Genomic DNA, 57,671 nt, shown 5'->3' on the forward strand with positions numbered 1-57,671 from the left:
GTAACTCCTCCTATATATAGTAACAAAAAAGCTACGGACCACTCGTCCATAGCTTCAAATTATAAATGTCAAAGATAAAAATCAGCTCATAAAGTCCATCAGGGATGGCTGCATGATTTTAGCTGATGATTTCAGGGCGGCTTCATAAATGGTTTGGGCAGATGTAGCTTGAATCATCAGACTAGCAACATCCGCATCTTCCGTTTTAGCTTGAAGTGTCGTCAAATTCAAATTTCGCTCTTCCAAACGGGATTGTATCAGTTCAACCCGATTCGTACGTGCGCCCACTTCAGACAAACTGGTCTGCATTTTAGTAAAGCGGGATTCAATACTTGAAAGTTGACTCGATATTGCTGTACTATTTCCACTACTTAGTGCAGAAGATATAGCATCCATGACTTTAAAAACATTATCTGCATCTGTCGATTTCCCAAAAAAATCGCTACCAGACGTGTTTACCCGAAATGCATCTTGGTCTCCAACTGCATAGCTGACCGCGGCTTGATCCGGATTAATCTGATCATAACTTGTTACCGTAGCAGATAGCTGATACGGCATCTGATCATAATTTTGTCCATTAAAAACATACTTCCCACGAAGCTGGCTGTTACCAATATTCATCATTTGTTCTTTTAACTGATCAACTTCCAGTTTAATTGAATCCAAGCCGGATTGAGGAAGGGTTTCACTTGAAGCTTGAACTGTCAGCTCTTTAAGACGCTTCATTACATCACTGGCTTGTTGCATGGTTGTATCAGTGAAATCTAACCAGCTAACAGCTGCATCTGAGTTTGTCTTATATTGTTCATTAGAAGCCAACTCGGCTCTGTACCGTAGCGCATAAGTTACCCCTACTGGATCATCTGAAGGCTTATTCAACTTACGACCAGTCGAAATCTGATTCTCCATTTTACCCATATTATTATTGTTTCGATTCAGGTTACTGAGCAGTTGCATATTAGTCATCCCTGAAGTCACTCGAATTGGCATGGCTTACTCCACCTTCTCATTATACTAGAGACCTACGCGGCCTGTACCATTAATCAGCTTTTCCAGCAGTTGATCAAAAGTTGTCATGAACCGGGAAGCTGCACTGTAAGCATGTTGGAACTTGATCATGTTTGACATTTCTTCATCAAGTGACACCCCGCTGACGGATTGGCGGTTCAAGTCCACTTGCTCAGTCAACAGCTGCGCATTCTGCGATTGTCGCTCTGCTTCCTGAGTTTGGACACCTAATTGCCCAACAATTGCACTGAAGAAATCATCTACAGTGGTAGTTTGCGCTTGAGTTGTATTAAAACCAAATTTTACATTTTTCAGGCTCGCCATAGACAATGCCAAAGCATTGTTACCTACAGTTACCTTTTCATTAGCTGTTCCCGTTCCATCTACACGCAAAGAACTGGCAATTTTATTGGGATCATCTTGAATATCTTTATTCAGCGTAATGTTACCCGCTGTTATAGCAGCTCCATCTTTGGAAGTAAAGAATGCCCCACCTTTTTGTGGTGTCGTACCACTGAGTGTGTATCCCAATTGATGAAGTCCATTAATTCCTTGTACAGTTACTTTCAAATCCGTGGTCAAGGTTCTGTTGTTATTCGCATTTGAGTAAGTCACTGCTGCGTTGTTGACACCTGAATTCAGTACCGTTCCCTCAGGCAGAACTGTACCTGCGGGTAAAGTAATTTCAATGTTACCATTCGCCAATGTATTAGCTAACTGGTCCATCTGGGTTTTGTAATCTGCTACATATTTATCTCTGGATAAAATCATACCATACACTTCACCACCAGTTAACGCTCCACCTTGATATGCAGCCTCAAGACCAGCCGCCGTAATAGCAGTTACCTCTGTGCCCGCTACAGCTATCTGTCCTGCCACGGTTACTTGATAACCGTTATCCAGCTGAGTTACCTGCACGTTCGCAAGCTTGGACAACTTATCAACTGCATAATCCCGCTGATCACGCAAGTCATTTGGATTATCCCCAAGCTGTTCTAACTTGTAGATGTTACCATTCAGGTCCGCTATAGACTGCAATAACGAATTCATCTCAGATGTTTTTAATGTAACGTTAGTAGTCAAATCAGAACTGAGTGCATCCAGTTGCTTGCTAGCCTGGTTCATTGCATCTGTCAGAGCAAGTGTAGTCTCTTTTACAATTTTGCGATTCGTGACATCCTGAGGGTCTTGGCTCAGATCGGACCATGCATCCCAAAAATTATCCATGACCTTACGGATACCTGTATCAGAAGGCTCATTCATAATGGTCTCGAGCTTGTTCAGTGTGTCATAACGGATGTCCCATCCACCTTGAGAAGAACTTTCATTACGATACTGATCGTCCAGAAACGTCTGACGAACACGCTCAATAGCAGTGAATTCAACCCCTGTACCCATTTGACCTCGTACAACGGAACGGTTCAAACCATAGGCTTCCATAGATTCCGAGGCCTTCATACTAACCACTTGTCTGGAGTAACCAGCTGTATTGGCATTTGAGATATTGTGTCCGGTTGTATTAAGTGCTGCCGTTTGTGTGTTTAAGCTTCTTTTCGCTGTTTCTATACTATGAAATGTTGAGACCATGTTTTCCTCCTTCAATTAGGCGCGTGTATCAAATAGTCCCGCTCGTACAGTAGAGGTGCTTTTGTCAGCTGGACGCTGATAAACCGCTTCAGATTCCGCATAATATGACATACTCTCAATAGAAAAATCAATATAGGAAAGCGCCTGTTGTATAAGCTGTTGATTCAACTCATTTAATTTTTTCAATTCTACAAGTGTATCCGCTAGATTTTTTTGAATTTGCAGGAGGCGCTGCTTATCTTCTACATCAAACACAAGACGAGACAACTCCGTAATATTGAGATTCAACTTAGACTTAATACCACGTTCCTGCAAAAATTCATATGCTGCCTGCAGGCGTCGCTCATCCAGCTGTTCAATGTGTCTGGACATCTTCGATTCCTGGTTCATGACTAGAATGAGCTGATCTACCTTATTTGATATCAGTGCTTCTTTTTTTTGATTTCCTAATGCAATCAACTGCTCGTGAGCCTCTCTAAGCTGCTCTAGCACATCAATCAATCGCTCTAAAGGCATATTCCTTCACCTAGCTTTCAGAAGACTGCTTGAAGTAAGGTAACAGCTTCTCTGCAATTTTATCGGCATCCACACGATAGGTACCAGAAGCTACTTGCTGCTTAAGCTCCTGAATTTTCTTAACACGATCTGCATCACTGCTGCGGTTCAGCATTTCCATCGCTTCCGGAGAAATGGAAACCTCGTCCTTGCGGCGGGATTTCTTTTGCTCCTCTTGACGTCCTGTTTCAATATTTCGTTGGTATGGATTAATAGCTCCGATGCGGTTGGTCTCGTTAATTTTCATAACTTCCACCTTCCTTAGTTATTTGATATGGTCAGAATGTATCAGACGACATAGCGTCGAACATGGTTCGTATTATGCCTCACTTCTTTATTTTGTGCATGGTTGCTAAAAATAAAAAAACCGATAAGCTCTATAAAGATTATCGGCGGTATTTGAAACTTTTTGAATAGCTGAATGCGTTTTTAATTCCCCTGTACTACTTTCCACGAAGTTTATCAATCGCGCTGTAGGTACCTGAGCCCATATTATTACTTTGATCCTGATTACTACTTTCGCGTACAGCCTGATGCAGGTCTTTAGTCAGACGTGTTCGACAAGAATCGCACATATGCCCTTCACGAATCGGTATCCCGCATACCTCGCAAGGATACGTCATATTGGGCGCATTAGCAATGGAAATACGTCCCTCACGTATAAATGTCGTGATTTGCTTTACAGATACCTCAGTAGCCTCTGAAAGCTCATGCATATGAATGCCCTTATTTTCACGTATATGTTTGACACAGCGTTCGTATTCAATTTCAATTTCTTTAATACAGTTCTGACAGATTCCCCTGACGTTCTTAATAAACAGCTTTCCACAGCGAGGACAGTTATCCAAATTCATCCTCTGTAGCGCCCCTTTCCAATTTCCGATCTTTAATTACTTTTATCCTTACATTAACTTATAATGAAGAGCCTCGTCTAGCAAATATTTCAAAAAAAGATTTTCAGATTTTACACAATTGCACATTTTATAAGTTATCATATTTAAAAGTATAAGAGAGAATGATCCATCAGCAAAAGTTTCTCTATATTTATATGCATCAATATGCAATGACATAAAAATAAAGAAAGCCCATGAAAGCTAATAGCTCAGCCTAGTGCATGTATCTATTTATCGTCAAACATTACACCGTACTTTAGATAGAAAATAAAATAAGCGCCATTCCAGTTATTATCGGGAATAGCGCTTCATTATAAAATTAAAATAGCTATATGAATATGAGTAAATGCAGAAATTAATTATCAAGATGAGGGAAAAACCGGGCGAAACAATCCTCAGAAGAATTCATGTTCACCTGTGCCCCGAATGATATCAAGATAGCCCTGTAAATCCGGGGGAACGGCGCCCATACGAATGCTCCGCACATGGAGTGTGGGTATTCATAAATCTCATGGACCTAACATCATCTCAACTTATAACCTATCTGAAATCAAGCTAGATACATCAGTGGAAATTTGCAGCCCAAAAAAACAAGCTATTTCACAAATAATTATTCAAAAAAGCATTGTTTTAATAGAGGCCTTCCCGTATACTATAGTCAAACGCTTGGTTTAAAAAACACATGTCGTTATACATTTATAATGATAATTATTTATTTGAGTTTGTTTGCGGTACTTGCAGTTCTTGGCCTGCTTTAATCAGGTTGTTGATTTTAACCAGTTCTTCAACAGTTACACCGTATTTTTCAGCAATAGAAGCCAGTGTGTCGCCATCTTGAACATTTACAGTAATTGTATTTACAGTTGTTGCAGGTGTTGTGGTTGTAGTCGTTGCTGGTTTTGTGGTTGTTGCTTGATTATTGTTCTCAGTGGCTGGTTGAGCTGGTGTTGTAGTTACTGCTTTTTCAGTAGTTTCAGTCCCAAAAACTTTTGCTTCAAATGCTTTTTGTGCTGCTTCTTGTTGTTCTCTCATGATTTGGTCTTCCAATTGTTGCTTTTCGTCATCGGAGTGGGATTTCGCCATTACTTGACCTGTTGCAAGTGGACTCAACAAAGATACTGCACCCAAACTAATTGCCAACATGCTAGATACCGCTACTTTTTTCATTACGTTTTTCATGTTTTTTTCTCTCCTCTTTTTAGCTTTAAATTTTAATTAACTGCTTTACTACTGAGCGAGACACTCCCAATGTCCGCTCTTTAGTCATTAGCTAATCACTTATTACCAATCATGTTAGCTATCAACAGATAGAAATTGTACTCCTCTTTTCCAAAAAAATCAACCTCTAAATTGAAATATTCTGTTTTCATCCCTCACTTCCTTACTTTTTGTTTGTCTCTATATTTTTATTATATACCTCTCTCTAGCTCGTTGTCAAATCCTGCTGATTGTACGGCTTAAAAGACTTTTGCTCTATCATTTAATCCTTTTTTCTAGAGAGTTATAACCTCTTTTTCATAGTTTCAAGCAAAATTTCATGGAAAATACTAGATATTTAGACTTATGATCTTGCTAAGGTCAGGCAAAAAATAGTCAAATGCATTCCTTGCTCTAATGCCTTTTCTCTCAAAGCACGTGCACACGCCTGCAATGTGCTCCCCGTTGTATAAATATCATCTACAAGCAAAACGGTAACGGAAAGCTTATTCTCCGTAACACATTGAGATTCAGCTTTTAAAATAAAAGACTTCAGCAAATTTGTCATATTGGGATGGACAGAAAACGCATTATTCATGGTGTTCATGCGTTCCTTTTTGGATTTAAAGCTTTGTTTGCCTGTATCTTGTGGACGAGCAAGTAAAGATAGGAAGGGGAGCTTATTCCGCCTAGCAATCTCTTCTGCCAAGATCTGAGCCTGATTGAAGCCTCGCTCTGTCAGCCTCTTCTCACTTACCGGGACACAGGTCACTACATCCACACTCCACAAAGATCGCTTGAAACGAGAATGTTTAAGACTTGCAAACTCATACCTCATCGCCTGATAGGCTCGATTCATGATCTCACCCAGCAGGGAACCATACTTTTCATTTCCACGATATTTGAACTGTCCAATCCATTCTCTCATCATCGGTGTATAGCTGGTTGCACTTCGATTGCACACATAGTAACGTACTAATCGGTCAAGCCTTACGCAATCCGGGCAAGACGTCGGACGTCCACAATAAACACAACGAATATTGTAAACCCAAGGAATTTGAAGCGAACAAGAAGTACAAATTCCGGGGAATTCAGAAAAACGCCCTGTGAGAGTGCCGCAAGCGATACATGTTTGGGACTGACGTTGGAATAGCCAATTCAAAAATAGACGGGTTGTTGGAATCATCCTCATACCAGAATGCACCTTTCTTGGTAGTTTACGTACTGACATTGTTTCAGGTTTCACATTTCCAAAAAAACTTTTTTTTATTTAATGCATTTAGTGCTTCGCCTCCTTCAGGTATCCTCTTTTCCGAGCCAGTGCATTCATACGTTTAATCTGTCTAATTGCTCTCTTTTGACCTCGAGTCCATTGGGGGGATGTAAAAATAACACCTCCACATGGGTCATCCTTGGACCTTCCTGCACGACCCGCCATTTGGACAAGAGAGGCTTCATCAAAAAGACTGCTGTCCGCGTCTAATATGTACACATCACTCCGTGGAACAGTTACCCCTCGCTCCAAAATAGTCGTTGTAACCAGAACACGTATTTCAGTAGCTCGAAATAAGCGCACTTTAGCGGTTCTTTCTTCATCCTGTGAGGAGGTGCCTGCAATAGGTACATCAGGTAATTGTTTAATCAGCAGCTTCACAAGTCCCTGAATATGTGAGATTCGTGTCACAAATAGGAAAACCTGTGCCCCACGTTGTATAGATACGCGTAGGCGTTGAATAAAGGATAGGGGAAGCCGACCTTTTTGCAGCCAATGTTGCACTGAAGCAGCCCCCAGGCGAAATGGGACAGGTAAGGGATGACGATGAAAACGAACGGGAACCTTGGCGTGTGGCAGTAGACCGCGTGCAGCCTCTTTCTGCAAGGATTGCGGTGGTGTAGCAGACAAATAGATAAACTTTCCCTTCGGCTTACATACTGCTCGTGCAGCAAAGGCAAGCATAGGATCATTGTGATAAGGGAACGCGTCTATCTCATCAATCACAACCAAATCAAAGGCTTGACGATAACGCAATAGCTGATGTGTCGTAGCCAGGGTCAACTGTCCCCTTTGCCACCGTTCTGCGCTTCCCCCGTAGAGCGTCACCATGCTCACATCGGGAAAAGCAATGGCCAAACGAGGCGCTAACTCCAGTACCACATCACGGCGTGGTGTTGCCACAAGTGCCGTTCCTCCGTGGTCCAACACATATTGCAATAGCGGAAACATCATTTCCGTCTTGCCTGCGCCTGTTACAGCCCAGAGCAGAAAACGTTCTACCGTGGTATCAGGTACCTGCCGATCAGCGTTATGCCTCGCACCTTCTCCAGGTTTCGGCGAAGGTTGCCTGCTGCGGGCAAGGTTGCTGCCATGCGAAGCGGCAGCATCTGATCCCCGGCGCGCAACCCTATCGTGCCGGAACAACGCCCGGAGCCCACGGCCTTCCGGGCGAAAACGTCCCCGCACTTCGCCGTGCGGTGCGGCCAAAAAGCGCAGCGCCGCTTCCGCGGCGGCACGCTGTGCAGGGCTCAGCCCCCAGCGGTCGAGTTCCGTCGCCGGGGCTGTGCCTTCTGTGTGTGGCAGGGCGGGTTTCGCTGCACCGCGCAGCAGCAGCGAGCACTCACGGCTGCGCCCCAGCGCGAAACATGTCTCGCAGTAAGCGCACGCCTTACGTCCGCACGATGCGCAGCTCGTGCGGTGCACTACCCCGCTGCCACAACGATTGCAGCGAAGTTCATGCGTACGTGCGGCAGACCAGCGCGTACGTGGTGCTGGAGCGAGGCCAGCAGCTAAGCTGAGTCGGCCTTGCAGATATGCAAGTTGTGCAGCGGATCGCCAAGTATGCTCCAAACCTGGCGCTGCCTCTGCCAGTAACGCTTCGACTTCCGGAACGAGTAACTGGCGTCCTGACAACAAATTAGCCAGCTCATTCGCTTGTCGTGTTAAACACTCCCTATCCAATCCATCAATTCCCGTGATTAGACTCTTTTTTTGAATAGAACGTAAAACTCCGTCTGTTTCCCGTCCCTCATCCCCACCTTTTGTGCAGGAAGTCCACCCTTGTACATGATCCCAAATGCATATATTTTCTACTCCTCCAGATAAAATTCGTTCTCTATCAAAAGGCTCAAGAGCCAGTTCACTTTTTAGCTGTGCGAGAATATAAGCCCACCACTGCCCTTTTCCCCATCGCTCCATATCTTCCAATTCCTTAAATGTTTCGCACAACTTTGTCCCCCATGACAAGGGAAGTTCATCTCCTAATACCACCCATCTTTCGACAACATTCTCCTGCCCCTCATCTTGATTCATCCACCATGTCATATCTACTCGAATATCCACAGATAATCGGAGAGTCCAATTCCCTTTATACCTCACTGCATATACTGCAATTTTCACCTTCCCCTTCTCCTCCCATTCATGATTTTTGTGGTTCTTGTCACCCCAGAGAACAGCAAAAAAGCACACTCCTATGGCTAATAGCCTGAAGTGTGCTTCACATCAAGTAGATCTCAACGAAATCCCTGTCGTCTTGCCTATGCAACTGTTTATAAACATTTATATCCGATTTTGACCACGATGTCCACAATCCCCTGTCGCTAAGGTACAAATGGGGCGTCCGCCAACGAATTGACCGTTCTAAGATCAATAACAACCTGCTTTTCACCGCCTGACTTCGGTAAGACCGGGTTCCCCGGTGAAAAACGACTTGAAATGACTGAAACATCCATATGACTATAGCGTACTAGACGTGTCAGAATCGGTAGCGTATCGTCCATAGATTCATCATCCAGTACCGTCACATGTAGCGGCCTCCGGTGTAGCCAGGCAAGTATGTTCAGCGAACGCATCACCCATTCCACACGATCTCCGTCATTGGACGTAATCACAATATAGCGAGTCGCGCGATGACCCGGAGATATTGCACGTGAATCTTCACCATTGTGATAAGCCTGAACCGCCTGTCGTATATACATAAGATGAACGACTGCGGCTCCCACACCGTATATAAGCAATATCCAAACCAAGTGAGCCGTCACGAGGGTTCCACCTCCTCCTATAGCGACAATATATGCCGTATAACAGGAAGAGGTGTCACGGTTATGTACTGGGTTTCCGTATGAGCGGACATATCGCTCCCAAAGAAAGGCGGTACAGCATTCATATCTATTAGCAGCTGCATCGTCTAATCATGGAAAAAAACACTTTACAGCGTAACCCATCCATATTTAATTGAGTTAATAACTGCTTGTGTACGGTCATCAACCTCCATTTTTTGCAGAATGCTGCTGACATGGTTTTTGACCGTTTTCTCACTAATGAATAAATATTCACCGATCATCTTGTTGCTCTTACCTTCAGCCATTAGACGCAGCACTTCAGCTTCACGACGGGTCAATGGATTATTTTCACCTGCGACAAACTTCACGCCGGCTTCCTTCGTATGACCTTCAGCCATAGCCCCTGTTTCATTCAGGTAGGTCATCCGGCGAAGCTGCTGAATGAGCTTACCCGTTACCTTCGGATGGATAAACGCATATCCTTCATGAACCGAACGAATTGCATTAATGAGGGACTCGGCCTCCATATCTTTTAACAGATAACCATTGGCTCCCTTGCGCAACGTCTCGAATACATAGCTTTCATCATCATGAATGGATAAAATGATAACTTTGACATCCGGGAACATCTCACGCAGTTTTTCGGTTGCCTCTACACCGTTTTCAATTGGCATATTAATGTCCATCAGAACAATATCCGGTTTCTCTACGTTACAGAATTCCAACACTTGAATACCGTCGCCACATTCTCCGATGACCTCAATGTCGTCCTCCATATTCAAAATACGTTTAAGTCCTTCACGGAACAACTGATGATCGTCCGCTAAGAGAACTTTAATGGGTGCATTACTAATTTCCTGATTTTCCATGTTGTTACTCCTTTCCCTTTTCCACGTTGGTTGGGATATGAATCACTATCTTGGTGCCTTGATTCTCAGCTGATTCGATCTCCATTCTCCCCTCGAGCAGTTCAACCCTTTCCCGCATACCAATCAGACCAAAATGCCCATGATCTTTGCTTTTTTGCTGAAAAAGCTCTGGCTTGAAGCCCAAACCATTATCCTGCACCACGATTTTTACAAGCTGCGCCTGATAGGTAATCTCAACAAGCACATAGGTAGGATAAGCATGCTTGGCAGCGTTGGTCAAAGCTTCCTGGATCAGACGGTAAATGGCTGCTTCCATCGCGGAAGAGAGACGGTGTTCCTTGCCCCTTGTTTCAAAAAGCGATCTAATCTTCGTTTTTTCTTCAAAATCCTGCACATATTTCCGGAGCGTCGGAATAAGTCCCAGGTCATCCAGGGCCATAGGACGCAAATTGAAAATGACCTTTCGCATTTCCTCAAGACTGGAGCGAACCTGTTTCTTCAAGTCTACTATTTCGTCCTGAACCATCTTGAATTCCTGCTTGGCGATCATTCTTTCCACAATTTCCGTCCTAAGCACTAGATGCGCAAGGAGTTGCGCAGGTCCATCGTGAATTTCACGAGATATACGTTTGCGCTCCTCTTCCTGAGCCAAAATAATTTTCAGACCAATAAACTGCCGATTTTTGGCCGATTCGATGATCCGCGTCACTTGTCCCAATTCGCCCGACAAATATTCCAGCACGACCCCCATCTGCGAACCGATGGTTTCGGCGCGCTCGACAGAAGCCTCGACACTTTTGGCCCGCTTTTGAAGATCATCTCTTCTGGCTTTGAGATACATTTCCTTCTCGCGGAAAATCATCACATCGAGCTGAAGCTGTGTTGCCTTCTCATAAGCCTGCTTGATATCCTCTTCCGAATAGCGAACGAAGTCACGGCTGACCTCAGTCAACCGAATGCGGGACCGCCGATAGTTCATTTCCAGCTGGTCCACCTTTTCGATCGTTTCTGCTGTTTCCTTCAAGACGCTCTGGAGCTCCTGATTTAACGTGACCAGCTCGGTCCGGGCCGTGTCCAATATTTCGAACATCTGATATTTGCTGTTCTCCATCACCTGGATGGCATTTTTAATGACTCGGTCTATGATATCGGCTTGAAAGTCCACAAATGTTCTACTCCAATCCTAGCATTTCAAGTATATATCATACCATATCATGACTGGAGGGTGATGGTCTTCGTTTCTTGTTCCCATTTTACAGTCATTCCTAACTGCTCAGACACGAGTCTTAATGGGACTAAAGTCCTGCCTCCTAGCACAATGGGTGCAACATCAGTGCTTTGACGTTTCCCGTTCAGAACAACTTCTTTTTTCCCTACGATCAAATCCATCAGCACACCGCCGCGCATAATGGTGATCCGCTGATCGCCCGCATTCCATTTGGCTTGTCCGCCAAATGCGTCCAGCACATACTTGATCGGAACATACGTTGAACCATCGCGAGTCATCGGAGCGGCATCAATCGTGGTCGGCGTTCCGTTCACCGTCATTGATCTTTGTCCAATCGTCATTTGAGCTGTTCCTTTTTTAAGTCCTTCTGTACCGACCGTTCCCGGTGTATTAAAAGAAATATTATCAAAAGCAACATTGCCTGTTTTAGCACGCTCGTCCTGACCCTCTGCCACATTGACCACATAAAGACGCTTCAGCTTCGCCGGATACGAAATATTCAAACCGCTCATATCTGCGTTAATGGTTTTCCAGCCGTTCCAGTCGATCACTTTAGCAAGATCAATATATGCTGTTTTGCCTTGAGCATCCTCTAACTCCGCACGCAACCAGTTCAGACTCTTATCCCCTCTGACATCAATCGAGACAGAAGTAGCCGCCTGTTCAAGCGTTTTCCCGGATGTGCCGTTCAATTGAGCGTAAGCATACATTTTACCACTGCCGTTCGTCATATCGTAGTTCAGCTCCAGCACTTTGGAATTGGCATGGTCGCCATCTCCTTGTACAACAGCCGCTGTGCCGGTAACACCTTCCACATTCGAAGTAAAATCAACCGGATACGAAACATTTTCGAAGTTCTCCCAGTTGTTTGTACTTGCTCCGCCAGCAGACAAGAAGACGACAGCGCTGAAACCATCATAGCGACCGATGGCATAGCCCGTTTTCACGCCTGCATCCACTGTATTTACTGTAAGCTGATTGTCCTTGACACTTCCCTTAAAGCCGATGAACTCCCATTTGAGCGCATCTGAGGTAATGCTGACACTCTGTCCATCTTTTGTCTTTGCCGTTACCGGTACAGCGATTTTAGCTCCAGCGGTAAGCGAGCCAGTTCCAGTGCCTGCGGTAAGTGATGAAATTTCATCTGCTCCAAGCACCGTGACCTTGGTTGTAGCGCTGGCTGAGCCACTAGATGCCGTTAAAGTAGCAGTTCCCGGTTTGGCTCCCTTTACAACGCCGCCGCTCACTGACACAACAGCCGGATTGCTGGATTTCCACGTCACTTGTACTTTCGAGGTATCGAATGGATTGTAGTAGTTGTCATAACCTTTGAAGGAATAGCTTCCGGTCTGACCAATCAGCAACGTTTTATTGCCCTTGATGGTGAAGCCTTTGAGCGTTCCTTTAGGAGCATTGGTATATACCCCCACTCCATTTACAATACTACGTTGCTCTGTGCCATATTCTGTATTGAACGTAAGCCCCGCTGTCGTATCTCCCAAATCACGAGTCACCATGGTGGTAGAGCCGCCCCCGTCAAGGTTCATACCCTTCCAGACGCCAATATCTTTCATCAGCGTTTGCAGCTCGCTCAGGGATACACCAACGCTGTTCCCATTCTTCTCAACAGCAATGACATAAGCGTAACGCTTGTCACGAGAATATCCCAGAGCTGTACGCGCACGCGTCCCGCCTATGCTTGTTGTGCTTCGAGAAAAAGAGGTTTTCTGACCGTCATTTACTAATATGGTATGTCCACCAATCATCATTTGAAGGTTAGAAGGATCTACTTCACTCCCTGTCGATTTAACCCGAAGGTGATAGCTTGTTTCTACCGTCTGTCCCACGGTCAGATGCGCTTTGGCATATTCAGCAGCTTTACCATGAGTACGTAAAATATAGCCATCCTGCGGAACAGTCATATTCAACGTAGCATTGTCAGAGACTTGTGTAACCACACCATTTTGTACCAATATCTCGGTAGGCGTTGTCGAGCTGTTTTTGGGCCGCTCAATTGCTTTCCAAGCAGATGTATAAATATACATAGCATTAGAGTGGCTATAGCCGCCCCCACTCGTCTCAGGCGAATACGAAGCCTTGTTCATCCCAGCCAAAGAGAAGGACGACCCATCTCCAGCTTTTACTGTACCTTCAAATGTAAACTGCTCCACCATCGGAGAACCATCTTTGGTTACAGCAAAGGCATACATACCCGTTAAATCAGACGGAGTAGACATCAACACACCCTTGGATACTTGTCCACCGATCGGCGCTCCCTCGCTGGAGGTATTAAAATAATCCCCGTTTACACCAGCAACTGCCCCGGTCTCTTTTGCCATGCCACCTGTACTCTGACGGGTCGTAAACTGTCCATTCTTCCCCGTCATGACATCCAGCTTAACGTACGGATTTTGCAAGTCCACTCGAATGATATCAGCCAGCGCTGTTCCTTTGGAACCTTTAAAACGATATTTCAATAATGTTGCACCCGAAGTAATGATCTCTTCGCCCAATTTTACAGTTGAACCAGAGGCTGCACTTGCGATTGGAGCAGACATCCAACCATTCAAGGGGATTAGAGCCCCAGTTCCAGCAACCGGACCGACCCATAATACCCCTGCCAGTGTTAACACGGCCCATCTTTTAGCGATTCCTCTGCCATTAACTTTCACTTCACTCTGTTTCTTATTACTTAAAAACATTTGGATAATAGCTCCCATCTTCAATGTATTCAAACGGTTTTGTTCCGCGCGTGTACTCTATCAATAAACAAAAAAATCCTCTTATGTTAATAGACTTATTATATAGGCAAAAGTTACGAAAATCCCGTCAACTAATTCATAAAATCTAAAACGATGAATTGACGAATGCAATATTGGCGCACTATAATACATTTGAACTTATTGGTTCAAATAATACTGATTAGTTCACAACTCCAATTATGACCCTATCGGAAGGATTGATAATCATGAATAAACAACGGGCCATCATCATATTCACTTTATCCCTGAGCATCGCAATGACCGGATGTTCTACAGAAAAAAAAGATGCCGCTCTAGGTTCATCTGCACAACCAACCGTTGTGCGCACTGCAATCGTCAAGTCCACGCCACTTCATACTGCCTATAACTTGTCAGGCACTCTTCAGGCTTATGAGGAGAACACACTGGCTTTCCAAAATGGAGGCACTGTAGCCAGTGCATATCTCACTGTCGGTACTGCTGTACAGAAGGGCGCCGTTATTGCTAGTCTGGATGACGCTGACTACAAGCTTCAGGTGGCACAGGCGACAGCCTCCATCTTGGAGGCACAGGCTGGTATTGATAACGCACAGGCTAATTTACAGGCTGCTACCTCCGCGATTCAATCCGCCGATGCCGGCATTACAGGAGCTCGCGCGAATGTTAACAAGGTCAATAAAGGCGCACGCGCTCAGGAAAAACAGCAAGCGCAAGCTACTGTAGATAAGGCACAAAGCGCTTATAACAAGGCCAAGACGGATAGCGAGCGTACACAGAAGCTGTTTGAGACAGGCGCTGCTACCGCATCAGATAATGAAAATGCTCGCCTGAATGCTACCGCAGCCCTGAAAGACCTGGAACAAGCCAAGGAATCCCTGTCCCTTTTGCTGGAAGGAGCCACAGCCGAAGATCATCAATCCGCCCAAGCTTCCTTTCAAGATGCGCTTGCAGGTAAAAGCAAAGCCCTTGCGGCCAGTGAACAGGCTGCAGCTTCCCAAAAACAAGCCCATGCCAACTACGAAAAAGCCCTTGTTGCCAAGGGGCAGGCAGAACTTGCACTTTTACGCACACGTCTAATCTCTCCTGTGAACGGTGTAATCTTAGACAAAATCGTGAATACAGGTGATTTGGTCGCGTCAGGGCAAGCCGTCTATCGCATAGGCTCCATCGACCGTCTCAAAGTACTGCTTCCTGTACCAGACAGTGAAATTAAGGATTGGAAAAAGGGTCAACAAGTAGAAGTGGCGCTCTATGAAGAGACTCGTCAAGGTACGGTGTCTAACGTCTATCCTTCAACCAGCACCGACACGGGAAGGGTTAACGTAGAGATTGTTATAAATAATCCACAGCGAGACTGGTTACCCGGTCAGGTCATTAAAGCTGCTCAACAGGTGACCGACAAGAATGGGATTCTCGTTCCTGCCGAAGCGGTCATTAACACGGGAAGCAAGCCTTTTATTTTCAAAGACATTCAAGGAAGAGCTGTTAAAACCCCTGTGGAGCTTGGTAATCAGGTTGTAGATAATCAGTTGCAAATCGTATCGGGACTTCGTGAAGGTGAACGTATTGTCATTAAAGGGGCAGAAACCCTGTTTGATGGAAATGCGATTCAGTCGGAGGAAGGCGGACGCCCATGATTGAGTACATCGTAAAAAAACGAAAAATTACATTGCTGTTTTTTGTCATGCTGATTATGGTCGGAATCTTCGGCTTTTTCCAGTTACCACAGCAGGAAATGCCGGATGTCACCATACAGAATGCTATGGTAACAACAGTCTACCCTGGTGCTTCACCACAAAAAGTAGAACAAACCGTAACTAAAGAGCTGGAAAAACGCATTAAGGAAGTTGAAGGTGTTAAAACGATTAGTTCGACTTCTGGTAACGGATTCTCTTCTATTTTAATCGAATCCAAAAACGGAGTTGATCCTCAAGCGGTTTGGGATGATATGCGTAAAAAAGTGCAGGATGCACAAGCTGATCTTCCTCAAGGCGCTGAAGTGCCTGTTGTAAATGACAAGCTAACCAGCTCTTTTATTGGCTCCTATGCCCTAACAGCTGACTCTTCCGCACCACTGTATAAACTAAATGATTTAACGACAACTTGGAAAGATCAGCTCAACACCATTTCTGGCGTATCTAGCGTCAAATTCAATGGTCTTCCCGATCAAGAAGTACGTGTCCATATTGACAACCAGAAGCTTCAGCAATACCAGCTGTCATGGGGACAAGTAGCTCAAGCGATCCAGTCTCAAATTGATCGGGTTCCTACCGGTAATATTGAATACAACGGACGTACCTATCAACTTATTGTTCGCGAGACCGAAAAAGCTGATGAATTGAATCAGGTCCTTCTGACACGCACCAAAGAAGGTAATCCTGTATATATGAGAGATGTCGGCACAACGGAGCTGGCACATCCTAATACAGAATACTTTGCCTATGTAGAGGGTAAACCGGCCATTACGCTAAGTATTGGAGCAGAAACAGGCACAGACATCCCTTCTATGAGTGAAAAGGTCAATACCAAGCTCAAAGAGCTGGAGAAAACACTCCCCGAAGGTGTCCACTTTCAAACTCTTTTTGCACAAAAGGATCAGGTAACCCATATCTTTGACGACTTAAAGCGTGAAACGATTCTTGCGATTGCGGCCGTTATTCTCGTTTGTATGTTGGGGCTGAATTTGCTCACCTCTGCATTTGTTGCACTGGCCATTCCTATTTCGGTTTCGATTGCCATTATCTTTTTGCCTATGTTCGGCATCACTCTAAATCAGATTTCCGTTGTCGGTCTGATCATCGTACTCGGCATACTCGTGGATGATGCCGTAGTTGTAAATGATAATATTGAGCGTAGACTTACGGAATTAGGAGAATCACCCTCAGTCGCAGCTGTAAAAGGTACCAAAGAGGTCATGCTTTCTATTTTGGTTGCAACTCTGGCCACCATCTCAGCTTTCGCGCCATTGCTGTTTCTGCCGGGAAATGTAGGGGCCTTTATTAGACCCATTCCCGCTATTGTCTCCCTGACCATGCTTGCCTCTATGATCATGTCGCTCACCATCATCCCTATTTTTCGAGAATGGTATGAGAAGCGCAGACAGGCTCGTCACCCTCAGGGTAAGTCTAAACCAGCAGGCCTGCTCGGCCAGCAGATTCATTCTTTAAACAAGCTCTATTCACAAAAACTGATGCCTAAGGTCATTCAGCGTCCCTTGCTGACAGCCATGGTCGGACTCATGCTTGGAACAGCCGCCTATGGATTAGTTCCCTTTACCTCAGTTGAACTTTTTCCTGAGTCGGAAGATCCTCATGTTGCACTAAATGTAAAAATGCCTGTAGGCACTTCAATTGCGGAAACCGACCAGGTCGTTAGAGACCTTGCAGGCTGGGTGAAAAAGCAACCTGAAACTTCCAAGGTCGTCTACAGCGCTGGAGGAACGGCTCCACAACTGTTTAGTGACATTAATAGTATGGGTGGAGATATTAGTTATAACGAAACGGTGGGGCAGATTGCTGTCGTCGGCAAAGAAAACGTATTCGATCTCAATACGACAGTGGATGCTTGGGAACAACATGTTAAAAAATCCTACCCTGGAGTTACAGTTACGATGTATGTTCCTCGTCTCGGGATTCCAGTGGGTAAGCCCGTTTCTATTCGTATCTCAGGTCAGGATCTGAATGAGCTACAAACCCTTGCCCAAAAAGCAAAGGAGCAGATCGCCACAGTAGAGGGGACAACAGGCATCGTGGATGATATAGGAATTGAACGATATGCATTGGAGCTTGAGGTCAACAAACAAGCGATGGATCAGTACCTGGTAAGCTACACAGATTTGACTCGCACCCTGCTTCTATTAAAAGAAGGAGCACAAGTCAGCCAATTTGATACTGGAAACAGTCTGGTAGATATTAAAATGTATTTGAATCACAGTGACGAGGAGCCAAGTAAGCTTTTCCAACAATTAAGTGTAGTAAATGCAGCTGGTAAGCAAATACCATTAAACCAGCTCGTCCAGATTAAGCCGTCATTTGCTATTCAGCAAATCAAGCATTACAATATGGAGCGGACGATTACGGTGGAAGCCGACTTGAACGGACGAACTGCAAGCGAAGCGATGGTTGATGTTGAAAGTAAGCTGGCGCAAATGAAGTTCCCAGAAGGCTACAAATGGGAGGTTGGTGGGGAAACCTCTGACCAATCGACCATATTCAAGGACTTAGGACAGCTGGCGATCGTTGTAGTCTTGCTCATTTTACTCTTGATTACTATGCAATTTTATTCTCTCTCCATTCCTATTATTATTATGACGACCGTGTACCTGGCAGCAGCCGGCGGGATTATTGGTATTTTCTTGACCGGTATGCCTATCGGTTTTATGAGCATCATGGGAATTATTGCACTCGCGGGCATTGTTGTGCGGAATGGGATTGTGTTAATTGAATTTATCGAGGATGCACGACATGAAGGGATGGAATTAAAGGAAGCCGTAATACAGGCGGCCGCTGCTCGCTTCAGACCGATTTTATTGACATCTTTGGCAGCTATTGTAGGTATGATTCCATTAGCACTATTGGGAAGCCTGCTCTTTAAGCCACTGGCGTTTACCGTCATTTTCGGTTTGTTATTCTCGACCTTGTTAACCTTGTTTGTCGTGCCGTCCTTGTATATGATCATGGCCAAGTACAAGATGCGCCGTCAACTCAAGAAACAGCAGCACACAGTTATCACACGTGACCAACCTTTGTGATGTATGAAGTGAATTCGCATGCTGTCGAGTTGGTCGGTCCCTAGGGGGAAGTATGTATGGAAAGTAAAAAAAATGATATTTTACAGGCGGCCATTCGGCTGTTCTCCAGAAAAGGCTATTATTCAACATCTGTTGAAGAAATCGCCAAAGAAAGTGGGATGGCGAAGGCATCCTTCTATAAATATTTTCAAGGAAAAGAAGAACTCCCTCTAGAAATGTGTATCATTCTGGAAAATAACATTGAACAAGACATCCGGGCTCTCTACAGCAAACCTAATCTTTCTAAGCACGATAAACTACATGGTTTTATTGTACTTTACTTGAAAAATCTCGTTGAAAACAAAGTGTATCTCATGATGGATCTTCCTGAGCCTTCCATGCTTATTTTCCAGAATGAACAACTCAATTACGCATTCGAGAATCATGAATATAAATTGTACAAATGGGTTCGCGACTGCCTGATTGATATTTTTGGACCGAGCATTGAAGATCATGCATGGGATATGACCTTTGTACTTAAAAGCATTGTGTTTGAATATATCCGCTTCTTTGCCGATCGGATGAATGATGAAACGATCGAACATCTAACACAGTTTATCATCTTCTTATCCAGTTCCTTGGCAACCAGCCTGAACAATGCTGATTCAGCTCCACATTTGTTCTGGAGCAAGCAAGGCTGGTTACCTGAAAGTGCTCTAAGTAATCCCTTTGACCAAGGCCGTCAAATTAACAGCCTTCTCCACTCCCTGGAAGACAGTATACTGCTCTCTTCGTGGAGTTCAGAGGAGAAACAGGAGTGTCAGCAAATCTACGCTCATTTAAAGAAAGAGGCTCTGAAATCGAACCCTCAAAAAGGCCTCCTGAAAGCCCTTTTTGCGTATTTGGAGCAGTACAAGGAACTGCAAAAGGTTTGTCGTTTACTTAAAAATTTATTGGACCATGCACCGATATCCGAGTAGTCACTCAGTATTCGGTACTTCGGTGCAAATTCATACTTAACAGCGAAACACATCAAAAAAAGACTGTTCATGCAAAGCATGAAACAGTCTTTTTGGGTTATTGCTTTTATTTTGATAATATACGAGGAATTACAACCCCGCTTGTTCTTTTAGAATTTCAGCTTTATCTACGCTTTCCCATGGTACATCCAAATCTGTACGGCCAAAGTGACCGTAGGCAGCAGTTTGCTTATAAATTGGACGACGCAGATCCAACATGCGAATGATGCCTGTTGGGCGCAGATCAAAGTTATTACGGATCAATTCAACTAGCTTCTCATCGCTTACTTTACCCGTACCGTATGTATCGACGTTAATCGAGACAGGCGTAGCTACACCAATGGCATAAGCAAGCTGAATTTCCACTTTGTCTGCCAATCCAGCTGCTACGAGGTTTTTCGCTACATAACGAGCAGCGTAAGCAGCGGAACGGTCCACTTTGGTCGGATCTTTACCGGAGAATGCTCCCCCGCCGTGACGCGCATAACCACCATACGTATCCACAATAATTTTACGGCCTGTCAGACCTGCATCTCCTTGAGGGCCACCGATAACAAAGCGTCCTGTTGGATTAATGTAATACTTGGTTTGCTCATCTAGTAATTCGGCAGGAACAACTGGCAAAATAACCTTTTCTTTGATATCTGCTTGAATTTGCTCCAAAGTAGTATCTTCCGCATGCTGCGTAGAAACCACAATAGCATCAATACGAACAGGTTTACCATTTTCATACTCTACCGTTACTTGAGTTTTACCGTCTGGACGAAGATAATTCAGTGTTCCATCCTTACGTACTTCAGACAAACGTCGTGCAATACGGTGAGACATAGCGATAGGCAAAGGCATCAACTCAGGTGTCTCGTTCGTAGCAAAACCAAACATCAATCCTTGATCCCCAGCCCCAATGTTTTCCGTTTCTTTATCTACTTCAGCAGGATCACGGCTTTCCAAGGCAGCATTAACCCCTTGAGCAATGTCCGGCGACTGTTCATTCAAAGAAGTCAATACAGCGCAAGTATTATAGTCGAAACCGTATTTCGCACGTGTATAGCCAATTTCCTTAATCGTATTACGTACAATGGATGGAATATCCACGTATTCCGATTTAGAGCTGATTTCACCAATGACGAGAACGAGACCAGTAGCTACCGATACTTCACATGCTACCCGTGCATTAGGGTCATTAGCCAGAAAGGCGTCCAATACAGCATCGGATATCTGATCACAGATTTTATCCGGATGGCCTTCTGTTACAGACTCGGACGTGAACAAATGGCGGCCTTTTACAGACATGAATTTCAACCTCCCACAATTAAAATACATGAGGATTTATTAAAAAATCCTGACATGGCAATGGCATTATTCAGATACCTTCAAGCCAACAAATGGCGGGAGATATCTTGTTACCTTATTAATAAAAAATGAACCTTTTCCGGTAGGAAAAGGTTGCGTACAAGCCTCAAATGCCATGATATCCTATTTAAAACAAGGTGTCAATTCATGCAGCCCAATTACAACATTCGAAATTGAGGTAAGTTTACATGCAAATCATTTTCGATTCACATGTAAATAACCCTAGTTTATACACTACTATATAATCAAAAACTTAGAAAATTATTGCTATTTACAATGTACCAAATTCAGATAAGCTACGTTCAGCAGATTGTATCAGTCGCTTAGTAATTTCACCACCAACTGAACCGTTCTGTCTTGAAGTCAAATCACGCCATGCTACATTTTGGCCCCCCGCAAACTCCCCCAATTCTGCAGCAAATTCACTGTCAGCATTGGGATGTATATGAGTATATTGAGGATTATAAACTGGTAGCCCAAACTCGGCAGCGATCTCATACTTCAAATCATCTAACCTGGCACGGCTTTCGGGAATTAATCGTCTTTGACCTCTTGACGCCATCGTATACACCCTCCACTAAACATATTGTCTTTCATGGGGTTAGTGTGCAGCGATTAGGTTCAATTTAGCCAAGAACAATTTGCTATCCCAAGCAGTATTTAAGAAAAAGAGCCACCGAAAGCAGCTTATATACAAAAACAGTTTACTGAACAGTATAACCGCCTCGTACCATAACGACCAGACCAAACTTCTGACCTTCTTTTACTTGAATACCTCTTCCTTCTCTAGGAAAGGATAATAAATGATTTTTTTCGACAGCCTGATTATGGACAATTTCCGTTCCAGAAGTAATATCAATAGCACCACTGGCATCCATACTATACACAACAGCATAACCATTACGTAAAATAAACTCTGACCCTGCTTTGGCAATCAGTTTTTGACCAGGCTTTACATCAACTACCTTTAAAACCTCTGTCTGCTCTGGTGTGGAATTTTTTCCTGCACCAGAAGCTCCTGACGATGTTGTGGTAGAAGTAGCGTTTGTTGTTGGAGTAGTCGAACTAGTCGTTTTACTACTCGTATTACTTGCTGGTGCTCCACCTTTAATTGCCTGAGCAATTTTTTGGTCAACATAGCTTTTGGTTACGACTGGATCATCAGCTGTACCAGGTTGTCCAGAACTGGAGGCACCATTAACTGAATTGTTCATTAAGGAACCAGCAACAATTCCTCCTCCAAGTAAAACAGCAGCCAACGATACTTTATAGCGTGATTTCATGAAGTCCTCCTACAGCAGGTTATAGCAAGTATAGTTAAGTTTTAATTATTGTGCGCTAGCTCCAGAAGAACCCTGCATAGCCCAAGGCTTATCAAAAGCCAACTTCAAAGTATCAATACTTGAAACTATATCTTCCGCTTGTTGTTCAGCGGTAGTCACTTTCAAATTAGCTTCGTAAACCTGTAGCTCTGTAGCCAATCCAACATCAAATTGCTTTTTAGCCATATCGGCCGCACTTCTTGCACTCACCAAACCAGCTTGGATCTGTGAGTATTGGCTTTCCAATGCTTTGATGTTGTTATAGATTGTTCTTACTGCTTCTTCGAGTTGTCTCTTTGTGCCTTCTGTAGCATACTGAGCTTTTTCGACATTAAGTTGTTCAGCTTCGTAAGGGGTATTTCCTGGAGTACTAAAGTTGTAAAGTTTCAAACTCAATTCAGCTAAATCCACTTTTTGCTCACTCAACCAAATGGCAGTGCTGCTAGTAAGTACTTGGCTTACTTTAGTTTCCACATTTTCTTTAAACTCAGAATAGACAGGCTTATCCTTGAGTTCGTAACGTTGTTCTGGCTTGTAGCCAATCACTTGGTTCAACGACACATAAGCACTATCCAGATCTTTTTTTGCCTTTTCCAAAGCAGCTTGATTTTGAGTCACCTGATTAGTCGCTTGGGTAACCTCATAATCACTCGACATTTGATTATCTCTTTTAATTTGTGCAACTTTAAGCTTGCGCTCAGCATCTTCAATATTCAATGCTGCGAGCTTAACGGCATTTTGCTTTTGAAGAAGCTTATTATAGAGATCCTTCACATTATATTCAATACCTTCTTTGGTCATATCCAAGTTCTTTTTTGCAGCCTCATAATTAAGGTTCGTTTGGGCATAACCTTTAAAAGCTTTGTCTTGTGCTTCATCACCTGCTTCTGCTGGAACAAAGTCAATATTCTTACCTGCTTCTTTCATGATTTTTCCAGCCTGATCGATATTCGTTGCTGCTGTTTTTACTGAAGTACTATCAGCTACAGCCAGTTTAACTGCATCATCATAGGTCAAAGAATCATTATAATAGGTATCATAAGTAACTTGGGTCACAGGAGTTGCGAGAGGTTTACTGGACAAACTAATGGTTTGGTCGTCCGTAGTACTGCCATTAGCTTGATTGGAAATGGTCACTGTTCGTGTAGTCTGATCCCAATTTACTTTGGCGCCTAATGATTGGCTCACAAAACGTAAAGGAACGAGTACTTGACCCTTTTGAATTTGAGTTGCTGCATCGAGTTGTACAGGATTACTATTTTTATAAGCAAGCTTAGAACCAACATTTAAAGTTAACGTATCGTCATTTTTAGATGCTGTCACTTTTTTAGCTTTGCTGTTCCAATCGACTTTCGCACCCAAGCTTTCGAAGACTCCACGCAGAGGCACCAAGGTTGTATTTTGGCTAACAACCGGGGACTGGGTATATTGCTGAGTTACACCGTTAATAATAACCTTTATATCACCTGGTTGAGCTCCTGCAAGACTGGCGAACGCAGAAGAAAGAACCAATGTGGACAGTACTGCCACTCCAAAACGTTTCATAATTTCTCTCCTTTGTCAATAAGACTAATAAAAGAAAAGGGCTCCAAAAGGAACCCTCTTCTCATCTAATTCAGTTAACTCAAAAGAGTTGCTCTTAAATTAGTTGTTGTTTTCAACAGTTACTGTTTTAGCAGTTGCATCGTAGTTGATGGATGCATCCAGCGCTCTGCTCACCCAGAAGATAGGCAGTACAGTACGGTTTTTGTTAGTTACAGCTTTAACGTCCATACGAACCACAGAACCGTTAATAGTCAACAGGTTTGTGTTCAGTTTGATTTGAGCAACACGGTCACCTTTAATCAGGGTAACTGTGGAAGTTGCTTTGTCAAACAGGATGTTTTGTGGGGATACACCCAAAGCTTCAGCTGCATAACGTACTGGCAAGTAAGTGCGTCCGTTTTCAGCATAAGCAGCTACATCAGAAGTTTTACTTTCGCCGTTCACAGTGTAGGAAGTGCTTCCCAGTGTGAAGACAGCTTTAGTTTTAGTAGCACCTGGAGCTGGAGTTCCAACAGTAGCGATTGCTACTTCAGCAGCTGCAGTGTTGTTGTCTTTCCAGTTTTGAGTGTTGTCAGTTGCGCCTTTGTATGCAGTGTAAGAAACTGCGCTACCTTTCAGCTTAGCAACGATGTCGCCTTGAGCTACAGTACGGTCAACAGTCAGCTTAGGAGCCGAGATTGTGATTGTACTTGGAGTAGCAGATTCGCTGTCGATGTAGAAGCTCAGACGGCCTTTGTTGCTTTCGCCGTAAGTATCAGTAGATACGCTCTTCACTTTAACGTCACCAGCTGTAACTTTTACTTCTGGAGTAGAAGCAAAACGTACGCCTGTTGGCAATTCCAAGATTACTTCACGGCTACCGTCTTTCTTAACGAAAGCTTCTTTAGCAGCTTCAGTAATTGTGATATCACCAACTTGTTGGTCGCCCAGACCGATTGTCAGGGTTGGTTTGGATGCAGCAGCCAAAGTAACAGCTTGCTTCACAGTTGCAACCTTAACAGTACCGCTCAGGCCTTGGCTACCAGCAACATCAACGTTCAGGTCGCCGGAGAAACCTGGTTGTGTGGCAACTTCAACATTTTTCAGTTTCAAAGTACCTGGATCTTTAGAGCTATTAACGTTCTTGAAAGTCAATCTCAAAGTACGTTTGTCGGAATCTGTGTAAGATACCTCTGCTCCACCCAAACCGTTAGTGTTTTCGAAAGATCCGGAAAAGTTGCTACCTGGAGAGTTACTTTCGAAAGTAGACTGCCAACGAGCACCTTCAGGCAAACGCAATGTTACAGTGCGGTTGTTAACAAAAGAACCAGCAACTTTTTCTTTAATTACGATATCACCAATTTTTTGCTCGTCATGACCAGCAAGAATTGTTGTTGGAGAAGCTACGGAAACACCGCCACCGATTTGACCATAGTTACCAACTACAAGGGAGCTAACGTCAGTAGTTGTGTTACCGGAGATACTAACAGTAACATCACCTTCTTTAGCGTTAGTTTCATCGTCAACGTAGAAGCTCAAAGGCAGGTTAAATGTTGTTTCTTTACTACTTTCTTTTTTCAAAGACACAGTCAGAGTGTCACCATCGACATTAGAAACTACATCACCAGATGCGATATCACCAAAGAGAATGCTAGCATCTTTTGGAGCGTTCCATTTAAAACCGCTAGGCAATTTCAGTTTGATGTTATTATTGTTAGCCAAAGCACCAGCTGTTTGTTCTTTCACTTTCAACGTTGCAGTGAAATTGTCTGTGTTAGAAACGGTATCCAAAGCAGACAAAGATACTTGACCGGAAGATACTACGTTTGCAATTGTAACTTCACCGCTAGTAATACCACTCAGGGAAGAAGCATCAATTGTAGCTTTTACAGGTCCATTGCTAGGTCCACTTACATTGATGTTAGCAAAGTTCAGATATACATCAGCGCTATCTTTGGAGTTATCAAAGCCCAGTGTTACTTTTGCAGAGTTGTTAGTCAATTTTTCAACTTTCAGTGCAGTAGCTTCATTATAGCCAGTAGCTGCGACATTCTTATCGAGTGAGTTATCTTGTGGATCAAGATATATACCCAAACCATAAGTAGCGTCAGTAGCGGAAGTAGCACGGCCAACCTGAAGATCTCCAGATTTACCAAATTCAAAGCCTTTAGGCAAAGTAATAGTGAAAGAAGCACCGTCAGCAATAGAAGCTTGGCTAATACTTATTTTCGATCTACCCAAAACAGCATTATCTTGTTGGTTTGAGTTGATACTAGGAGTACTAATTACATTAAAGCTAGAAGCCGCATGGATTGCAGTTGGTGCAGTCAATGCTGCGATTGGAGCTGCAACACCAGCAACCAATGTTGCTGTTGCCAGCACGTTGATCATTTTTTTGTTAAACTTTGTCATAACCTTTTTTTCTCCTCCTTGAATATAACCAGAAATATTATTTTTGTCTTTTTGTCGGATCTTGTCACTCATCAGTCGTTACACCTCCTTTCCGAGCTTTATGAGAACCCTTATAAAATGATATCTGTGACAATATCACAGAAGCTTGGAATCTAGTTGAAAGAAAGCGTCCATTTATGACGTACTCCAGTATTATACAATGTGATAACAATGCAGTAAAGATTTTTTTTAGCGAATTTTGTCTTTACGCTTTTGTACCCCTTTGTTTCATACTCACCCAATTAGACGTAGCATGGGTTCAAAAAGTTGCGTCTATTTCAAAAAAATTTTTTTTATTTTTTTGATTATGTATTCCGCTTTCCATAGTCATAATTATACTATTAAACCTGTTCCTCCGTCATCCTACAACTTTTACCTTATCAACCTTAAATGTACAAGGGTTATTTTCGTACATCTAAGTCGGTCTTTAATGGAGTATATTCGTTAAGAATTATCCATAGAATATATAAAGTACATAAAGTCTATAGATTCCCTTGAAATCTAATACTCTTTAAGTAGTAGGAATGACGGAGTAACAGTGATTTACGGTATATATAACCGAGACAAATTACTTCACTACATTAATCTTCGCGCCATCCGTAAGCAGACTAACGCCCTTAACGACAACATTTTGTCCTTCAGCAAGCCCCTTGGTTACCTCAACCTGTTTGGCGCTTTCCTGACCTGTCTGCACTTCCACCCGCTTAGCAACAGTTCCTTCCACTACATAAGCATACTTCTTCCCTGCCTGCTCGGTAATGGCATCCTGCGATACCAAAATGTTTTTAGGAGCTTCTGACTTCATATATACAGTCACAACCATCCCTGATTTTAATTCACCTGAACCATTAGGAACCGAAATCTCGACAGGATATGCCTTGAGATCATTATCCATTACCGGATTGACAGCTGATACTCTGGCCTCAATTCGCTTATCTAAGGAGTCCACACCTACAGTCACAGATGAACCCACCTGCAACTTAAGAAGCTCAGATTCAGAAACGTTGACTTTAGCAATAATAGGATTGGTATTCGCTATTGTAGCAACCGCAGATTGTGCACTAACCATTTGCCCCTGGGTTCCTGTTACTACCGATATCGTGCCAGAAATCGGAGCTTTGACTACAGAATCCACCAATTGGCTACGTGCTGTGTCTAAACTGGACTTAGCTTGATTAACAGAAGCTCGGGCTACATCAATACCCGTTTTCTGTTGTGCAAGACGTAATGATTTTTGAGCATTATTATATGTTGTTTGCGCACTTTCCTTGGACGTTTGCGCATTATGAAGTGTGATCTGTGCATTCTCCACCGCAGTTAAGGCCCTTCTATGCGCTATTTGAGACTGCTCTAACTCGGATTGAGAAAGAGCACCCGCACTAAACAGCTGTTGGTTGCGATTAAGCGTATTTTGAGCATCACGCACGGAACTCTGAGCATCTACCAAACTGGTCTGAGCTTGGGTGATGGTGTTGTCTTGCTGGACAAGCGCACTTTTGGCTTGATCCACGCTGGATTCTGCCTGCTGCACCGATTGCGCTGCACCTGACTCTGCCTGCTTTAAATTGGCCAGGGCAACCTGGTACGACTCCTGGGATTGCTTAATCGAGTCCCGCAGGTCCTTTTGGTCTATAGTAAACAATGTGTCGCCCTTATTTACTTTTTGCCCCACTGTTAGATTAATACTTTGAATCTTACCACTAATTTTCGGAGACACCTGAGCCGTCTCTTTGGGAGCAAAGCTTCCAATAATACCTGTTGAATCGCTAATACTACCTTTGGTCACTTTGGCCACTTGGACCGGAATGGCTTGCTGCGCCGCAGTTGGAGCGGCAGGGGCCTCCCCCCCACCGCAACCCGCTAATGCAACTGATAAAAGCAAAGTTGTAGCAATCAGAGCACTTTTTTTATTCATTATGTTTCTCCACCTCACCTTATATATGAACACTTTTTTGTAGTTTCGCTTCTTTTTTTAATTCTCTCTTCGCTTGTCTTTTTAATTTCCGATTCTTACGTTTTTGTATCATATTATCCATGATGACGTAGACTACCGGAATAAGAATCAATGTAATAACAGCTGCGAAGGATAACCCGAATACAACAACAACTGCCATCGGTGCTTGTGTTTCGTTACCCTCTCCTGTAGCGAATGCCATTGGGAGCAAAGCTAGTACAGTAGCCAGCGTGGTCATCAAAATCGGACGCAACCGCTCAGACGCTCCATGAATAATAGCTTCATCCCGATCTTGGCCGTCTTTTCGGAGCTGAATTATAAAGTCAATCATAACAATGGCATTGTTGACGACCAAACCGACGAGCATGATGTAACCCGTCAAAGCTGAAACGCTGAGACTCGCCCCGGTTACAGCTAAACCGATAAGCACACCAATTACCGTAGGTGGAACGGAAAACATAATAACAAACGGTGTGAGCAACGATTCGAACTGTCCTGCCATAACCATATAAATGAGCACGACAGATAGCAAAATAGCTATCGCTAAGTTCATGAAAGACTCCATCATTTGTTCATTTTGGCCGCCACCCGTATCTGCACTGTAGCCCTCTGGGAAGTGAGTAGTCTTCAAAAGAGCATCTATTTTTTGATTAATAGTAAGAATATCCCCTGTTCCGTCAATATCAGCTGTAATCTGCACTTGACGCGTTTGGTCTTCACGAGTAACAGTATCGGGTACAGTCCGTTTATCAATACTTACTACGGAAGACAAAGGTACATCAATACCTTGTGGAGTGGTAATCCGTAAGGCTTTTAGATTTGACAAATCATGGCGGTTTTGCTCTGGTAACGATATCTTCACATCAATCTGATCTTCACCTGTACGATAGCTTGTGGCGACTGACCCATTAAAAGAAGTATTCACTGCAGATAAGATTTGAGTTGCTGATAAGCCATATCGACTCGCAAGCTCCCGATTAACGGTAATCTCATATTCTTCGCGAACCGCACTCAAGCTACTTTTCACATTGACCGTACCCGGTATTTTTTTCACGTCCGCAACGAGATTGTCCGAGAGTTCTCTCAGGACGTCAATATCGTCACCTTTTAGATTAATGTTAACAGCCGCTCCGCTTGAAAGGCCTGTTGTAGACGCCATTGTAATCTCTGCATCCGGAATGCTATCAAATTTCTTACGAAGGCCCTCAACTACACCATCTGTTGGCTGATGTCCATCCTTCAGTGTTACACTTAGATCTGCTGAGTTGGTTGGAGCTGCCCCTGAATAACCAGAATTGCCACCAGAACCAACAGTCACTGTCATTTTATCTAGATCCGGAACTTTCAAAATTTCTTTTTCTATATCTTGAACAACCTTTTCCGTTTCTTCCAAGACCGTTCCATTAGGAAGTTTCACGTTAATTGTGAATTCCCCAGTATCGGATGCTGGGATAAATTCAGCCTTAACGAAAGGAACTAGAGCCCCAGCTGCCACAAACATTAATAAAGTAATAATTAACACAGATTTTCTATGGTTAATACCCCACTTCAGTATACGGCGATACCCACTCTTAAATTTCTCGAAGCCAATATTAAACCACACAATAGGGTTAACACCCTTATAAGTACCTGAAGAATAAATGGATTCATCTGGCACGGTAGGTAGCCAACGTGATCCCAGCATCGGCACAATCATAAGGGATACAAGCAAGGCTGCAATGTGAGAGAAAATAACTGTTAACGCCAACGGTTTAAATAGAACTCCCGCAATTCCGTCAACAAAAACAACTGGTAAAAATACTACGATCTGCGCAAGTGCAGATGCCATAACGGCATTACCCACCTGCTTGGAGCCATCAATAGCCCCTTGTAGCATGCTTTTACCTTCATGTCGCTGTCTAAAAATATTCTCAATAATAACAACCGCAAAATCGACAAAGGATCCTAACCCCAGAAGCAAACCGCTCAGTGAAATAATATTAATGGTTTGTCCGGTGAAATACATCATCATAAACGTAGCTACGAAGGAAATTGGAATAACGATAGTAGCAATAATGGTAGAACGTATACTATTCAAAAATAACAGCAACACAATAGCTGCGATAATAAGTCCCAATATAGCATGCTCTACTAATGAGTGCACGGAGTCGCTAATGGGTTTGGATGCATCTGTTACCATCTCCAATTGAGTTCCCGGAGGCAATTCCTTCCGTATCGAATCTAAACTATCCTTTACAGAATCGGCGATTGAAAGGGTATTCCCCCCTGTGGCTTTAGTAACAGAAATATTGATACTTGGCTTTCCGTTATAGGTAGAAATGGTTGTAACATCATCCAAGGAATCTTCAACTGTCGCGATGTCCTTTAGCTTAATGCTTCCCTTCCCTACTGGAATTGGCGTTTCACCCATTTCTGAAACAGCTTTGTATTCACCTTGAACCCGAAGTTGGATTTCTGTATTGCCTCGGTACACCGAACCAGCAGAACCCGCTACGTTATTAGACGATAGCGCTTGGCTGATTTGATCTAGCGTAATGCCATAGCTTTGAAGTTTGGCTTGGTCTACAGTAATCTTCACAAGCCGAGCTTGCCCACCTGACATGTTGGCTGCAGCTACTCCCGCAATTCTTTCAAGCCGCGGCTCAATAATATCTTCAGCAATAGGCTTCAACTTGTTAATATCCTGGTCTCCTGTAAGAGAGAGCGTAATAACCGGCGTTGCGTTGAGATCCACCTTAAGGACACGCGGCGAATTAGCCGCCTTGGGAAGAGACCCTTTAACCCCATCAACTTTATCTCGCATGTCGAGGGTTGCTTGATTGATATCTACTCCCCAGTTAAATTGAATCATGACCATAGATGTTCCTTCTGAAGACTCGGACATGATTGTGTCCACGTTCTCAATAGAAGCCAGACTTTTCTCAATAGGTTTAGTAACCAATTCCTCAACTTCTGTAGGCGTTGCATTTGGAATACTAGTCACCACTGCAGCGAATGGCAGCTTCATATCCGGCATTTGCTCTACAGGAAGTCTTAACGCAAAAATACCGCCCCCGATTAACAAAGCAATAATTAACATAAATACTGTTACAGGACGGCGTATTGAAAACTGAGACATCTCATCACTCCCCACTCACTTCTCTATGTAATATTTAAGCACACACATCCACTACTACGATGAAATAGGCGTAAAGTTTCAGATAAATGTGCAAAAAAAACATATAAAAAAATAATAAACACATTTTGAGATAAACGTTTAAAAAAAAACAGTTAATTACAAACGTTTAATGTGAATCGAAAATAAAAAACGTTGTAATGCTTAGCCAAAGTTTTCATCTCATTGATATTATGGCATAGGCCCTTAATCCCAGTCAAATAGCTGATTTATAAAAAACATCCCTCTCATGTATATGAAAGGGAATTACCATTTCGCATGGAGGGATGTTTAATAAATTCAGGTGTTTTGTTGATTAGATTTTAGGAAGCAGTTTTTTATCAGCCATAACTTTAGCTACAATAATCGCTGCATCTCCGCGCAAGGTCAAGGAAGTAGGATTAAACATATATCCTTTTTTCAGATCACTTGCATCCACAGGCGACCCTGTGATAAAGCCTTTCTTGGCGATAGCCAATATAGATGCTTGCGCATAGTAATCAATCTTGTCCGCATCTTTAAAGGTCTTAGACAGGTTCTTCATGATCTTGTCATGGTCTGTTTCCAGCTTCAAATTCAATGCCTTGGCAATAATGACTGCTGCATCTTGACGTGTGATTACATCTTCCGGCATAAAGATTCTTGGTTGTGAACCTTTGACAATACCGGCACGCGCAGCTGTTTCAATATAACGATAATCGTATAGGGCATCTGCTGATATCGTATTTGGAATAGACACGTCGTCGAAATGCTTCGCTCCACTGAAATTAAGCGGAATTTGCAGACCTTTGACAATCATAGACGTGAATTCGCCTCTTTTAATGTAGCTGTCAGGTCCAAAGCTATTAATTGGATCCATTGGGTTCATGACACCTTTGGCCAAGATAGCCTCAATGTAATCTCTAGCGTATTTGTGCTTAATGACATCACTATACGTTTCTCCAACCTTAGCAACTACATAGTAGCCAAAACGATCAAACGGTACCTTAATGGTATGTTTTTTCGGATCCACCACACCACCAATGTTCTGCCAATCTTTAAGATCAGAATCAAAATAGAACACTGTCATTTGTTTCCCTGCATCCTGAGCAATACTGCTATCATACGTCAGCGTCAATGTAGCACGCTTGGATGGTACTAACTCGTTAGATGGGTCGCGCCAGTAGAAGTTTTTGATCTTGCTACTGTCATTTTGCGACTTGTTAGCCAATTGATAAGGATCAGCACCATAAGTTACCGGATCGTAATCATCCGTTTTAATGTCATCTGCTGTACCTGGATCAATCCAGAATACCGGACTCGACATATTAAAGCGGGCCGGAAAATCTCTGTTGAAGTATCTACTTCCATCTGCAATCAAGCTCTGCATATCGGACAATGCTTTTTCAGTTTCAAATTCATGACGGTCAACCACACCATCTTCGCTATTTGCTATTGCAAAGTACAAATTGTGACCAGAGAAAACCTGGTTTTTGAACTGTTGCGGTTGATCGTAGTCCCGACGAATCAGACTCGTTCCCTTTGCAAAAGCAAGTGTAAGATTACCATCGAACACTTTGTGCGATGTTTTCATCGCTTCCATGTACTGCTCGCCAGGGATATTAGTAGGCACATATTTAACAGTAATGGTCTGTTTCAGTTTTTCTTTGCCTACAGTAACCACTACGTCAATTTTATTATCTTTGTTGGCTTTTAGACCTGTAACGATGGCTTTGTAAGTTGATGGATAATCAATGGTGCCATCATAATCAGAGTCGAAACCCTCTTGAACTGCTGTTTCTTTACCTACCGTAACACTATCTGCATTACCTGCATTTACAACAACTTGCACAAAGTTTTGATTCACGATTCTCTTTTCAGGGAGCGGACGCAAAATATCAAAAGATGTGGATTGACCGGATACTTGCAGTCGGAAAGTAGCAAATGGTCCGCTCTTACCGCTATTGTACAAGGTAATATTATAAGCTACTGGTGTTCCATCTTGCGAAATAGTTTGGTTTTTCAACACAAAGCTGAAATACTTTTTGTCTGGATGGTAGTACACAAGCAGGTCTTTTAAATCTTTATTTGTAAATTTATCTGTAGTAGAACCGGAATTGTATGTTGTCTTAGCATCTTCTGCTGAGAAAAACTCGTTACTCAGTGTCCAGTTGACTTCACTGTCATCCGATCCCTTAATCTCCAAAATATATTGATCTTTATTAGCAATATCACTTAACGAACCATTTACCTGATCTGCTTTACCCAAATCAGCAATACTGAAAGTACCAAATACATTGATATTTTTCAGAGATGTATTGTAGTTAGTATCATCCACTTTGGTGAAATTAGCATCTTTTGATTTCGGAGCAATTTCGCTATATTTCGGCGTATTGCTCAAGCCGCTAACTGGTGTAAAAGGGATGATTCCTTGTGTGTTGGGAACAGGAATTACTGGAATATTCGTCTGTGTAAAGTTTACTTTTACCGTATTGCTATACTCAATACCTGGCTTGTATACAAACTTGATTTCATTATTCCCGTTCGCCAAGGCATTGGCTGCGGCTGTCTCCGAGGAACCAGCAAGCTTGAAGTCCGCTCCTGAACCATCCAAATCAACCAATACATTATTAATATACAGGAATACATTTCGGTTACTTCCAGTGTAATGAATATCTGCTGCGTTGCTCACATCAAGCAATTTACCTTTAAAGTTGCCCAGCTGAGTCAATTTATAGGTATTCAAGTTTGAGCTGGATGTATTCAACGGAATTTGTTGCCCATCATAAATCGTGTCGTATTTCATAAACGGACCCTGCAACAGATTCACCGTTGCTTTAATTAACTTGGTCGAGTCACCATTCAGATAAAAATTCAGTACATTTTGTCCTTCTTTAGGCAAAGTGTCCACATAAGCAACAATTTTCTTCACTTGCGTTGACTTACCATTGATTGTACGAATTACATCTTGCGACCCTACAGTATGAACTGTTACTCCGGAAAGCTCACTAATCGAAGTAGGTGCACCATTAACAACGATAAACTCCATACCTACAGGTACAGATGCAGCATCTGTAGTCTTGTTCTTCATAGAGCTACCTGTTAATTTCATAGCTTCATCTATGGCAGCTGCCTGATCAGACCCGCTTCCTTTAGTTCTGTTCAACAATTGAGTATTAAAATCAGGAAGATAGTTAATATCATCAATATACGGCTGAGTACTGCTGCGCAATGTAAATTGGACAGCCGATGGAGCCGGTGGTGTACTGCTATCCGTATAAGTTATGCCCAGGGATGCTCTGGTCAAATGATCAAGTACAGCTTCCGAAGGTACAGTCACCTGAAATGGATATACTTTATAACCATTTGATGTAACTACATTTGCAGTATCAATTGTGGCATCAACCCCAGTCGCACTACCCACAGCACTACCATTGTTACTCACATCGGTAAAACGTGCATTGATTGTGGCCACTCCTGGATCAGTTGCACCGCCTGGCACCAAAACATTACCTTTTAAAACCACACCACTTGTAGACGATACGGTAAAGTCAGGCGAAGTGGCCAAATCAGCAGAAACATTCCCATCCTTATTCAGGGTCAAATCAGAAAATTCCGGTTTACCCGTATAAATCGTAATTTCACGTGTAACTGTAAGAGCCTGAGTTCCGTTATTCACTTTAATGGTCACTATATTTTTACCCGGACTCAGTACAACACTACCCGTTAGTTTATAGCCAGTGTAAGAGTTAACTGTATACGTATTACTGCTTTTTGCAGACGTGAGCGTTACACTGTCAGCATTAGGAGCCGTACCTTGAATGACTACTTTCACATCATCCGTACCGCTATTGCGTGCGTCTGTCAGCACCGCTGTCTGATTCTCAAGCAACTGCTCGGTTTCACCATTCAACGTAGCAGATAGATCATAAAGCTTAGGCCCATCCTGATACTCAATGTAAATGGAGTCCTTCATATCAGCCGAATTTTGGCTACTTTGAAATGTAATCCGGTTCAAACCAGGAAACAGTTTAATGTCTGTAACTTTAAGCGTAGAGCCACTGACTGTAATTCCGCCTTTTTGACTCTCGTTCTTATTAACCACGTTAAGGTTTGTTCCATTTTTAGAGAGTTGGAATACACTATAAGATATAGTACTTCCGTTCACTCCGTTAATCGTACCGTTAACTGTAACTCGGTCAGTGTTTACCATTCTAGCCGAATCCACATCATATTTTTCACTTGGAAAAATAAAATAAGTTCCCGTCGCAGCATGAGCCGTACCTACCAGGGCCGCCGGCACCAAGCCAATGATGAGACCAACCGTCAGCAACATGGATAGCAATCGTTTCAAATCATTGTCCTCCTTTGATTCTGTCGCACCTTGGGGTACGTAATCATTCAATACTTTTTTTATCGGTAGTAAACATACAAAAAATTAGTAAATTCTCAAAAAAGGAGGGAGTTTTTTTACAGCAAACATCAAAAAAGCCTTCAAACCCGCGGTATACCGCCAAGCTTGAAGGCTTACTTTTAAATTAAAATTATAATTTCGAACGCGTTTGGGAATCTGGCTTAGCCAGCAACCGAATCAGTGTGTTTATAACTGGGCGTTTGGTTTTGCCAACAAGACCAATAACCTCTGCACCAATCTGTAGGAAGAACATCATAATACAAATCACGACAAAGGTGACCCAGTTCGCTTCATTAAGCGCAGCAGACGATTGAATCACGGCCAATACACCGAAAAATGCAGCAATACCATAGATAATCAACACCGTCTGTCTGTGACTGAAACCTAGTTCGCGTAAGCAGTGATGCAAATGACCTTTATCCGGAGAGAAAATCGGTTTTTTCTGCAACTTGCGACGAATGATAGCAAAGAATGTATCTGACAAAGGTACACCGATAATAATCAATGGCGTAATAAAAGATACGATAGCAATTTGCTTGAAACCAAGCATGGATAGCATGGCCAGACAGAAACCTAAAAATAATGACCCTGTATCACCCATGAATATTTTCGCAGGATGAAAGTTAAAAAATAAGAATCCGATAATACTGCCCAGCAGCACAAGACAAAGCATAGCTACCATGTAATTGCCCATCAGTACCGACATCACAAAGATAGTTCCAATCGCAATTCCTGAGACACCTGCAGCCAGTCCATCCAGACCGTCAATCAAATTAATGGCATTCGTCACACCTACGATCCAGAAAATCGTAAGCGGAATGGAAATCCAGCTTTCCAAAGATGAGTATGCATCCTGAAAAGGTACATTTACAAAATCTACACGAATATCAAAAGCAAACACGACCATACACGCAACGGCAATTTGAGCCAAAAATTTCAATTTTGCATTGAGATCAAAACGATCATCGAGAGCACCAATCAGTGTAATCAGCGTACCGCCAATCAGAAAGGCTGCGATAAAGTTAATATCCCGAGAGGACAGCATTCCGTCAGGCACAAAAGGTAACACCGCCAATAAGGACAACAGAAATGCCAAGAAAATCCCCAGTCCGCCAAGACGCGGCATAATTCGGGTATGTACTTTTCGGGCATTCGGTACATCGACGGCTCCAACCTTCACAGCGAATTTCTTGACGAGCGGTGTCAGTAACAGCGCAAGTCCCAGTGCCATGATGAACCCAATAATATAGATCAATAACATTTGATCATTCGACCCCCAATTTTAAAGCAATCCCTTTTCAGATGTAACCGCATTGAATTATACTCTGATCAAAAATAAATACCAAGCCTCATATTCTGGCAAATTAGCGGGTTTTGAAGGCAGATTCAAGCTATTTATCACACTTTTGTGACGTTTTCTTTTTCACGCATCACTTTCGCGGCGAATTTCGGCAGCGCAAGCATTCTTTTGGACCGGCTTGGCTCTTTGAGGAGTCTATATAACCATTCAGCCCGTAGCTTTTGAAACAATTTAGGTGCGCGTTTGGTTCTGCCTGATATAACATCGAAGCTACCGCCAACCCCCATCATCACCGGTACACCCAGCTGTTTCTTATATTTACCAATCCAGGGCTCCTGTGTGTCCGCTCCACGTGCTACAAACAACAAATCAGGATTTGCTTCACGAATGGCTGCAATTACCGCTTCATCCTCTTTAGGTCCAAAAAAACCATCACGCTTGCCACAAACCGTAATTCCGGGATAAAGCTCATGTACCCGCTGTGCGGTCGCTTGAATCACCTCAGATGTTGATCCCAGTAAATAAACCTTCCAATGATAGTTTTCTCCAGCTGCAAGTAATTCATGTAACAAGTCAAAACCCGCTACCCGCTCAGGTACAGGATGTCCTACATAGTTTGCAGCCCAGACCACGCCAGTCCCATCTGGAACAATCAACTCTGCCTGTTTCATCACGTTCATGTACACTGGATCTTCCAATGCAGCCATTACCATAATCGGATTGGCAGTGATCACTTGATGGGGCCGGCGAGACTCCACTGCTTGAATTAATACCTTTAATGTATCTTTCATATTAAGCCTTGATACCGGAACACCGAAAATCGGGACGGTAGGCACATTCGTAACCTTATCAACTGTCACTGTATCCATCATCCTTTGCGACACAAGTAATTAACGATATGCTGTGCCGGTAAGCGAGCCTCGCTTTTTAACAAAGCAATGGCCGCTCCCTGGCTCTCGATCCATTGACTTCGCTGATCCAGCAACCGCATAGACTCATTAGCCAGTTTTTGTCCATCCAGTGCCTCTGTAGTGCCTACAGGCTGGCTACCGACACGGCTGAGGAAATGATCAATTTTGGGATCGTAAGATATCCCCAACGGAGGCACCTGGTGGGATGCTGCATAGATCAAGCTGTGTAGTCGCATCCCGATCATCAAACTGCAACGGCTGACTTCCAACAGCATCTGTTGAGGATCGGTGACTTGATCGCACATGCTGACAAGGCTTCCCGTCCCCCTAATATCCCCCAACAATTCCATTATCATCCTTGAAGCCTGCTCATCATCAGGTAGATGGAAAGGTAAAAACCGTAAGTGTACACGGCGCTCAGCAGCTAATTTTTTCAAGCCGTCCGCAATAGCCGTTAAATCGCGACGTTCCTTATCCCAGTAACGTACAGATACACCAATGATCGGAAGTTTATCTTTATCCGACTCAGTTGCTGCTTTATGCAGCTCGGAACCCGAGGGCAATGGAAGCCCCATTACCGGATCAGGGACAACTTCGACAACTGGGTTCTTTAGTTTCATAGTACCCAGTAGTGCGGCAGACTGCTCATCTCTTACAGAAACATATTCACAGCGCTGAAACACAGAACGGATCATAGGATAAAATATCTTCCGTTGTACCGGCCCAATGCCCTGAGCATATACAAACGTCGGCTTTCCAGCCCATTGGGCCAGTTTCAGAATCGCCAGATAATACGGAATACTTTTAGGGCTTGTTGCATCCTGGAGCAAACTCCCGCCGCCACTTATTAGCCCATCGCAGTTTTTAATCGCTCTACGAACTTCCCCCAGACTCATCCGCGGTACAGCTTCTACTCCGTACATTTTCTGTGTCCAAGCGGGGTCAGAAGACAGAACAACAGGCTTGATTGTAACCCCCGCCTGACGACTCTCCTCCTCTAAAGCCGTCAAAATCGACTTGAGCACCGCCTCATCTCCACTATTGTGAAAGCCGTAATAACCCGAGATGATTATCGTTTGAGCTGTGGTGACCATTTCTTCCAACACCCTTCCAGCACTTGCCACACGACAATTGCGATGATTCCCAGCACCAGACCGAAGCCCAATCCTAACAGCCCGCGACTAAGCGACAGTGCCGCTGGAGAGTGAATGTGAGCAAAGGTATCCACCATAGAGGCTTGGCCAATAGCAGCTATAATCAGCAAATAGATTGCTTTGCGATATTTCAAAGCCAGGAATGCCCCTGCAATAAACAGTGGGTGAGCCATCAAAAATTCCTTATTGCGCGGACGTACGCCAAATGCATTTTCAAGGAAGTTCCGGAAAACCAGCTCCGTGTTCGACACCGTACCCGCGTTTCCAGTACGAGTCAAATAGTAATAACCTGCGGCTGCGATAACAGCCAGTGCGATCACCCACAATACAGTAATCGGTGTACGTAGCAGCTTGGAAATTTCCTCTCGTATAGAAACGCCACGATAAAAGAAAATATATATCGCTGCCAAGAAGATCGGCAGAATGTGGAGCAAGCTTACACCTCTAAATTGGTTCAGCACAAGGCTGTAAGCAATACTGTTCAACAGGGCAATAACAAAAGGCACCGCAGCCAGCGACAAAATCGCTGTCTGTACGTACAGTATAAACGTTTGAATCAAACGCTGACCTACAGAAAGTTCAGACCCCTGTTCACGTTTAATTCTAATCGTACGCACGGCGATGATCATTGCAACCGTAGGTCCGCTAATCGCTGCGAGTAGGGCCAGGCCTTGCTCCATCAAGCTGGAGTTCAAAACGTAAAGTCCTGCTGAACCTACCAAGCCAAGTGCAAATGCCAGCAAAGTCAATGCCGGGACGAAATAGGACACCATAATGGAGAAGAATGCCAGTGCACCTAGTACGACAATCATTTTCAGATAGCGCTGAATGGACGAATCGACGACTTGGAACGGTTCAGCCTGTCCGAGTTCAAACCCCTTTTTCTCCATCCGTTGTACAGCGTTACCCGGCTTGTCCAAGCTGTGGATTAGGTTATCTACTGAATCCTTCACCTTGGCTTCAGCAATACTACGGCTAGGCGCGGTATTCAGATACAACATGCGAATATTACGGTCCTTGGTGGCCAGCGCAAAACGATCAGCTAACGTTTCCACATCGAGCGTTGAATCTTTATCACTCAATGAGTATAAACGCACAACGTTATAGTGGATATCGTAAGCGAGCTTATTGAAGCCTGCTTGCGGTTTTTTTAAGTTTTCGATAGCAGCTAGGCCAATATCGTATTTGTTCAGCAATTTAGCAAATGCCGCTAAGCTATGCTCTTTCTCGTTATCGGTGAAGCCTTTGACTGAATCACCTTCAAACAAAATGCGTTTTACACCATTTTGCTGAAAGGAAGCAAGCATCTCTTCCGTCAACTCCTGGTTGTAAGGAAGACTGTCGCTCATCCGTGGAACAATAAAAAATCCTTTGCTCCGAAGCTGCTTCATCGCAATCGGGTCAGGCTGCATGGGCTTGAGATACGCATCCTCTGGAGATGTTTCCACAACTAACCCTTCCTGTCCCTGATAAGTCCAAGGTTTTACATTGATGTCCAGGCTTGTAAACGTACGTAAAATTAACGGCTTTAATGCCTCGGCATTTTCTTTATCAGCGAAAACAATATACGTAAAATTCTCATTTGCAGGTGAAAGCCGTTTTTCCATATCGGCAACGTTCTGAGTCGTATAGGTTACGACGCGACCCGCTTTACGGAAATCATCCAACGTACTTTCATACATCGCCATGCTGTTCACACCCGCTTGCTGTAAGCGGTCAAGTTGCTCATTCAGATAGTCCTGCGGGTGAGCCTGATACGAGGCTGCCTCCGTCAAATCCCGATAATCGAATACAATCTCTACTTTTTTACTCGAGGATTCTGTCTTCACACGATCGGCGATGACTGGAATGGAAGCCAGCAAGCCGACAGCCACCAAAATCCATAACCATTTTCGAGAAGCCGTATTCCAATACTGCCATTTCTGATACACCAAAGAACCTCCTTAATATTCGGGATTTTGCAAAATTCAATGCTGCCCACCTTGTCGTACTCAGCCTTTTGGTAGGTCACTCATTGAATTTTGCAAAATCCTCCGTTGCCGGAATAAGCCTATTTTCCCAAAGCCTCTTCCAGGTTATTCTGCAATACAGAAATGACCTCCACGGCGTACTGCCCTTTGCCGTGAGAGGTCACCGATTACTATATCTTATCCAATTACCTTAACCTATTCTATTATAAAGGGATTTTTCTCAAGCGTCTACGCGAGCCATAACAGCATCGACCAGATGGTTGATTCTTTGCTCCGCGTCTGACAGCGAGGAACCGCGTACCGCAAAGTATACTTTGATTTTCGGCTCTGTGCCCGAAGGGCGCAGGCAAAACCACGAACCGTCCTCCAGTAAAAATTTGAGTACATTTTCCTGTGGAAGTCCGTCCAGACCTTGTGAGTAGTCCAGTACCTTATCTACCTTCACGCCTGCAATCTCTTGAGGTGCATTGCTACGCCAATCGGTCATTTTGCCCTGAATTTGTGCCACTCCATCCTTACCTTTAAGGGTACGAGACTCCAGCTTCTCAAGGAAGTAGCCAAACTGCTCGTACAGCTCTTGTAAAACATCATAAAGCGTCTTACCTTGTGTGCTGTAATAAGCAGCAGCTTCAGCGATCAGCATAGCCGCCAAGACAGCATCCTTATCGCGAGCATAATTCCCTGCCAAATAACCATAGCTCTCTTCATAGCCAAACAGGTAGGTGTACTCGCCAGTTTGGTCAAACTGGTTCATTTTCTCGCCAATATACTTGAATCCAGTTAGCGTGTTAAACACAGTTGCTCCAAAATGTTCGGCAATGACCGCACCCATTTCGCTGGTTACGATGGTTTTGATAACCGCCCCATTATTCGGAAGCTTGCCTGTTTCTTTCAGCTGATTCAACAAGTAGTAAACCATGATCGCGCCAGACTGATTACCGGACAATACCACATATTCGCCTTCACGGTTTTTCACAACTGCACCCATACGGTCAGCATCAGGGTCTGTTCCGATCAACAGATCTGCACCAATTTTCTCACCCAGCGCAATTGCCAGCTTAAACGCATCACGTTCTTCTGGGTTTGGCGACTTGACAGTCGAAAATTCAGCATCTGGCAACTCTTGCTCAGGCACAATATGCACCTGTTCAAAACCGATTTTCTCCAGCACACGGCGAACCGGTACATTTCCAGTGCCATGGAGAGGTGTAAACACAACTTTGAAGTTTTTGCCTGGTCCGGCTGCAATCAGCTCACGGTTCACACTCACACTGGCTACCGTATCTACAAACGCTTCATCTTCCTCTTCTCCAAGCCAAACCAACAATCCCTGTGCCTCTGCTTCCTCACGTGTCAGACTGCGAATGTCGGCAAACGAAGGAACCTCGCGGATATAACCAATTACCTGTTCAGCCTGATCTGGAACAAGCTGACCCCCTTCATCGTTGTATACCTTGTATCCATTATACTCAGGAGGATTGTGACTCGCTGTCACAACAATCCCTCCACTGGCTCCCAAATGACGTACACTAAACGAAAGCTGTGGCGTTGGACGCAAGGAAGGGAACAACTTAGCCACGATACCATTGCCCGCCAGCACCAAAGCTGCATCCAGAGCAAATTCTGGTGAAAAATGACGCGAATCATGTGCAATGACAACCGAAGGTTTGCCTTCTTTACCAGCATGCTGTTCTAAAATATAGCGAGCCAGCCCCTGAGTCGCACGTCCAATGACGTAACGGTTCATCCGGTTACTTCCTGCCCCGATCACTCCACGCAGACCGCCTGTACCAAATTCCAGCTCTTTGTAAAAGCGATCCTCCAGTTCCTGCTCGTTGCCTTCCAATGCGCGCAACTCCTGTTTGGTCTCTTCATCAATATAAGGGTCTTGCAGCCAGCTCTCAATGCCTTCTAGTGCTTTTTTACTCAACTGCGTCATACGGAATTTCCCCTCTCCATTTTTGGGTTGTCAAAACAGGATTTCTATGTACACATGCACTCGGTTCAGACGTCGTGCTTATGTCGGCAGAGCTTTATTTATTGGGGAGGGTCAGATAAAGCAAACATAATTTCGCCCTCAGCTACTACCGTATCGCCTACTTTAGCCGTAGCCTTCCCTTTGCCAAATGCGCCTTTGGAACGAGTGATTTCCACTTCAAGCGTTAGCGTATCTCCAGGAACCACCTGCCCACGGAAACGGAAACCATCCAACCCTGCCAAGAACCCGATTTTGCCACGATTGCTCTCTAGATGCAGTAATGCGACAGCCCCTACTTGAGCCAGTGCTTCGGTGATCAACACACCAGGCATAACGGGATACCCCGGAAAATGTCCAATGAAATGAGGCTCATTCATCGTTACATTTTTAATGCCTACTGCTCTTTTCCCTTCCTCCAGCTCAATAATACGATCCACCAATAAAAATGGCGCTCGATGTGGGATAATCTCTTGAATTTGATTAACATCCAATTGCAATTTGTCCATTTACCTTAATAACTCCTCCCGCTTGCAGGTTTGACTCTGTATCAGTCATAAGTTACTGCAAGCATAATATTACCCCGCCTGCAATGCATAAAAACAGCTCTTGACGGCAACAATGTTAAATATCCTTCACCTACTGCAGAAGTGGAGGTTGAGATAAGGGGCTTTTTCCGCCGGTTATGCAACCTGAGGCGTGAAGAAGCCCTTTTGCCCGTGCTTGGTTTTACCCCGCAGTGTTATAAACTTCCCCATCATTATACAGTTATCAGATGCAAAAAGAAAATTACGCGGAAGTACCATATTGGGTGCTCCTATTATGGGGGTGAAGCGAGGTTTCATTTGAGCCAAGGGGGGGGAAGGGCTACGGGGATGGATCATTCTTCCGATCGCTGTTAACCTCGGATTTTTTCATTGTATAATAATTCAAGGGTAAAATCCGAGGTTAAAGGCGAACGCTATCGCTTCTTCAGAACGATTCCATCCCCTCCGCCGAGTTACTTTTGGCTCAAAAGGAAAGCCTCGCTTCAATAATACTCGCTTGCCGTGAAAGACGGAACAAAGTCGAAGCCCCCTGCGATGACCTTTATCGGCTGCAATCCATCCGCGCTACACTGAAGGGTTCTGCGGTGAAAATATAACAAAACCCCGCGCCACTGGCACAGGGTTTTGTTATTCTATACTCCCCACACAAATTGCGGGTGGTTTATTTTAATAAAAGTGGCCCTGCTGATGGCGGGTAGCCAGCCGAGCGAAGGATTTGAATCTGGAGAAGCGTGAGCGTTCGCCTTTGCAACGGGATTTTTACATCTGAATAATTTATAAAATAAAAAAATCCCGCTGCAACAGCGATCGTAAGATCAAATCATTCGCGGAGCGCCTTTTTCCGCCCCCACTCATTTAAAGTAAACTAAGGCGCAAATATAAGATCAATGACATGCTGCCAGGTTTTCCATTCGAATACGCCTGACAACCCTTGCTTACCTACAATTACATATCCTGCAATTAAGCCGCCTAACAGCGATAACAGGAGCAGCAACGGAACTATAAAATAACGAGCAGTACGCCAGCGGGACTTCGTCTTTTCAGGCACCGGACGGGAATCAGATTGTTCTTCTTTCATCACCAAATCCTTAAGCCCTCAGATTGTTGGCCAGGTTCATCATCGTATCGCTAGAAGTTAGTGCCCGTGCCGCCATTTGATACATCCGCTGAACTTGCATCATATCCGTCATTTCGCCCGCTAAATCCACATTAGATTCCTCAAGATAACCGGAACGCACAGATACGTCCGCTGGAACAGCACCTGCCACACCTGCTGCTCCGAATACATTTGCCTCAGTTACACCATTCAACAACACGAATAGGTTATCATCCCGCTGTTCCAGTCCTTCTGGACGCTGTACATCCATTAGCTTGATTCTCTGACCAACGGTCGGATCCCCAATTCCATTAGCACGAATCAGCAATTCGCCATCCGAGTTAATAGCCACCTTGGAACCCGCTGGAGCAGTCACAGGAACATCATTGTTATCTAGCACGGAGTAACCTTCAGCAGTGGTCAACATCATCGTCGCACTATCATTCGGATCGGGAATAAAATGAAAGCTACCATCACGAGTCCAAGCTTTTTGCCCATTTCCCTGAACTTCAAACATGGCATTACCTTGAATCGCCAGATCGGTAGGAAGTCCCGTCTCCTTGAGCGGTCCTTGCTCCATATTTTTCATGATTGCGGCCGTTTTGACTCCGTAGCCCAAATTATAACCGAGCGGCATGGCCCGTCCATTTTGGAGATACGTTGAAGGCTGTTGTTGCACATTGGCCAATACATCTTCAAAGGAACCCTGTTTACTCTTATAACCAACTGTATTGACATTAGCAATATTATCGGCAATTAAATCCAAACGTTGCTGCACACTGGCCATAGATACCATTGCGCCAATCATGGAGTTGTTCATCACTTACCCCCTGTTATACACGGCCTACTTCATTAACGGCCTTGTCCAAGCTTTTATCATAAAATTGAATTACCTTCTGATTCGCTTCATACGCTCTTAAAGCAGCCATCATATCCACCATCGACTGTGAAGCATCAACATTAGATACCTCCAGGTAACCTTGACGAACGGATACAGCATCATTAGCGGTCATCATTCTAGCTGTAGCACCGTCAGTATCATTCAGGCGGAAATTCCCATTGCCCTCACGAACGAGCTGGTACGGACGATCAATGACACTAATACCGAGCGTGGTCCCCAATGTCTGGTTGGACTGGCTATCTACCAATTCGCCCCGCTCATTTACTTTAAGCGCTGAGACAGCCCCCGTCAATTGAATCGGGTTTCCATCCGTATCCAGCACCGCTGAGCCAGTCGATGAAAGCAATGCTCCCGCTCCATTTACTTGAAAATGTCCATCACGTGTATAACGAACATTGCCATTACTGTCCCGTACCGTAAAAAACGCTTCTGGACGATAGGTGACTTCACCGTTAGCATTGATGAATTTTCCCGCCTGATCAAAAGCCATAGGTTGACCAGTAGCTGGGTCGTTCACATTAATATTGGACTGTATCGCAAAATCCGTCGCTTGTCCACTGTCTTTTAATGCTCCCTGAATGTAAGGGGAGAGGCTTTCCTCAGCAAAAACGCCAGTATTGAGCTTGCCGACCGTACGGTCCGGGTTATCAGGGTTACCACCCGTCATGGAAATAAGCATTTCGGGGAAAGAACGCTGAACACTGTTCTCCTGTTTGTATCCCGTCGTATTCATATTAGCAATATTTTGCGTCACGGTGTCATGGCGTCGTTGTTGTGTCATCAATCCGGCAGCCGCAGTATATAAACCTCTCAACATGTATGGTGCACCCCAATCCTATACTCTGCTAAAATCATATGCTCGCGCGGAGGCATGAAAACCAAAATGCTAGGCAACCTGTCTGACCGCACACGAGTCTCTTATAGTCACTATCGGCAGATTAGAACTTTTTCTTAACCACATGATCCAAATTATCCAGCATAATTCCTGTACCTTTAACGACACAATGCATCGGATCTTCGGCAACCAGTACCGGAACACGCAACTCTTCAGCAAGCAGCTCGTCCAATCCGCTAAGCAAGGCACCGCCACCAGTCAAAATAACACCACGGTCAATAATATCAGCTGACAGTTCCGGTGGGGTCTGCTCCAATACAAACTTGGCCGCAGCAACAATCGCCGACACAGGATCTCTAAGCGCATCCTGCACTTCATCCGCAGAAATACTTAACGTTTTGGGCAATCCGGATACCATATCCCGTCCACGGATGTCCATTTCTGCACGCCGTCCGCTCGGATGCACGGTTCCGATAGCAATCTTGATATCCTCAGCCGTACGTTCCCCGATCAGAAGCTTGTACTTCGTTTTTACATATTTCATGATGGCTGTATCAAATTTGTCCCCTGCCATTTTAATGGAAGAAGCTGTTACGACATCCCCCATAGAGAGGACTGCAACGTCAGTCGTTCCGCCACCAATATCCACTACCATGTTGCCGCTAGGCTCAAAAATATCCATTCCTGCCCCGATGGCAGCTGCTTTTGGCTCTTCCTCCAAAAATACTTCCTTGGCCCCGCTACGCTCCGCCGCTTCACGAATCGCTTTTTGCTCCACTGAGGTAATGTTCGTCGGCGCACAAATTAGAATACGAGGGTGGCTGTACCAGCTTTTTCCCCCCACCCGATTGATAAAATATTTTAACATCGCTTCAGTTACTTCAAAATCGGCGATAACACCATCACGCAATGGACGGATGGCTATGATATTACCAGGAGTACGTCCCACCATACGGCGCGCTTCCTCTCCGACAGCCAGGACTCTTTTTGTATCGCTTTCTATCGCGACAACGGAAGGTTCGTCAAGAACAACCCCCTTCCCTTTGACGTGGATAAGCACGTTGGCCGTACCGAGATCGATACCGATATCATTACTGAACATATTAAAAAGGCCCCCAAAGTGATATTTTAAAAAGCTAAGATTCGACAAGAAGCGGCAAATATATGTATAAACCTACGGTTACATGTCATTTTTCGTCTTGTACCATCTTTTAACATATCATACTTCAGGGGGTTGATTCAATGGCTTTGCCAGCCAATTCACTATATATTTTTAGGACTTGCCGGAAACGAGAATTTCCCTTCGTTTGCCACTCGTTTTTTTGTACTTAATTTTCGTGGCTTCTCCCCCCCGCAGATGGCGGATGGATTTATGGTATTCAAGAATGTGCTTCACCTGATCGGCAAGATCCGGGTTGATTTCAGGCAGCCGTTCGGTCAGATCTTTATGCACCGTGCTCTTGGAGACACCAAATTCCTTGGCAATCGTACGGACCGTATTCCTTGTTTCCACGATACAGCGACCGATTTTGATGGTCCGTTCCTTGATGTAATCGTGCACGCTCCCGCCTCCCTACTGTGGATAGTTTGGTACATTATATGAGGAGCGTGCCTATATATTCGCGGTTTGGCGGGAAGACATGCTTCGGAAGGCCTATTTATTTGGCAAAAGCAGCTGATGTTACCTTATGCACAAAAACTACACAAGAAAAAAGCAGGGAATATGGATTCCCCGCTTTGCATGCAAAGCCATGACCAGATTTATTTTTTAGGAAGCAGACCTGCTGGATTCACCGGCTTGTCATCCTGATACACTTCAAAATGCAAATGTGTTTTCAAATCCTTTTCAAGCTCGTTACGACCCGCTGAAGCAATCACATCGTTTTGTTTCACTTGATCGCCTTCTTTTACTTTCAGATCACTCAAGCTTTGGTACACCGTTTTGAGATTATTATCATGCGTAATTTCTACGACATTACCTACCAGCGGATGTTGTTCCACACGAGATACTTTGCCACTCAGGGCGGCTCTTACTTCAAACGCCTGATCGTCAGTCCGGGAAAGATCAATCCCAGTGTTAGCGGTAAATGTTTTATCGTACTCTACCATAGCTGCCGCCTGCTCATCAGCGGTCGCGTTCTCATCAAAGAACGGCTTTACGACCTGTACTGCGCCAGCATCTGCCACTGGCCATGCGATATTTTCCGACTGGGCAACGACTTCCACGCTTTCTGGCTGTTGTCCGTTAACATCGGTATTCACTGCACTTGTGCTTTGTACCGATGGACTAGCTGGGTCAGGTTTGAAAGACTTCTGGCTGGCATCCTGATAGACCCACACTAAGGTTAGTATAATGGCTGCTGCGGCAATGTAGGCTGCCGGGTATGCCCACCTTTTGGACAACAGCTTTTTCCACGAAGACGGCCGTGAAGCTCTTCCACCCTGAAAGGTTTTGGGTGTTTCTTCATGGTTTTGGTTTTGGTTCTGGTTTTTATTTTGTTCATTCATTTGCTCATCACCTCAGTAACCAGTGTTACCGGGTGCAACTCTTTTATACTTCAAAGTTTCGAAATATTTTGCTAACTTAGAATACGAGAGGCTTTCGCAAAAGAAATGCCAGTATAATAGTGAAGGAGAATTTGAGTGGCAGTATGACCTTCCTTGGCCATTCCATTGGCTCCCCACTGACTCATACCAACACCATGACCATAACCATAGGTTGTTATAGCAATCCGATCCCCTTCAGCCTTCCACGTAAACTCAGCCGAACGTAACCCCAGTTTGTTACGGATTTCCGGCCCTGTAAAGATTGAGCCACCAACCTCAATCTTCTTAATGCGATGTCCTTCTGTCTTGGAGAGTATACGAATCTCTGGCATACTCCCTCCTCCAGTAGAAGCAGCTATCGAAGTACGACTCAACCCCAATCTATCGAACACACTCTGACGACTCAGTGTGACGGTTTCTGTATAACGCGGGGCCAACTGCTTGTCCCATGGACTTGACACGCTTCGCAAATAGGGCACTGCCTTCGCCCATACATCCTCTGAGTTTTCGGTATAGCCATTGCTAGTAGAAAAAAAAGATGCCGTAATGGGCTTCCCCTCATATACCATGATCGTATCCTTGGTGTCTCGTACAGCCTGCTGAATTTTAGCCAGCTCTGTGGATTTACCAGAATTCCCCCATTCTCTAGTAAGTTTGGCTTTGGAGATATAAGCCTGATGTTTAACAGTATCCGTCACATCTGCTCCCGCTGGGGCACCGCTAGTGTCATCAGCCAGCAAACGTCGAGCAATGAAGGTACGCGCGGCAATAGCCTGTGCTTTTAGTGCCTCGCCCTCGAAGCTGGGCGGCATTTCGGCGGCTACTACGCCGACAATGTATTGCTCCAGCGGTAGCGTCTCCGTGCGGCCGGTGGATGTGACGTACACGCGTACGTCCGGCTCTGCCGCCATCGGTACGCTGCGCGCTGGAGCAGGGGGCACCGCTGGTATCGGCGGAACGCCCGGCAAGCGCGTGACGGGCGTCTCTCCCTTTGCCGTTACGCTAGGCGCAGCCGGTGCTGCCGTGCGACTGCTCGGCGGCAACGGCTGCGCCGTCTGGCGAGGCCACGCCATTAGCGCGGGCACAGCCATGGCAAGCACCAGCACCCCTGCCATGGCAGCGAATGGCAGCCATGGGCGTCTGCTGCCCCAGCGCGGGGCACGCCCGGCGGATGGACGCAGGTGCGGCAGCGTCACTTGCAGCGGGGTTGCAGCGCGTGTGTCATGGGCCGCTGCTCCAGTGATAGGCAGAGCCGTATCAACGGAGTTCACAGCGGAAGACACGGCTGTTGTACGCCGATTAGGCTTGACGCCAGTCGACAATGTACCTCTTGTGCCCGGCTGCTGTTGCATAAGCTTATTTTTCTGTAACGAAGTAGCTATAGAGCCAGGTCGTTCCTCCGCAAGTGAAGCCTGGCGATGTTCCTTAGGATGATGAATGGGTATACGGATGCGAACCTGTGAATCTTTCATAGGCTGAAACCTCCATCAAAGGGCTAAGTGTCCGGCTGGAAGCACAGATATACTCCAGCAGATATTTTCAATCATATGAAGTCGTCCACTTTGATAGAACCATTTTAAGAGAACTGAAAGAATGAAAAAAGACTGACTGTAAACAACAAAAGAACCAAGCCCTTTCGGACTTGGTTCTTCTTTGTTCAAGAATATACTTATGCAACATGAAGCTACATACGTTAAAGCTTAGGCGAGGGAAGGCTGGATCTTCTTAAACAGATTCCCCGACGTCTCTTCCGGCATTACGCGCTCTGTACTGGGTGAATGATCCAGTTTGGACTCTTCCACGGTCACTCTGTAAATGTCCGCTCCCAATCCAGTCAGCTTCTCAGCCAAATGAACGTAACCGCGATCGATGTGATGTACGCCGGATACCTCCGTTGTACCTTCCGCAATGAGTCCGGTCAGAATTAACGCAGCACCTGCACGCAAATCTGTAGAGGTTACTTTCGCACCTGTCAGCTTAGCATTACCAGTTACAATGGCAGAACGACCTTCGACCTTAATTTCCGCATTCATAAGATGAAATTCATCCACATGCATGAAACGATTTTCAAACACGGTTTCCGTAATAATGCTCGTTCCTTCAGCGGCAAGTTGAAGTGCCATCATCTGAGACTGCATATCGGTAGGAAAACCAGGATAAGGCAACGTTTTAACATCAACAGCCTTTAACGGCTTATCTGCAATGACACGAATTCCGTTTTCATCGGGTTGAATGGTTACACCCATTTCTTCCATCTTGGAAATAACCGGTCCCAAATGATCGGATATTGCGCCTTCTACATATACGTTCCCGCCTGTGATCGCAGCAGCAACCATATAAGTACCTGCTTCTACCCGGTCGGGAATGACCGTATGTTTTACACCATGCAGCTTCTCAACGCCTTCAATACGAATAACGCCCGTGCCTGCACCGCGTACTTTGGCACCCATTCCATTCAGAAAGTTTGCGAGATCAACAATCTCAGGTTCCTTAGCAGCATTCTCGATGGTAGTTACGCCCTCAGCAAGAGTAGCGGCCATCATAATATTCTCGGTTGCTCCTACGCTGGCTACATCCAAATAAACTTTAGCTCCACGCAGACGCCCGTTACTTTTAGCTTCAATAAAACCTTGGCCCAGGCTAATCTCTGCGCCCAATGCCTCAAAACCCTTTAAATGCTGATCAATTGGTCGCGTTCCAATCGCGCATCCGCCTGGAAGCGAGATTCTTGTACGTCCCAAACGTGTAAGCAACGGTCCCATAACCAAGAATGATGCGCGCATTTTCCTAACCCACTCGTAAGGGGCTTCACAGGAAATTATCTTCCGCGCGTCAACACGAATGACCTCATCTTGGTATGTAACGCCTGCTCCTAAGGACTCCAGCACTTTGTTAATGGTCATCACATCGTCTAGAGGAGGTGCATCAATAATAACACTTTCTCCTTCTTCTCCTAGCAGAGAAGCGGCGATGATCGGCAGAACTGAGTTTTTGGCTCCGCTGACTTTGACACTCCCGGTCAATCTGTTGCCACCGCGGACGATAAATTTGCTCATCTATGGTTCCCTCCGCGCGTCATTTCCCTTTTCCATCCTGGAAAAAAAGAACATATTCCGCTATTTTCATGCCTTGCTTTTTCATTACATAAAAAAACAAGATTTTACTAATACCCTAACTGCCATCATACCACTGATTAAAACAAGTATACAAGCGTTTTTTGTACTTGACGACCATTGTACTCTAACTGATTCAGCCAGCTATACATGTATGGTTCTTTTGTTTACCATTGTTAACAATATGACGCGATGTTATTCGACAATTCCCGCAGAGACACAGTCATAAGGTCATATAACCCGCCTACTTCATGTTAAAACAAATTCTAGAGCATCTGGCTCCAAGAGATGTAGCTCAACAGGAACCCAGAAACCAACTGTCCCAAAATTATAGCAAGAAACAAGTGCAGCAATCTGCCCTGCGGTCCTTTGGGTTGCCGGATTAACAAATCCAGCTTCAAGCTCTGTAAAGCCCACCAAGCTAACGCTATACAGATAAGCGACACGATCATGGAGGTCAGCGCCGTCATACTCGCCGATTGACTTAGCTGTTCAGCCAATTGCTGTTTCCCGTTCAACCATAATTCCTCCCATCTGCGTCACAGACTTCTTTATAATACTCGGCGAACGCCTAATATGCCAGTGCTATTTCTGTCTTTAGGACATTTATTTCGACAAAATGTGATTAATCACTTCTGTTTCGTGAATTTAAAAGGTACTAAATACCTAGCAGCCGGGCAAGAAATAGGACTGTACATTTGGAAATAACAGCTAAAAAAGGGCCCGATCACAGTGATCGAAGGAAGCAAGGTTTTCCCTCACCTTCTACCGGACATTCTTTGGCAGAAATTATGAAGTGGTCTCCTTGTCGTTCCATCCGTATACTATGCCGAACCCTTTTAAAATTCCACTTAAAATCCAATATTAATTCTTATTGGTTCTGATGCTTGTAGCATTCAAACGGTTAAGCGCCCGTTGCAGAGCTACTTCCGCCCGATGATGATCTATCTGTTCCTGCTTGCTCTGGAGCCGCAGTTCTGCCCGCTCCCTTGCCGCACGGGCACGCTCCACATCAATTTCTTCGGAACGTTCCGCACTCTCAGCCAAAATGACCACTTTATCCTTGCGGACTTCAAGAAAGCCCCCATTGACCGCGATCACTTCAGTTTGACCACCGATTTTAATGCGTATCGGTGCAATCTTCAAGGGAGTGACCAAGGGAAGGTGTCCGGGTAAAATCCCAAGATCGCCTTCCGAGCCGCGAACACTGATGCTGTTTACCTGTTCTGTATAGACCAGGCGCTCCGGCGTCACAATCTCTAGTAAATACGTGCTCACTTGAATCCCTCCTGGAAGCTGTCCGCAGACAGCTCACTTCGTAAGGCTCGGCTATTCTTTGCCTGTTGTTTACAGCGTTTTAGCTTTTTCAACTGCTTCTTCGATGGCTCCTACAAAAAGGAAGGCCGCTTCTGGAAGATGGTCATACTTGCCTTCCAAAATTTCTTTGAAGCTTCGTACAGTTTCTTTAACCGGCACATATTTACCTGGGAAGCCGTTAAATGCTTCGGCAACGTGGAAAGGTTGAGAAAGGAAACGCTGGATTTTACGTGCACGTGCTACCAACATTTTATCTTCTTCACTCAGCTCGTCCATACCCAGGATCGCAATGATATCCTGAAGCTCATTGTAGCGGGCCAAAATTTGTTTTACCCCTTGCGCTACATTGTAGTGCTCTTCACCCACAACGTCTGGAGCCAAAATACGGGAGCTTGATGCGAGTGGATCAACCGCCGGGTAAATACCCATTTCGGAAATTTTACGTTCCAGATTCGTTGTAGCATCCAAATGGGCAAACGTCGTAGCAGGAGCCGGGTCAGTGTAGTCATCCGCAGGCACATAGATCGCCTGAATGGAAGTAACAGAACCTTTTTTAGTAGAAGTAATCCGTTCTTGCAATTGACCCATCTCAGTAGCCAGCGTAGGCTGGTAACCTACTGCTGAAGGCATACGTCCCAACAGGGCCGAAACCTCAGAACCTGCTTGAGTAAAGCGGAAAATGTTATCAATAAAGAGCAACACGTCACGGCCTTCTTGGTCACGGAAGTATTCCGCCATCGTCAGACCTGTGAGGGCTACGCGCAAACGTGCACCCGGAGGCTCATTCATTTGTCCGAACACCATCGCTGTTTTGTTGATAACGCCGGAATCTCTCATTTCATGATACAAGTCATTTCCTTCACGTGTGCGTTCACCTACACCCGCAAATACAGAAATACCACCATGCTCCTGAGCGATATTGTTAATCAATTCTTGAATGGTTACGGTTTTACCTACACCAGCACCACCAAACAATCCGACTTTACCACCTTTGGCATAAGGAGCCAGCAAGTCGATAACTTTAATCCCCGTTTCGAGCATCTCTGCTTGAGTTGTCAGCTCATCGAAAGAAGGAGCTTGACGGTGAATCGGATTTCTAGCCGTTTCACTCATATCAGCACCATTATCAATTGGCGTTCCAAGTACGTTAAATACGCGTCCAAGAGTAGCTTCACCGACAGGTACTGAAATAGGTGCTCCCAGATCTATAGCTTCAGCTCCACGAACCAGACCATCTGTGGAAGACATGGCAATACAACGCACACGGTTGTCACCTAGATGTTTTGAAGCTTCGAGCGTCAGGTCAATTTTGACTCCGCTCTCCAGCACAGTCCCAATATGAATGGCATTCAGGATTTCCGGGAGCTGTCCACGTTCGAACTCAACGTCGACAACCGGACCCATGATGCTCACTACGCGTCCTTTGTTCATCTTTTGGTTTCCCTCCTACAAGCTTGCACAGCCGCAAATCCGAACCACTCTGATTTGTTTTGCGCCCGCAATTTATCATAATAGTGTAGACATGCTATAAAACAGTCGCAACAAGCCTGATTAAGACTGAGCGCTTGCCCCTGCAACGATTTCCGTAATTTCCTGGGTAATAGCCGCTTGACGAGCACGGTTATAGGTCAAGGAAAGCTCACCAATTAACTTGGAAGCATTCTTCGTAGCAGATCCCATTGCCGTCATCTTCGCTCCCAGTTCACTAGCTTTACCATCCAGCAAAGCGCCGTAAATGAGCGTTTCCGCGTAACGCGGCAGCAATACTTCCAGCACTCCTTCTGGTGAAGGCTCATACTCATAGTTAATTGAGGATGAAGCTGTTGTTGAATCCGGTGTTGCCATTGGTAACAGACGATCAACTGTTGGAATTTGAGTCAATGCGTTGACAAAGCGGTTATAGCATAGATAAAGCTCATCAAATTCTTTAAGTTCAAAGCCTTGTACAGCCTTGCTTGCAATCGTTTTGATATCTGCAAAAGCAGGTGTATCTGACAGGTCTGTTACCGATTCAGCGATAGGGAATTCACGACGTCTGAAATAATCCCGTCCTTTTCGCCCAATGATGAAAATCACAAATTCATCCTGTGAACGGTGACGTTCAGAAATTGTCTGCGTAACCTGTCGTAAAATATTGGCGTTATAACCACCAGCCAGACCACGATCAGATGTAATAATGAGATAAGCAGTCTTTTTAACCGGACGCGTTTCAAGCATTGGATGCTTGATGTTATTCGCTCCAGAAGCAATGCTACTCACAACTTCCTTAAGCTTTTCCGAGTAAGGACGAGCCGACTCCGCTTTCTCCTGAGCTTTTCTCAGCTTAGATGCAGCGACCATTTCCATCGCTTTCGTGATCTGCTTCGTACTCTGCACACTTTTAATCTGACGTTTAATCTCGCGCATACCTTTTGCCATGATTTCACCACCTTTAAGCTCTAGCAAAGCCAAAGCTAACTTCGTAAGCAATCCCTTAGCTTGGATCAAGTCTAAGCACTTCGTAAGATTCAAATCCAGCCGGACATATATTAAAGGGCCTGTTATTGAGGGTAAAACATGCCAAGGAAGCCAAAACCCGGAGGGCACGCTTCCTTAGGACATCTTTCATCATAAACAGGCAAATTCCAATGTATTAAACCGACGTGGCGAATGATTTTTTGAATTTCTCGATAGCCGCCTTCAAAGCCGCTTCGTTATCAGCAACCAAGTCTTTCGTGTCGCGGATAGATTGAAGCACGTCCTGATGGTCAGACACCATGAAAGACAGGAAGTCTTTTTCAAAACGTTTTACATCCGCTACAGGGATATCATCAAGGAAGCCTTTTACAGCAGTATACAAGCTCACTACTTGTTGCTCTACAGCAAGCGGTTGGTTAACGCCCTGTTTCAGAATTTCCATCATGCGTGCGCCGCGATCCAGACGGGCTTTAGTGGATTTATCCAAGTCTGACCCGAATTGGGAGAACGCTTGAAGCTCACGATATTGAGCAAGATCCAGACGCAGAGAACCTGCTACCTTTTTCATCGCTTTAATCTGAGCAGAACCACCTACACGAGATACGGAAATACCTACGTTGATCGCTGGACGTTGCCCTGCATAGAACAAGTCAGCTTCCAGGAAGATCTGTCCATCCGTGATGGAAATAACGTTAGTTGGGATATATGCAGAAACGTCGGAAGCCTGTGTCTCGATGAACGGCAATGCGGTAAGTGATCCGCCGCCCAACTCATCATTCAGCTTCGCTGCACGTTCCAGCAAGCGAGAGTGAAGATAGAAAACGTCACCCGGATAAGCTTCACGACCCGGTGGACGACGCAGCAACAGGGACAGTTCCCGGTAAGCAGACGCTTGTTTAGTCAAGTCATCATAAACAACAAGGACATGCTCGCCTTTGTACATGAAATACTCACCCATGGCGCAGCCAGAGTAAGGAGCAATGTACAGCAATGGTGATGGTTCGGAAGCAGATGCCGTAACGACAATCGTGTATTCCAGCGCACCGTGACGACGCAATGTTTCAACAACTTGAGCTACCGTGGATTGTTTTTGACCAATAGCGACATAAATACACTTCATGCCATTGCCTTTTTGGTTCAAAATTGCATCGATTGCGATAGAAGTTTTACCTGTTTGACGGTCACCGATGATCAACTCACGTTGACCACGACCAATCGGAACCATCGCATCAATAGCTTTAATCCCCGTCTGCATAGGCTCATGTACCGATTTACGGGCCATAACACCTGGAGCCTGACTTTCAACCGGACGGAATTCTGTTGTAGCAATCGGTCCTTTACCGTCTACTGGTTGTCCCAGTGGGTTAACTACACGTCCGATCAGTGCTTCCCCTACAGGGACCTGCATGATTTGACCTGTACGTTTTACTTGACCGCCTTCACGAATGTCGGAGAATTGACCCAAAATAACAACACCGACATTGCTTTCTTCCACGTTGAGCGCCAAGCCCAAT

42 protein-coding genes (1 of these 42 running past the window's edge) are annotated in these 57,671 nt (G+C 44.6%); 3 read left to right on the plus strand and 39 right to left on the minus strand.

Going from position 1 to position 57,671, the window contains the following annotated elements; translation table 11 throughout:
- Positions 1–81: 81 nt before the first annotated feature.
- The 12 genes from flgL to T3H97_RS23735 all read right to left on the minus strand — a co-directional run bounded on the left by flgL (position 82) and on the right by T3H97_RS23735 (position 14,095).
- A complete protein-coding gene (flgL, locus tag T3H97_RS23680; RefSeq protein ID WP_328801043.1) occupies positions 82–990 on the minus strand; it encodes a flagellar hook-associated protein FlgL in 909 nt (302 codons plus the stop codon).
- Positions 991–1,014: 24 nt separating this feature from the next.
- On the minus strand, positions 1,015–2,595 hold the full coding sequence (flgK, locus tag T3H97_RS23685) for a flagellar hook-associated protein FlgK (RefSeq protein ID WP_328801044.1): 1,581 nt from the start codon (positions 2,593–2,595) through the stop codon (positions 1,015–1,017).
- A 15-nt stretch (positions 2,596–2,610) separates the two neighbouring features.
- Positions 2,611–3,111, minus strand: coding sequence for a flagellar protein FlgN (locus tag T3H97_RS23690; protein WP_076294041.1), 501 nt, complete (start codon positions 3,109–3,111; stop codon positions 2,611–2,613).
- Between the two features lie 10 nt (positions 3,112–3,121).
- A complete protein-coding gene (gene flgM, locus T3H97_RS23695; protein WP_013312286.1) occupies positions 3,122–3,397 on the minus strand; it encodes a flagellar biosynthesis anti-sigma factor FlgM in 276 nt (91 codons plus the stop codon).
- Between the two features lie 196 nt (positions 3,398–3,593).
- Positions 3,594–4,004 carry a TIGR03826 family flagellar region protein gene (locus tag T3H97_RS23700; RefSeq protein WP_044648603.1) on the minus strand — a complete coding sequence of 137 codons (411 nt, stop codon included), beginning with the start codon at positions 4,002–4,004 and terminating at the stop codon, positions 3,594–3,596.
- Between the two features lie 747 nt (positions 4,005–4,751).
- Entirely contained in the window at positions 4,752–5,222 is a 471-nt protein-coding gene (locus T3H97_RS23705; RefSeq protein ID WP_328801045.1) for a LysM peptidoglycan-binding domain-containing protein, read from the minus strand.
- 382 nt (positions 5,223–5,604) lie between these two features.
- Positions 5,605–6,486, minus strand: coding sequence for a ComFC family protein (locus tag T3H97_RS23710; RefSeq protein WP_328801046.1), 882 nt, complete (start codon positions 6,484–6,486; stop codon positions 5,605–5,607).
- A gap of 33 nt (positions 6,487–6,519) precedes the next feature.
- Complete coding sequence (locus tag T3H97_RS23715) at positions 6,520–8,634, minus strand: ATP-dependent helicase ComFA (protein ID WP_328801047.1); 2,115 nt, start codon at positions 8,632–8,634, stop codon at positions 6,520–6,522.
- Between the two features lie 200 nt (positions 8,635–8,834).
- Positions 8,835–9,275 carry a hypothetical protein gene (locus tag T3H97_RS23720; RefSeq protein ID WP_328801048.1) on the minus strand — a complete coding sequence of 147 codons (441 nt, stop codon included), beginning with the start codon at positions 9,273–9,275 and terminating at the stop codon, positions 8,835–8,837.
- Positions 9,276–9,442: 167 nt separating this feature from the next.
- Positions 9,443–10,165, minus strand: a complete 723-nt coding sequence (locus tag T3H97_RS23725) for a response regulator (protein WP_007432713.1) — start codon at positions 10,163–10,165, stop codon at positions 9,443–9,445.
- Positions 10,166–10,169: 4 nt separating this feature from the next.
- Entirely contained in the window at positions 10,170–11,330 is a 1,161-nt protein-coding gene (locus T3H97_RS23730) for a sensor histidine kinase (protein WP_013312293.1), read from the minus strand.
- Between the two features lie 47 nt (positions 11,331–11,377).
- Positions 11,378–14,095 (minus strand): stalk domain-containing protein, encoded by a 2,718-nt coding sequence (locus tag T3H97_RS23735; protein ID WP_328801049.1) that lies wholly within the window; start codon positions 14,093–14,095, stop codon positions 11,378–11,380.
- A gap of 266 nt (positions 14,096–14,361) precedes the next feature.
- Between T3H97_RS23735 and T3H97_RS23740 the strand changes: the two genes are divergently transcribed.
- The 3 genes from T3H97_RS23740 to T3H97_RS23750 are packed head-to-tail and all read left to right on the plus strand — an operon-like array spanning position 14,362 to position 19,843.
- Positions 14,362–15,771, plus strand: coding sequence for an efflux RND transporter periplasmic adaptor subunit (locus tag T3H97_RS23740; RefSeq protein WP_328801050.1), 1,410 nt, complete (start codon positions 14,362–14,364; stop codon positions 15,769–15,771).
- Positions 15,768–18,884 (plus strand): efflux RND transporter permease subunit, encoded by a 3,117-nt coding sequence (locus tag T3H97_RS23745; protein WP_328801051.1) that lies wholly within the window; start codon positions 15,768–15,770, stop codon positions 18,882–18,884. The genes T3H97_RS23740 and T3H97_RS23745 overlap by 4 nt, the downstream gene beginning before the upstream one ends.
- 56 nt (positions 18,885–18,940) lie before the next feature.
- Positions 18,941–19,843 (plus strand): TetR/AcrR family transcriptional regulator, encoded by a 903-nt coding sequence (locus T3H97_RS23750; protein ID WP_328801052.1) that lies wholly within the window; start codon positions 18,941–18,943, stop codon positions 19,841–19,843.
- A gap of 129 nt (positions 19,844–19,972) precedes the next feature.
- Here T3H97_RS23750 and metK read toward each other — a convergent pair whose 3' ends face one another.
- The 27 genes from metK to atpA form a co-directional block, all read right to left on the minus strand.
- Positions 19,973–21,175, minus strand: coding sequence for a methionine adenosyltransferase (metK, locus tag T3H97_RS23755; RefSeq protein WP_013312298.1), 1,203 nt, complete (start codon positions 21,173–21,175; stop codon positions 19,973–19,975).
- A 331-nt stretch (positions 21,176–21,506) separates the two neighbouring features.
- Positions 21,507–21,797: an alpha/beta-type small acid-soluble spore protein gene (locus T3H97_RS23760; RefSeq protein ID WP_061831635.1), complete on the minus strand. Its 291-nt coding sequence runs from the start codon at positions 21,795–21,797 to the stop codon at positions 21,507–21,509.
- Between the two features lie 142 nt (positions 21,798–21,939).
- Positions 21,940–22,518 (minus strand): hypothetical protein, encoded by a 579-nt coding sequence (locus T3H97_RS23765; protein ID WP_328801053.1) that lies wholly within the window; start codon positions 22,516–22,518, stop codon positions 21,940–21,942.
- 45 nt (positions 22,519–22,563) lie between these two features.
- Positions 22,564–24,102 (minus strand): stalk domain-containing protein, encoded by a 1,539-nt coding sequence (locus T3H97_RS23770; RefSeq protein ID WP_328801054.1) that lies wholly within the window; start codon positions 24,100–24,102, stop codon positions 22,564–22,566.
- A gap of 99 nt (positions 24,103–24,201) precedes the next feature.
- Positions 24,202–26,565, minus strand: a complete 2,364-nt coding sequence (locus tag T3H97_RS23775) for a copper amine oxidase N-terminal domain-containing protein (RefSeq protein ID WP_328801055.1) — start codon at positions 26,563–26,565, stop codon at positions 24,202–24,204.
- A gap of 535 nt (positions 26,566–27,100) precedes the next feature.
- Positions 27,101–28,447, minus strand: coding sequence for an efflux RND transporter periplasmic adaptor subunit (locus T3H97_RS23780; protein WP_328801056.1), 1,347 nt, complete (start codon positions 28,445–28,447; stop codon positions 27,101–27,103).
- 19 nt (positions 28,448–28,466) lie between these two features.
- Positions 28,467–31,604 (minus strand): efflux RND transporter permease subunit, encoded by a 3,138-nt coding sequence (locus T3H97_RS23785; RefSeq protein ID WP_190298122.1) that lies wholly within the window; start codon positions 31,602–31,604, stop codon positions 28,467–28,469.
- Positions 31,605–31,956: 352 nt separating this feature from the next.
- Positions 31,957–35,973 (minus strand): S-layer homology domain-containing protein, encoded by a 4,017-nt coding sequence (locus T3H97_RS23790; RefSeq protein WP_328801057.1) that lies wholly within the window; start codon positions 35,971–35,973, stop codon positions 31,957–31,959.
- 190 nt (positions 35,974–36,163) lie between these two features.
- On the minus strand, positions 36,164–37,294 hold the full coding sequence (locus T3H97_RS23795) for a glycosyltransferase family 4 protein (RefSeq protein WP_013312307.1): 1,131 nt from the start codon (positions 37,292–37,294) through the stop codon (positions 36,164–36,166).
- Between the two features lie 137 nt (positions 37,295–37,431).
- Positions 37,432–38,193 (minus strand): WecB/TagA/CpsF family glycosyltransferase, encoded by a 762-nt coding sequence (locus T3H97_RS23800; protein WP_328801058.1) that lies wholly within the window; start codon positions 38,191–38,193, stop codon positions 37,432–37,434.
- 8 nt (positions 38,194–38,201) lie between these two features.
- Positions 38,202–39,338 (minus strand): polysaccharide pyruvyl transferase CsaB, encoded by a 1,137-nt coding sequence (csaB, locus tag T3H97_RS23805; protein WP_328801059.1) that lies wholly within the window; start codon positions 39,336–39,338, stop codon positions 38,202–38,204.
- On the minus strand, positions 39,314–41,329 hold the full coding sequence (locus T3H97_RS23810; protein WP_328801060.1) for a DUF5693 family protein: 2,016 nt from the start codon (positions 41,327–41,329) through the stop codon (positions 39,314–39,316). Before T3H97_RS23810 ends, csaB begins: the two co-directional genes overlap by 25 nt.
- A 259-nt stretch (positions 41,330–41,588) precedes the next feature.
- Positions 41,589–43,307 (minus strand): phospho-sugar mutase, encoded by a 1,719-nt coding sequence (locus T3H97_RS23815; protein WP_328801061.1) that lies wholly within the window; start codon positions 43,305–43,307, stop codon positions 41,589–41,591.
- 98 nt (positions 43,308–43,405) lie between these two features.
- Positions 43,406–43,852, minus strand: a complete 447-nt coding sequence (fabZ, locus tag T3H97_RS23820) for a 3-hydroxyacyl-ACP dehydratase FabZ (protein WP_013312312.1) — start codon at positions 43,850–43,852, stop codon at positions 43,406–43,408.
- A 904-nt stretch (positions 43,853–44,756) separates the two neighbouring features.
- On the minus strand, positions 44,757–44,969 hold the full coding sequence (locus T3H97_RS23825; protein WP_061831651.1) for a DNA-directed RNA polymerase subunit beta: 213 nt from the start codon (positions 44,967–44,969) through the stop codon (positions 44,757–44,759).
- A gap of 10 nt (positions 44,970–44,979) precedes the next feature.
- Entirely contained in the window at positions 44,980–45,807 is an 828-nt protein-coding gene (locus tag T3H97_RS23830; RefSeq protein ID WP_328801062.1) for a flagellar hook-basal body protein, read from the minus strand.
- Between the two features lie 13 nt (positions 45,808–45,820).
- Positions 45,821–46,705, minus strand: a complete 885-nt coding sequence (locus tag T3H97_RS23835) for a flagellar hook-basal body protein (protein ID WP_328801063.1) — start codon at positions 46,703–46,705, stop codon at positions 45,821–45,823.
- A 121-nt stretch (positions 46,706–46,826) separates the two neighbouring features.
- The gene (locus T3H97_RS23840; protein WP_023990703.1) at positions 46,827–47,825 is read right to left on the minus strand and encodes a rod shape-determining protein; all 999 of its coding nucleotides are present in this window, start codon (positions 47,823–47,825) and stop codon (positions 46,827–46,829) included.
- Positions 47,826–47,996: 171 nt separating this feature from the next.
- A complete protein-coding gene (spoIIID, locus tag T3H97_RS23845) occupies positions 47,997–48,284 on the minus strand; it encodes a sporulation transcriptional regulator SpoIIID (RefSeq protein WP_007432737.1) in 288 nt (95 codons plus the stop codon).
- Between the two features lie 200 nt (positions 48,285–48,484).
- Positions 48,485–49,231: a stage II sporulation protein SpoIIQ gene (locus T3H97_RS23850; RefSeq protein ID WP_328801064.1), complete on the minus strand. Its 747-nt coding sequence runs from the start codon at positions 49,229–49,231 to the stop codon at positions 48,485–48,487.
- A 71-nt stretch (positions 49,232–49,302) separates the two neighbouring features.
- On the minus strand, positions 49,303–50,742 hold the full coding sequence (spoIID, locus tag T3H97_RS23855) for a stage II sporulation protein D (protein WP_328801065.1): 1,440 nt from the start codon (positions 50,740–50,742) through the stop codon (positions 49,303–49,305).
- Positions 50,743–50,970: 228 nt separating this feature from the next.
- Positions 50,971–52,326 (minus strand): UDP-N-acetylglucosamine 1-carboxyvinyltransferase, encoded by a 1,356-nt coding sequence (murA, locus tag T3H97_RS23860; RefSeq protein WP_013312320.1) that lies wholly within the window; start codon positions 52,324–52,326, stop codon positions 50,971–50,973.
- A gap of 323 nt (positions 52,327–52,649) precedes the next feature.
- Positions 52,650–52,901: a DUF1146 family protein gene (locus tag T3H97_RS23865; RefSeq protein WP_328801066.1), complete on the minus strand. Its 252-nt coding sequence runs from the start codon at positions 52,899–52,901 to the stop codon at positions 52,650–52,652.
- A 346-nt stretch (positions 52,902–53,247) separates the two neighbouring features.
- Positions 53,248–53,661: a F0F1 ATP synthase subunit epsilon gene (locus T3H97_RS23870; protein ID WP_013312322.1), complete on the minus strand. Its 414-nt coding sequence runs from the start codon at positions 53,659–53,661 to the stop codon at positions 53,248–53,250.
- Between the two features lie 69 nt (positions 53,662–53,730).
- A complete protein-coding gene (atpD, locus tag T3H97_RS23875) occupies positions 53,731–55,131 on the minus strand; it encodes a F0F1 ATP synthase subunit beta (RefSeq protein WP_013312323.1) in 1,401 nt (466 codons plus the stop codon).
- 120 nt (positions 55,132–55,251) lie between these two features.
- Complete coding sequence (gene atpG, locus T3H97_RS23880) at positions 55,252–56,118, minus strand: ATP synthase F1 subunit gamma (RefSeq protein WP_103047407.1); 867 nt, start codon at positions 56,116–56,118, stop codon at positions 55,252–55,254.
- A 214-nt stretch (positions 56,119–56,332) separates the two neighbouring features.
- Positions 56,333–57,671: the 3' portion of a F0F1 ATP synthase subunit alpha gene (gene atpA, locus T3H97_RS23885; protein ID WP_013312325.1), read on the minus strand. The gene runs 176 nt beyond the window's last position; the window shows 1,339 of its 1,515 coding nt (coding positions 177–1,515); its start codon lies off the right edge, out of view; it ends in the stop codon at positions 56,333–56,335.

Origin of the sequence: Paenibacillus sp. LX16 (assembly GCF_036252815.1) — a bacterium.
Lineage (GTDB): Bacteria > Bacillota > Bacilli > Paenibacillales > Paenibacillaceae > Paenibacillus > Paenibacillus polymyxa_B.

What these genes read in the sequence shown, in the direction of transcription:
- spoIID (WP_328801065.1), bottom strand. Translation starts at nt 50,742, where the DNA reads ATGAAAGATTCACAGGTTCGCATCCGTATACCCATTCATCATCCTAAG.
- T3H97_RS23745 (WP_328801051.1), top strand. Translation starts at nt 15,768, where the DNA reads ATGATTGAGTACATCGTAAAAAAACGAAAAATTACATTGCTGTTTTTT.
- T3H97_RS23795 (WP_013312307.1), bottom strand. Translation starts at nt 37,294, where the DNA reads ATGTTATTGATCTATATTATTGGGTTCATCATGGCACTGGGACTTGCG.
- T3H97_RS23775 (WP_328801055.1), bottom strand. Translation starts at nt 26,565, where the DNA reads ATGAGTGACAAGATCCGACAAAAAGACAAAAATAATATTTCTGGTTAT.
- T3H97_RS23760 (WP_061831635.1), bottom strand. Translation starts at nt 21,797, where the DNA reads ATGGCGTCAAGAGGTCAAAGACGATTAATTCCCGAAAGCCGTGCCAGG.
- T3H97_RS23780 (WP_328801056.1), bottom strand. Translation starts at nt 28,447, where the DNA reads ATGAATAAAAAAAGTGCTCTGATTGCTACAACTTTGCTTTTATCAGTT.
- atpG (WP_103047407.1), bottom strand. Translation starts at nt 56,118, where the DNA reads ATGGCAAAAGGTATGCGCGAGATTAAACGTCAGATTAAAAGTGTGCAG.
- csaB (WP_328801059.1), bottom strand. Translation starts at nt 39,338, where the DNA reads ATGGTCACCACAGCTCAAACGATAATCATCTCGGGTTATTACGGCTTT.
- T3H97_RS23725 (WP_007432713.1), bottom strand. Translation starts at nt 10,165, where the DNA reads ATGGAAAATCAGGAAATTAGTAATGCACCCATTAAAGTTCTCTTAGCG.
- T3H97_RS23705 (WP_328801045.1), bottom strand. Translation starts at nt 5,222, where the DNA reads ATGAAAAACGTAATGAAAAAAGTAGCGGTATCTAGCATGTTGGCAATT.
- flgM (WP_013312286.1), bottom strand. Translation starts at nt 3,397, where the DNA reads ATGAAAATTAACGAGACCAACCGCATCGGAGCTATTAATCCATACCAA.
- T3H97_RS23750 (WP_328801052.1), top strand. Translation starts at nt 18,941, where the DNA reads ATGGAAAGTAAAAAAAATGATATTTTACAGGCGGCCATTCGGCTGTTC.
- fabZ (WP_013312312.1), bottom strand. Translation starts at nt 43,852, where the DNA reads ATGGACAAATTGCAATTGGATGTTAATCAAATTCAAGAGATTATCCCA.
- T3H97_RS23785 (WP_190298122.1), bottom strand. Translation starts at nt 31,604, where the DNA reads ATGTCTCAGTTTTCAATACGCCGTCCTGTAACAGTATTTATGTTAATT.
- flgL (WP_328801043.1), bottom strand. Translation starts at nt 990, where the DNA reads ATGCCAATTCGAGTGACTTCAGGGATGACTAATATGCAACTGCTCAGT.
- T3H97_RS23830 (WP_328801062.1), bottom strand. Translation starts at nt 45,807, where the DNA reads ATGAACAACTCCATGATTGGCGCAATGGTATCTATGGCCAGTGTGCAG.
- flgK (WP_328801044.1), bottom strand. Translation starts at nt 2,595, where the DNA reads ATGGTCTCAACATTTCATAGTATAGAAACAGCGAAAAGAAGCTTAAAC.
- T3H97_RS23815 (WP_328801061.1), bottom strand. Translation starts at nt 43,307, where the DNA reads ATGACGCAGTTGAGTAAAAAAGCACTAGAAGGCATTGAGAGCTGGCTG.
- metK (WP_013312298.1), bottom strand. Translation starts at nt 21,175, where the DNA reads ATGTCTGTAAAAGGCCGCCATTTGTTCACGTCCGAGTCTGTAACAGAA.
- T3H97_RS23735 (WP_328801049.1), bottom strand. Translation starts at nt 14,095, where the DNA reads ATGTTTTTAAGTAATAAGAAACAGAGTGAAGTGAAAGTTAATGGCAGA.
- atpD (WP_013312323.1), bottom strand. Translation starts at nt 55,131, where the DNA reads ATGAACAAAGGACGCGTAGTGAGCATCATGGGTCCGGTTGTCGACGTT.
- T3H97_RS23765 (WP_328801053.1), bottom strand. Translation starts at nt 22,518, where the DNA reads ATGAAATCACGCTATAAAGTATCGTTGGCTGCTGTTTTACTTGGAGGA.
- T3H97_RS23700 (WP_044648603.1), bottom strand. Translation starts at nt 4,004, where the DNA reads ATGAATTTGGATAACTGTCCTCGCTGTGGAAAGCTGTTTATTAAGAAC.
- T3H97_RS23835 (WP_328801063.1), bottom strand. Translation starts at nt 46,705, where the DNA reads ATGTTGAGAGGTTTATATACTGCGGCTGCCGGATTGATGACACAACAA.
- T3H97_RS23850 (WP_328801064.1), bottom strand. Translation starts at nt 49,231, where the DNA reads ATGAATGAACAAAATAAAAACCAGAACCAAAACCAAAACCATGAAGAA.
- T3H97_RS23840 (WP_023990703.1), bottom strand. Translation starts at nt 47,825, where the DNA reads ATGTTCAGTAATGATATCGGTATCGATCTCGGTACGGCCAACGTGCTT.
- T3H97_RS23740 (WP_328801050.1), top strand. Translation starts at nt 14,362, where the DNA reads ATGAATAAACAACGGGCCATCATCATATTCACTTTATCCCTGAGCATC.
- T3H97_RS23690 (WP_076294041.1), bottom strand. Translation starts at nt 3,111, where the DNA reads ATGCCTTTAGAGCGATTGATTGATGTGCTAGAGCAGCTTAGAGAGGCT.
- T3H97_RS23825 (WP_061831651.1), bottom strand. Translation starts at nt 44,969, where the DNA reads ATGAAAGAAGAACAATCTGATTCCCGTCCGGTGCCTGAAAAGACGAAG.
- murA (WP_013312320.1), bottom strand. Translation starts at nt 52,326, where the DNA reads ATGAGCAAATTTATCGTCCGCGGTGGCAACAGATTGACCGGGAGTGTC.
- T3H97_RS23770 (WP_328801054.1), bottom strand. Translation starts at nt 24,102, where the DNA reads ATGAAACGTTTTGGAGTGGCAGTACTGTCCACATTGGTTCTTTCTTCT.